Below are 57,671 nucleotides of genomic sequence, written 5' to 3'. Positions count from 1 at the left end.
CCGCGGCAGGTGCTGCGCGAACTCGAGAAGGCGATGCCCCCGCGCGTGATGGTGTCGACCGACATCGGCAACATCAACTCCGTCGCCCACAGCTACCTGCGGTTCGAGGAGCCGCGCAGCTTCCTCGCGCCGATGAGCTTCGGCAACTGCGGCTACGCGCTGCCGACGATCATCGGGGCCAAGGTCGCCGCCCCCGACCGGCCCGCGATCGCCTACGCCGGCGACGGGGCGTGGGGCATGAGCATGGGCGAGATCATGACGGCTGTCCGCCATGACATCCCGGTGACCGCCGTCGTGTTCCACAACCGTCAGTGGGGCGCCGAGAAGAAGAACCAGGTCGACTTCTACAACCGCCGGTTCGTGGCGGGTGAGCTGGAGAGCGAAAGCTTCGCGGGCATCGCGAAGGCGATGGGCGCCGACGGGATCGTCGTCGACTCCCTCGACGAGGTCGGGCCCGCGCTACGCCGCGCCGTCGACGCACAGATGAACGCGGGCCGCACCACCGTCGTCGAGATCATGTGCACCCGCGAACTCGGCGACCCGTTCCGCCGGGACGCCCTGCGCAAGCCGGTGCGGATGCTCGAAAAGTACCGCGACTACGTCTGATCGCCCACCGGCGGGGGCGGCCTCCTCGTGGCGCCGCCCCGCCGCCGATCCGCAGAAAGCGTGCTCTCCGTGTCGTCCTCCCCCGCAACGACCGACGAACTCCCCCTCCACGACCGCTGGCTCGGCGTGCTGTCCGGCACCCGGCCCACCGTCGCCCTGGCCGACGGCGACGACCCCCGCGCCGTGCGGGCCGCGGCCTTGCTGCACAACGAAAACGCGGTACGGCCCCGGCTGATCGGCCTACCGGACGCCATCCGCCGCACCTGCCACGAGGTCGGCGTGCAGCTACCCGATGACCTCATCGTCGACGTTCGTGACCTCGCCGGTGACCCCGCTGTCAACGAACACATCACGACCCGGCTCGCCGCCCACCCCGAGCGGATTTCGGACGCGCTGGCCGACCCCCTCGCGGCGGCCGTCGCCGGCGTGGCCACACACACCTTCGACGCCTGCGTGGCCGGCGCAAGCCGGTCAACGGCCGACGTCCTGCGGGCGTGCCTGCGCTACGCCGGGCTCGCCCCGGACGTCACGACGATGAGCAGCTGTTTCCTGCTCGTGCTGCAGGACGGCCGCTGCCTCACCTTCGCCGACTGCGCCGTGGTTCCCGATCCCTCCGCCGAGGAGCTGACCGACATCGCGATCGCCTCGGCCCGGACCCATCGCGCGTTGACCGGCGCGGAACCCGCCGTCGCGATGCTGTCCTTCTCCACCCTCGGCAGCGCCATGCACGAACGCGTCGAGCGTGTGCGCCGCGCCACCGCCCTGCTGCGGCGACGAGCGCCGGAGCTGCGAGTGGATGGCGAGCTCCAGTTCGATGCCGCGCTGGTGTCGGCCATCGGGCAGCGAAAGGCACCCGGGTCGGTGGTGGCCGGCAAGGCCAACGTCCTCGTCTTCCCCAACCTCGACGCCGGCAACATCGGGTACAAGATCGCTGAGCGGCTTGGCCGCGCGCTCGCGTTCGGCCCCATCCTCCAGGGCCTTGCCGCACCGGTGAACGACCTCTCCCGTGGCTGCAGCGCGGACGACATCTCCTCGACCGCGCTGCTCACCGCTGTTCAAGCGCAGCAAGCCCGGTCGGGGGCGCTCGCGGGTGGCGACGGCTGAGTGGACCTGCTCTTCGCCGCCGTCGCCATGACCGCCTCCGCGCTCGTCGGCGGCGCGACCGGGTTCGCCGCCTCACTTCTGTCGACGCCCGCGCTGCTGTTGCTCGGCTACGACGTACCAGTGGTGGTGACGGTGAATCTCGCCGCCACGCTGCTGTCCCGATGCGTTGTGGTGTGGCGGTCCTGGCGCGAGATCGAGCCGAAACGAGTCGGCCTGCTCGTGGTGGGCAGTGCACCCGGCGCTGTCCTGGGCGCGCTGACCGCCGGGGCGATCCCGGCGCACGTCCTGCGGGTGTCAGCCGGCGTGCTCGTGACGCTGCTCGGGTTGCTGTTGTTCCTGCCGGCCAAGAACGAGCGCACGGCGGGACCCGGGCGGCCGATGCACGTGTTCACCGGGCTGTTCAGCGGTTACCTGGCAACGTCGGTCTCCCTGAACGGGCCGCCGGTCGCGGCGCTGCTGGGCCGGGTGCACCTGCCCGTGCGCACGTTCATCGCCAATCTGGCGTGCTACTTCCTGACCACGAACTCGATCTCCCTGGTCACCCTGACGGTGACCGGTGCCATCCCAGGGCACGGGCTCCTGCCGGTGCTGCCGCTCCTCGTGGTGGCCGCGATCGTGGGCAACCAGCTCGGCACCATGGTGTCCTCGCTCATACCACGCAAGGCGTTCACCAGAGTCGTCGCGGCGCTGATCCTCATCTCCGGGTTGACGACCGCGCTGACCTAGCCACGCCGCCACCGAGCACGGTCCGGACCTCGCGCTAATCTGACCGGACCGGGACACCCGCGACGACAACGGAAGCCAGTGAACCACACACAGCCACCAGCTGGCACACAAGCCATCCGACGCGCGCTCTCAGTTCTGCGGCTGCTCAGAGACGAGGGCGGTGAACTCTCGCTGTCCGCCATCGCCCGGCGGCTCGGCCTCACACCAGGGACCACGCACCGCGTCGTGGGCGCGCTCAGCGTCGACGGATTCGTGACCCACAACCCGCACACGGATTGCTATCACCTTGGCGCCGGCGCGATCCTGCTCGGCCAGGCCGCGCAACGGGTCCACGGGCTCGAGCGAGCGCTGCCGATCATCGAAGGAGTCAAGGCGGAAACCGGCGAGTCGGTCAACATCACCATTCGCGACAACAGCGAGTCCGTGGTGCTGCTGCGCGCCCAGTCCACCCTGCCGCTGCGGTTTGAACAGCATCCCGGCGCCAGGTTCCCGCTGTACGCCACCGCCTCGGGTAAGGCGATCCTGGCCTACTCGCTCGATGTCGAGGCGTACCTGGCGAGCCTGCCCGAGCAGCTACCCCCGCTGACCACGAACACGCTCGCGACCCGGGACGACCTGGCGCTGGCGCTCACGGAGACCCGCGATCGCGGGTACAGCGTCGACGACGAGGAGAACGTCGCCGGAGTGCGGTGCGTGGGCGCGGGCGTGCTGGACGACCAAGGCCTTGCGCGAGCCGCGGTCGTGATCCAGGTGCCGACCGTCCGGCTGCCCGACGACCGCATCCCCGAACTGGGGGCGCGGGCCGTCGCGGCAGCTCGGGAGGTCGCGCAGTTCCTGCCGCCGGATCGGCTCACTCAGCGCTGAGGCCTAGCGCGTGTTTCAAAGGTGGGTGATCTGCTTGAGACGACCCGTCGCGCGCCCCGCCGGAGGCCTCGGATTTGCGATGGCAGGCCGCCGAAGGGCACACGTTGGAGACTCACGTCGGCCACGGCCTGGCAGCGCAAATACGATGGCGCGATTATGAAACACAGCCCAGAGCCCGCGCGGTGAGTGAAGCGAGATGCGCGGGCTCGTGCTCGGACAGCTGCCGGATCTGCGTGCGGCAGCTGAAGCCGTCGGCGTGGACCACGGTCCCGGGGCGGGCCGCACGCAGCGCCGGTAGCAACTGGTGCTCGGCGACCTCGACGGACACCTGGTAGTGCCCGCGCTCGAACCCGAAGTTCCCGGCCAAGCCGCAGCAGCCCTCACGCAGCACCTGCACCTCACCGGCCACGCTGTCGAGCAGCCGCGTGTCGGCGTCATAGCCGAGGTCCGCGTGCTGATGGCAGTGCACCTGTGTGATGACCCGATCCTCGGTCGACGAGACCTCCGGCAGCCCCGCCTCGCCGATCTGTTCGGCGAAGGTGCGGACGGACTCGCCGAGCATCCGCACCCGCGGATCGTCCGGAAGCACTTCGGCGCCGTCCTTACGCAGCAATGCCGTACAGCTCGGCTCGAGCCCGACCACCGGCACGCCACGCTCCAGCCACGGCTGCAGCACGTCCAGGCTCCGGCGCAGCACACGACGAGCCGCGCCGAGCTGTCCGGTGCTGTGCCAGGTCAGTCCACAACAGACGTTCCGGGCGGGGATGTGCACCTCGTAGCCGAGAGCCTCCAGCACGGCGACCGCGTCGCGGCCGACCTGAGGGTCGAGGTAGTTGGTGAACGTGTCCGGCCACAGCACGATCGGCGTCCGTCCCCCGCTCCCTTGTGGAGCTTCGCGTTTGGTGAACCACGAACGGAAGGTCGGTGACGCCAGGACCGGCAAGTCACGTTCGGCGGCGATACCGCCGAGCCGTTTGATGACGCGGCTCAGCGGGCTCGCTGCCACTGCGTTGAACGCCTTCGCCATGGGTGCCCCGAGACGGAGCCAGCGCGGAAGTGCACCCATCGTGTAGTGCGCCATGGGGCGGAGGCGGCGATCATAGTGCCGGCTGAGGAACTCCGTACGATACGAGGCCATGTCGACGCCCACCGGGCAGTCCGACTTGCAGGCCTTACAGCCCAGGCAAAGATCGAGGGCGTCGCGAACCTCGGTGGACCGCCAGCCGTCGGTGATCACATCGCCGGCCAGCATCTCGAACAACAGCCGCGCCCGGCCACGGGTGGAGTGCTCCTCCTTGCCGGTCGCGCGGTAGCTCGGACACATCATGCCACCCGAGACGGACACAGTGGACACACATTTGCCGACGCCCACGCAACGGCGTGACGCGGCCGCGAGATCTCCGCCGTCGGCGTGCAGCGCGAGGCGCGACCGCGTCGGCAGAACCGGCGGCGCGATGACGGTGCGCAGATCGGCGTCCAGCGGAGCGGGGTCGACGACCCGGCCGGGGTTCATCGCGTTGCCCGGGTCGAAGGCGGCCTTGAACTCCGCGAAGGCGGTCATCAGCCGGGGCGGGAACATCAGTGGCAACAGCTCCGCGCGAGCCTGACCATCGCCGTGCTCGCCGGACAGCGAGCCGCCGTGGGCGACGACCAGGTTCGCCGCGTCGGTGAGGAAAGCACGGTAGGCCTGCTTCGCATCCGGTGCGGCAAGCGGAAAGTCGATGCGCACGTGCAGGCAGCCGTCGCCGAAATGGCCATACACCACGCCCTTGCGGCCGTGTTTGTCCATCAGCAGGTCGAACGCGCGCAGATATTGCCCGAGACGCTCCGGTGGAACCGCCGCATCTTCCCAGCCGGACCAGGCCTCGGAACCGTCCGCGAGCCGGGTGGCCAACCCGGCGCCCTCCTCCCGGATCCGCCAGAGTTTCCGTTGCGCCACCGGGTCTTCCACCAGGAGCACGCTGGCGCCGACCTGATCCGCGCGCTCGGCCACCCGCCGGGCGTTCTCCACCGCCTCGGCCGCGGACTCACCGCCGGTTTCCAGGTAGAGCCAGGCGTTGCCCTCCGGAAGCTTGCTCTCCTCGCCGGGTTTCCGCGCGTCGAGCGCTTGGACGAGCCCCATCTCGATGCCTTCCATGGTCAGCACAGGCAAGTCGAGCAGCGCGGGTACCGCGTCGGCGGCGTCGATGCCACTACCGAAGCCCAGCACCACGAGGGCCCGCGATACGGGCGATGGCACCAGGTCCACCACCGCACTCAGAATCGTCACGCAGGTCCCCTCGGTGCCGACCAGCGCCTTGGCGACGTCGAAGCCGTTCTCCGGCAACAGATATTCGAGGTTGTACCCTGACACACGCCGCGGCAACTTCGGAAAACCGAGGCGGATATCGGACAAGTACTCGTCCCGCAGTGCGCGCAGCGACCGGTAGAGCCGCCCGACCGAATCCTCGCGGGCGCACAACGACTCCAGCTCATCCGGCGAGGTCGGCCCGACCTCGAGCCGGGTGCCGTCACGGAGCGCGATCTCCAATGCGCGCACGTTGTCGACGGTCTTTCCCCACGCCACCGAGTGGGAACCGCACGCATTGTTGCCTATCATGCCACCGATAGTGCATCGGCTGTGTGTGGAGGGATCCGGGCCGAAGGTCAAGCCGTACGCGGCGACCTGCTCACGCAGCCGGTCGAGTACGAGGCCCGGTTCGACGCGAGCGGTCCGCGCGTCGGTATCGATCTCCAGGACGCGGTTGAGATGACGGGTGAAATCCAGGATCACCGCTTCGTTGGTGGCCTGGCCGCCGATGCTTGTCGCGGCGCCACGGGGCAGGACTGGAGCGCCATGCTCGGCGCATACGCGCAATACGGCCGTCACGTCCTCCGCCGATTCCGGCCGCACCACCAGCAGCGGGACATGCCGGTAGTTGGACGCGTCAGTGGAATGCGTCGCGAGCGTCGTGGGGTCGCCTGCCACTTCACAGGAAACTGCGGCCCCGAGCGCCTCCTGCAGCGCGGATCGCGGACGAACGGATGACGGCATGGGCATCTCCAGTCAACTTCGGGGGTTCACAGCGACTGTATCCACAGCTAGGGTGTAGCGACCACATAGTGGATACAAGCTCCACATGTTGTCAATGTCGACGTTAGGAGTGGTCCCCCTGTCCGAGCTGCACCGCAACGAGAGTGTGTTCACCTGGGCCGCGCCGCCGTTGAAGTTCGGTATCGGCGCCCTCGACGAGGTCGGGGCCGAAGTCGCGGCCCGCCAGGCGAAGTCGTGCCTGATCCTCACCGACCCCGGCGTACGTCAGACCGGGATTCCCGATCGCGTGCTCGACTCGATCCGCGCCGCCGGTGTGAAAAGCGAAATCTTCGACGCGGTCGGAGTCGAGCCCACCGACGTAAGCATCAATGAGGCCGTCGCCTACGCGAGGCAACAGGAATGGGATTGCTTCGTGGCGATCGGTGGTGGCTCCGCGATGGACACCGCGAAAGCCGTCAACCTCCTCACCACCCACCCCGGCGAACTGCTGGACTTCGTGACGCCGCCGATCGGCGCGGGCAAGGCGCCGTGGTTGCCGCTGAAACCGCTGATCGCGGTGCCGACGACCGCCGGAACCGGTTCGGAGTCCACCACCATCTGCGTGGTCGACCTGCTCGACCTCCATCTCAAGGCCGGGGTGAGCCACCCTCGGCTACGGCCGTCGCTGGCCGTGGTCGACCCCAGGACCACTGTCACCCTTCCCCCGGCGGTGACCGCCGCCAGCGGCATGGACGTGCTCTCGCACGCCTTGGAGAGCTACACCTGTGTGGCCTTCGACGCGAAGCCGGCACCGGAAGACCCCATGCGACGGCCGGCATTCTGCGGCTCGAACCCGATCAGTGATGTGTGGTGCGAGATGGCGATGTCCCTGGTCGGAAAGCATCTGCGGGCCGCCGTCCTCAATGGACGCGACATGCAGGCGCGCACCCAGATGGCGCTGGCGTCCACCTACGCGGGCACCGGATTCGGCAACGCCGGCACCCACCTGCCCCACGCCAACGCCTACCCCATTGCCGGCGCCGTCAAGCAGTACCAGGCCGCTGATTACCCCGAGATGCCCATGGTGCCGCACGGCCAGGCGGTGTCCGCCACCGCCGCCGAGGTGTTCCGCTGGACCTACCCCGCCTCCCCCGAACGCCATCTGCGAGCCGCGACCCTGCTGTCCGGTGGACAGACCTTCACCGCGACCGACGGTGCCGATGCCCTGCCTGGCGTCCTCACCGAACTGATGGCCGACATTCAGATGCCGAGGGGACTGCACGCCTTCGGCTACGACGAGTCCGACATCGACACGCTCGTCGACGGCACCCTCAAACAGACCCGCCAGCTCTCCGTCGTGCCGCGCCCCGTCGATCGAACCGCTCTCGAAAACATCTTCCGCCGATCCCTCTGAAAGCAACGGAGCTTTCAATGAAGCCAACTCGCACGAAAACCGGCGGCGATTCCGCCGGAAGCAGCGACGTACGCCTCGTCGTGGCGTCGAGCGTCATCGGCACGACCGTGGAGTGGTACGACTTCTTCCTCTACGGCACGGCCGCGGGCATCGTGTTCAACAAGCTCTACTTTCCCGGTTCTGATCCGTTTGTCGGCACCCTTTTGTCATTCGCTACTTTCGCGCTGGGCTTCGTCGCCCGTCCGGTCGGCGGGCTCATCTTCGGCCACCTCGGCGACAAGTTCGGCCGTAAGAAGATCCTCGTGGCAACCATGCTCATCATGGGCGTCGCGACCTGCCTGATCGGGGTGCTGCCCAGCTACGGCACGATCGGCTCGGCCGCCCCGATCCTGCTGGTCCTGCTCAGGCTCGCCCAGGGCGTCGCGGTCGGTGGTGAATGGGGCGGGGCCGTGCTCATGGCGACCGAGTACGCGCCGCCTGGGAAACGAGGACTTTACGGGAGTTTCCCGCAGATCGGGCTCGCGATCGGGTTGATGCTCGGCACCGGGGTGCTGGCCGGACTCGACGCCATCACCAGCGAGGCGGCGTTCCTCGCGTGGGGCTGGCGGATCGCTTTCCTGCTCTCCGCGGTACTCGTGGTCGTGGGCCTCCTGGTGCGAGTCAAGATCATGGAAACTCCCGCCTTCCGGGCGATGGAACAGCAGGAGGGCGCCTCCACCGTACCGGCCCTCGAACTGGTCCGGGACCGGACTTCCCTGCGGCACGTCCTGCTCGGCATGGGCAGCAGGTTCACCGAAGGTGTGGCCTACAACACCTGGGCCGTTTTCGTGATCTCCTACGGAACCGGCACCGTGCATCTCGACAAACAGCCGCTGCTGGTGGCGGTGATGATCGCGGCGGCGGTCATGGTGTTCTTCATCCCGGTCTTCGGCCGGCTGTCCGATCGCGTCGGCCGCCGACGGATATTCGTCGTCGGCGCGCTGACGACGATGGTGCTCGCGATACCCACGCTGGCCGCGGTTTCCACGGGCAACACCGTCCTGATCACCCTTTCGCTCGTTGCCGTGCTGGGCATCAGCTACCCGGTGATGTACGGCCCCCAGGCGGCGTTCTACGCGGAACTGTTCCCGGTTTCCCGGCGCTGCACCGGAATCTCTGTCGTGTACCAGTTATCCGGCATCGTGGCATCGGGGCTCACCCCGCTGATCCTGGCCTTCCTGGCAGGCAAAGCCGGCACGACCGGCGTCGTGGCTTACCTCGCCATCACCGCAGTGATCAGCGCCGTGTGCGCGCTCGCGATCCGTCAGCGTGACATGTTCGACGACGACGTGCGCTCGCCCCATGCCACGGCCACCGTCAGCCCTGGTAATGCCTGATCGTTGAATCCGCGCAGCGGCGTCAACCCGGCTCTCCTGGCGCGCGGAGGGCAGCGCACGGGGTTCGATTCCCCGGATCACAAGGCAGCCCAGCACGGCGCACAGGTGACAGTGCACGCCGCACATCTCATCACCACGTGTTGGTCCCGGAGGACGAGGGCGGGTTTCGGGGCATCCTGCTGATGATTCCAGTGGGCGCGAGCGCTTCTGCGTTCGTGCCCACCAGAATCGGCTGCCCAGAAGGTTGGCAGCCGGGATCTACTCGACATCGTCCTTGTCGCGGCGTAGGTGGTCCTCGATCTCCTCGTGTGGTGGTTTGGGCCGGTCGTTCATCTCGTCCCAGCCGAACGGCGACCGAAAAGGACATTAACCGTGGTCTCCTGGTACAGGAGACGGCACATGGTCGTCTGCGTGCGCATGGTGCGGAATGGCCAGAACTCGGTGGTTCGATCCGCGCTCGTCGTGCAGAATGTCCCAATGATTGACGCGGTGTCGCCGGCTGCGCTGGCGTGGGCGGCTCGAGCGGTGGGCCCGCATGCCACAGTCGAGTTGGTGCGCCCCTTGGCCGGTGGCACTCATGCCAAGACCTACTTGCTGCTTACTGCGAGCCCGAGTTGTGACGCGGTGTTGCGGTGTTTCCCGGCCGGTGACACCGCCGCTGGCAACGAAGCCGCTGTCCTGACCACCCTGGACGGTCTCAGCGGCTGGGCACCACGCCTGATCGCCGTGGACCCATCCGGAGAGCACGCTGGTCATCCCGCCACACTCATCACTCGGATGCCTGGCCGCCCGGACATCACCCCGGCTGACCCGGGTCGCGGGGCAACCAAACTGGCCCAGACTCTGGCCCGGGTGCATGCGACGCCGCTGGACCGATTGGGCTCGTTCCGGGACGGCGTGCAGGCGGCGATCAAGGCGGCAACCCCCGCACGGTCGACCGCGCCGACCGCCCCGGCCTTGCTTCCCTACGAACATCGCCTCGCTCAGCAACCATCCGTGCTGACTCACTACGACTACTGGACGGGCAATGTCTTGTGGCAGGGCACGACCATCACCAGCGTGATCGACTGGGCGGGGGCGGCGCTCGCACCGCGTGGCTTCGACGTGAGTTGGTGCCGTTTGGACCTCGTGCTGCTGCACGACCACGATGCCGCCGGGACCTTCCTGTCCGCATACGAGCACGCGGCCGGGCAGCCGGTACCCGACGTCCATCTGTGGGATCTGTTCGCTCTTACCAACTCCCACCACGTGGTGGAAACCTGGCTGCCCAACTATCACCCCCTCGGCCGCACCGACCTGACCGCAACCGATCTGCGTGACCGTCATACCCGCTGGACGAAGCACTGCCTCGCCCAACTCGGGAACACCTGATACTTGCTGGCGTTCAAGTGAGCGAAGGCCTCGTCGCCGGTATTGGCACAGACGAGCTATCCGGAGAAAAATAGTCCTACGCGATACTCGGACCACGTGAAGGATCGTCCCATTTCCGGTCTACCAAGTTCTCGCGCGGCCTCGGGTGCGGGAGTGTGGATGAGCGTGGATGGCTTTTGTGGCCACTGCAGGTATTCGTACCCAGTCCGGTGAGGGTTTTCCGGTCATGTTCGATGGACCATCGACCGTCTGATCGATAAAATTGAGGTACTCCGCCGTCTTCGAGCGAAGGAAAATCTCGTGATGTACGACCTGTTTTCGCTGTGCGGTGACGACATCGCTCGCATGTCCGACCACGCCGCGGTCGAGACCATGACCGTGGCACGGGAAGCGATATGCCGGTCCCAAGCCATCCAGGTACACGCCATTGCTCGACTATGCAAGATCCGTGGCCATACGAGATGGGTGGCCGATGAAGTCTCCCTCGAACTGTCGGTCAGCCGACAGGCCGCCGCTGGTCTGGTCGACGTGGCAGAAACGTTGACCACCCGGCTTCCCCGTTTGCTGGCCGCCATGGAGGACGGCGAAGTCGACCTGCGCACCGCAGGCAAAATCTGCGACGTGACCGCCGCCCTGTCGGATGACCAGGCTCGTGAGGTGGACGAGAAAATCGCTGGACGCCTGGCGGGCAAGGACTCTGAGAGGGTGCGGAGGATCGCGCGCGATGCCGTTTGCGCGATTGATCCCGACGGCTATGCACAGCGGGCGAAGAAGCGTCGTAAGGATCGCCGGGTCGAGTTAATGAATGCCGAGGAGGGAATGGCTTCCCTCTGGGCCTACCTGCCCGCCGAGATCGCCAGCGCCATCTACGCGCGGGTGGATGCCATAGCCCGCAAGCTGAAGGCCAAGGACGAGGACCGCACACTCGATCAACTCCGCGCCGACGTGCTAGCCGACCTTGCGCTGGGTAAACACGAAGGACTGCCCGGTGTGCTCGCCCAAGTCTACGTTCACGTCCCGATCGACGCGGCGCTGGGCATCACCGACACCGGATGTGAACTCGCCGGTCACGGGCCCATTCCCGGTGAGATCGCCCGCCAGATCATGGCAGACGAAAACAGCGTGTGGCGCAAAGTCACCTGCGACCCCACCTCCGGCGCAGTCCTCGACGTCGGCCACACCCGCTACCGGCCACCCGCCGCCCTCGACGAACTCGTCCGCGTGCGGGATCGAGAATGTAGAGTGGCGGGTTGCCGACGACCCGCACAACGGTCGGATGTGGACCATCACCGGGACTACCGCCGCGGCAAGAACGGCCACACGTCCAAAGCGAATCTCACCTGTCTTTGCCGGAATCACCATCGCTTGAAGGACGTCTCCGGCTGGGGCTTCCGCCTCGACGAGGCAACGAGCGAATTGACGGTAACGACCCCGACCGGGCGCACCCACACCACCCGGCCGCAACCCATCTTCAAACCCACCGTCGGAAAAACCGACGGTTCCACAAAGGACGATCAGCAAGGCGGCGGCACCCCAGAACCGCCGTTCCGAGCCTGGCGATCGCCCGGTACCGGTTGCGGTGGTCGAATCCCAACTCGGCCTGGTTATGCCGCTTGTATCGGTCGGCTTCGAACGATGGGAGATCCCTCGCGTAACCGGTTGGCGACCTGGTCTCGACGCTCGTGGATCACTGCATCGGCCGTCAACGCGGCAAGCAAATCGCCAACAGCAAGCGCTGGACGCCTGGCATTCCCGGCAATCCGGCGGCAATTGACCCCGGAGCCCGGTCCACCGAGTGATGAATCGCGGGTATTATGTCCGAATGCGCACAGTGGAAGAATTCAGGCAGCGGTGGCTGAAAGAACTGCCAATGATGTTCACCCGTCCTGGGATGTGTGCACACGACGGTCGGGGAATGGAATTAATGGCGAGAGCCCGACTCTACGACCTGTGCTTCCTCGACGAAAGGGAGGACGACCTCGAACAGATTATGAGGACGGTGCGGCGCTTCGGTCAGTCCGGGGTGCAGGGGCCGTTTTCGGCGATCTTCGGGCGCGAGCGGCAGTGCAGAGAGGAGGTCGCCTCGGTGTTCGCCGAGCAGTTTCACCGGCTGGGCTACCTCACGGTGGACCGCGTGCTTGATTCAGCCGAATGGGCACCATTGACAAAGCTGCGTGACTGGGTGGCGGATCGCGACATCCACCGCAGCGAGGTCGAGACCGTCTTTGGCCCGCCGAGCCTGATCGTTGGTCAGCGAGTGTTGTGCTACGTCCCAGCTGACGCCACAGGCTGGGTGTTCGTCGACTGTTGGAACGAGGCCACGCAGCGGTACATGCCCGGAAAAGGCATGTTCGACAGCATGACCGAGGCTGACCCCTTGGTTCGCGATATCCGAGTTCCGGCGAAGGACTTCGAGGAGGGACTCATCCTGACCCTGTACGGCAGGGTGCTGCGCTGGGGCCCGGGCTGGTGGATTCACCATCCAGGCTACGAAACAACCGAGGAAATAGCGGCGATCGCTGCCCAGCTCAGGCAGATCGAGTCCAATGACCCATCACAGGGGCGTCGACGTTTGAAGGAATGAAGACCGGTACCCGGCGGGCGCCGAGGCGTGCTCGTTTTCCATCGGACCACTGAGTAGCGCGAAGAACTGTTCGGCGGTTCGATCGGCGTCGCCATCGCCGCACTCGTCCAGACGATTGCGGGCGACACGCTGGCCGGCTTCCACGGCGGGTACTGGTTCCTGACCGGCGCCTTGCTCGTCCAACTCGTCGCCCGCGGCCTCCTACCCGGAGGCCCATCATCGCCTCCCCCGCTGCCGAGATCCCCGCCGGTGCGGTACAAGGAGATCCACAGCGAAAATAGCTTGCTCGGGGGTGAGACGCTCTGTTCCGTGCTGACTGTGCGGATGAATGACGTCGCGGCCAGAGCGCTTGGGCCGAGCGTGGCAGGTGCCATGATTCCACCGGGCGAGCTTGCGCCGATGTTGCGTGAGATCCTTCGTGAGGGTGTCGTTCGGCGTGGCGATGTCCTGCTGTTCGCCGGATACTCAGGTTGGGCCGGTGAGCCACCGGGGAGATTTCCGGACCTAACCGGCTGGGAGTGCTTCGTCAGCAGTTTCCATCTTGAAGACGTGGTGCCGGTCGAGGTCGGATCAACGGCGGACGAAGAGCCAGTGATCTCCGAAGAAGACCAGGCGCTGTTGCTCCGGCACGGGCTGAGCTTCGGGCTGGAGGTGGTCCGGCTCGTGAACGAGCTGGACGAACCTGTGCCGGTGCGGTGCATCATCGGCACGAACACCACAAACGGGACGTTCAGATTCCATCGAGCGAGGCCGGGCGAGGCGTGGCATACCGCTGACCTGGATGCCTACTCTCACGGCTGGTCAGTCCAAAAGTTGATCGTGGTCGACAGTGGACCGGCCAGCCTGGGCGACACACCGTAGTGACAGCTGGGCTACCGATGGCAGCAGGATCTCCAGGCTGACCGACTGGCCGCCGAAGTACCAGCGAAAGTTCGGCACGTGCATCCCTGCTCACGCTCGGTCCGCCACCGTCGTCAGGTCGCGATGGTACGTCGCAGACATGAGACTCAGGCCGGTTCGGTCTGAGCCTCGTAGTCCTGGATCTCCTCGTGCAGGAACCCGCCCGACTGGTGCTGCCAGAGCTGGGCGTAGTTTCCTTGCCGGGCAAGCAGTTCCGCGTGGGTGCCCTGCTCGATGATCCGGCCGCGGTCGAGCACGACCAGCTGGTCCATTCTCGCCACCGTGCTCAGCCGGTGGGCCACCACCACGGCGGTTCGCCCCTCCATCAACCGCCACAGGGCTTCCTGCACCAAGGACTCGCTTTCCGAGTCCAGCGCGCTGGTCGCCTCGTCGAGAAGCAGGATGGGCGCGTCACGAAGGATGGCCCGGGCAAGTGCCACGCGCTGCCGCTGACCGCCGGAGAGCTTGACCCCGCGTTCCCCGACGAGGGTGTCGAACCCGTGGGGCAGCGCCTCGGCGAACTCGGTGACGTGCGCGGCCAGCGCGGCCTGCCGGATCTCCGCGTCACTGGCCTCGGGCCGGGCGAACGCGATGTTGTCGCGCAGGCTCCGGTGGAACATCGCCGGGTCCTGTGGCACGTAGGCCATCAGGCTGCGCAGATCCGCCTGACGGAGCCGGGAGATGTCCTGGCCGCCGACGAGAATGCGGCCCGCGTCGACGTCCATCAGCCGCAGCAGCAACCGGGTCAGCGTGGTCTTGCCACCGCCGGAGCGTCCCACCAGGCCGATCTTGGTTCCGCTGGGGATGCGCAGGTCCAGGTCCGTGAACAACTCGGAAGCCCCGGCATGCGCATAGCTCACCCGCTCGAAGCGGATCTCCGCGCCGGACGAGCGGAGCGCCTCGGGCGCGACCGGGTCGAGCACGGTCGGCGGAGTGAGCAGCAACTCGGTGAACTGGGCGGCCTCGGTCAGCGAACTCTCCATCCGGCGATAGATCTGGTTGAAATCGAACATCAGCCGCGTCGCGCTGGAGTAGTAGGTGAAGGCCACCACGATCGCCGAGACCCCCAGCCGTCCACCCGCGAGGCCGGCGGCGAGCAGCACGCCGAGCGCGTTGGTCAGCACCGACATCGGCGCGACCAGCGTGTCGATGCGCATGTTGGCGTAGTCCCAGGACAGGATGGAGAGCCTGCGCTGCTCGCCGACTCGTTTACGATGCTCGGCAGCTTCCCGCTTCTCCGCGGCGAACGCCTGCACCGCCTCCATGTTGGCCAGCGTGTCGGCGACGTGACCCGACACGCGGGCGATCGCGGCCTCACGTTGATCCACGAGTGCCTGCCGGCGCCGCACCAGCGGTGCGGTGGCCAGCCCCGTCACGAGAAGCAGCCCGACCAGCACGGCCACGAGCACCGGGTCGTAACGCCACAGCACCACCGATGCGAACGCGAGCGGCACGAGGTTGGCGATCACCGAGAACGCCAAGGTGTCGACGAACTCCTCGAAGCGCGAAGCGAAGCTGAGCACGCGCTTGGTCAGGGAGCCGGCGAAATTGTCATGGAAGAACGCCGCGTCCTTGGCCAGCAGTTCGTCCATTCCGATCACGTACAGGTCTTCGATCCCGAAGCCGTCCGTGCGGTTCAGGCAGTGGATACCGGCCCGCCACAACAGCTCGCCGAGGGCGAGCATGGCGGCGAACCCGAGCACGAGGGGCAGCAAGCTCGCCAGTCCCAGCCGCTCACCGGCACTGAGCCGCCCGGCGAGTGCCGCCACGAACAGTGGTGCGAGATAGGAGATGCAGATATTTCCCAAGGCGGGCAAAAACAATCCCGGCACCGCGACCCTCCGGCGCCGGGCCAGCACCCGCCCGTAGTGACGCAAGGCCAACAGGACCGCGGCCCTGCGCCGCGATGGTCTGAGGGATTCTTCCGCCGCGCCGCCGTCCTCCATCGGCCTCCCCTTCCGATAGCCCGTCCGTTCATGCTGCGGTAGCACGGCCCGATCTGGCCAACGATTTTTCCCATTCAGACCACCGACGGACCGTGAAGTCGATTTCGGCTCGTAGTCCGAGATCGGCAAGCCGCGGCACGCGGCCGACCACGTCAATCCTGCTTGATCGTCGGGGCCGAATTCGGGTGTTTCGTTGTGTTGACCCCGCCAGTCACGGGATGATGGGTCTCACCGAGTTTCATCAGGATTGGGAGGGCCTGGGCGTGCACTGGTGGCAGTTCGCGTTACTCGGTGCGGGAGGAGGGGCGCTGGTCGAGATCCTCGCGATCTTCAAATGGCTTGCCGTGTGGCAGTCCGCCCGGAGGACATCGACCGGAAAGGTGAAGGGGAGCCCGCCGAAATTGAGATCCTACCTCGACGTGCCGGTGCATGCCTGGATGGCGGTGTTCCGAACCGTTCTCGGCGCCGGATCCGCGGTCCTGTTCGGCGCCGGCGGAGGGATCAACGGGCCGTATGTGGCGGTGGCCCTTGGCTTCGCGGCTCCGTCCATGCTGGCGCAACTCGGAACCATTCCACAGGTCGCCGCCGCGATCCGGGGTGCTCCAGACGGGTCCGTGCAACGGCTGGCCCCGACCGGGCTGAGTGCGTCGGACCGGCTCGACGAGCGACGCTCGCCGAGGGCCGACACGGAGGTCTCCCATGAACGGTGACCCCACGTCCCGCCGTGTCCTCGAGAGCCTGTTCGGTATGGAATCCGGCCCCACGCTTCAGCCTCGGCCTCCGGTGACTCGCGGACATTCGGTGGCTCGCCGCGTGCTTGCCGGGCTGCTCGGGGTAACGCTTCCCGAGCGAGATCCGGTGCCCCCGGATGCCGGCCTTGAGCCGTCGCGTCATCACCATGCAACGCGCGTTGTCACGGAAAACGCTCGCGTGCCACGGCGGATCACCGTGCTCCTGCCCGTACTCGGCCTCACCCTGGTCGCGGTCTGCGGGCTGACCCTGCTTGCGCTGGCCGGCGTCCGCCTCGGGCTGCCGGCGGTCATGATCGGCGTGGCCGCCGCATTGGTGCCGGTCACGGTCGTCGTGGCGGTCTTTCTCTGGATCGACCGTTGGGAGCCCGAACCGGTAAAACTGTTGCTGCTCGCCTTCGCCTGGGGTGCCTGTATCGCGGCGATCACCGCCCTGCTCACCAGCAGCACCCCCGAGACCGTAGGTGGTCTCCTGCCGGGCGTCGGTGACGGCAGCAAGGTCAGCACACTCGTTACCGCCCCGGTCGTCCAGGAGTTGGCAAAAGCGGCATTCGTGCTCGCGGTGCTCCTGCTCCGGCGTGACGAGTTCAACGGGATCATCGACGGGATCGTCTACGCCGGGATCGCTGCGGCCGGGTTCGCCTTCGCCGAGAACATCTTCTACTTCGGCCGCGCCTTCGCCGAAAACGGCTTCGGCACCGGCACCAGCGGTGGCCTGATCACCGCATTCTTCCTGCGCGGGGCGCTGACACCGTTCATGCATCCGCTCTTCGCGGTGCTGACCGGCGGCGCGCTCGGCATCGCCGCGAAAACCGCCAGCCGCGCCACCCGGATTCTCGCTCCCCTCGGCGGTTACCTCATGGCCGTCCTGCTGCACGCGTTGTGGAACGCCGCGGCCACGCTCGGCGGCGCCAAGACGTTTCTCAACGTCTACTTTCTGATCATGGTCCCGATGTTCATCGCGGTGGCCATGCTCATCCTGCTGGAACGCCGGCGGGAGCAACGCATCCTCCAGGCCGCACTGCCGGAGATGATCGCAGAGCGGTGGATCGCGCATTCGGAAGCCCAACTGCTGTCCAGCCTGAGCGGACGCCGGGCATGGCGCCGCCGAGCCCGCCGGCAATCGGGTCGCCGCGCGGCCAAGGCGGTGGCCACCTATCAGGACAGCGTGATCGAACTGGCCTTTCTCAAACGCCGCGACGGCGACCCGGAACGGCAAAGCGAGGTTCTCGACATCCTCCGCACTTCCCGGGCCGAAGCGATCAGGCTCGCGGTCAACACCAACGTGTGACCTCGCCGAGTAGCGGCCGCAGGTGATTACGTCGTGCGGTCCACCAGGGCCAGCACGCGGCAGGGGCTTCCGGAGCCACTGACGATCGGCAGCGGGGCGGCGATGACGATCGCACCGGTAACGGGGAGCTTGTCCACATTGCTCAGTTGGGTGAGCCCGTATTTGTTGGCGCCCAGGAACATCGAATGGCACGGAAAGGGCGGATCGAATCCGGGCGCCTGGCCGGCGTCGGTCCCGACGGTCTCCACCCCGATCCCGAGGATCTCCGTGGCCGCCAGGTGACGAGCGGCGTCGGGGGTGAGACCCGGCGTGTGCGAGCCCTGGTCGTCCGCATTGGCGAACGCGGCCGGGTCACCGCCCCGGGCCGACCAGCCGGTGCGGTAGATCAGCCACGCTCCGCCCGGGAGCGGGCCGTGGCCGGCCTCCCACTTCTGGATGTCCGCCACACTCAGCAGGTAGTCGGGATTCTCCGCGACCTCGGCGGTCTTGTCGATGACGACCGCGGGCCCGACGAGCCGGCCGGGTGGCACCTGCGAGACGTCGTCGAGGTCCTTACCGGTGACCCAGTGATTCGGCGCGTCGAAGTGCGTGCCGGTGTGCTCGCCGGTGCGGAAGTTGTTCCAGTACCAGGCGGGACCGCGGTCGTCGTAGCGGCTGATCTCCTCCAGCTCGAACGTGGCGGTCTGCCCGAATTCCGGCGGGAGCGCGAGAATCGGTGTTCCCGGGTTCAGCGGCGCGGTGAGGTCGATGACCTCGACCGATCCGTCGAGCAGTTGGGTGGCGAGTGTGCTCAGGCCGGCCATGGCGCTCCTTTGTGTGGGGGTTTGCGGCGCGGTTCAGGCTGTTTTGGCAGATACCGCTGAGTCGAGTTCGGCAAGGGCGCGCTCCAGTGCGATGCCGTCCTCGTCGGCCAATGCCGCCGACCGCAACCGCGCCAGGGTCTGTGCCGCGTCCCCGCGTCCGGACAGTTTCTCCGTGGCGTCCAGCAACGCCGCGAAGCTCTGCTTGCCGTGGGCATGGGTCTGGCCGTATCCCTTCAGCACGGCCTGGCATTCGAGGATTTCGCACGCGAGCCGGTAATCGGCGCGCGCGGTTTCCACCGCGAGATCCAGCCAGGCGTCGATGGCCGCCTGCTCCCGGCCGAACCTCAGCGACCACGGTCGCAGCGGCCGAACGCGGGCCATGACCCACAACATGGTGAAGCCGATGATCGAGGTGGTATTGACGATCATGCCGTGGCGCGTGAGCCTTGCGATGATCCTGCCGAACAGCTTCGAGGCCGCCAACCGGCGGCCGACGCGGGTGGGCAGTGTGTCAGTGATCTCCTCCAGTTGGGGGTGCAAGTACTCGCGGACCTGGATGAGCTGATCCGGCTTCGCGTTCACCTCTTGGCGGATGCCGTCGAGCCGACGGCGCCGGATCTTCTGCAGCGCGACATGGATGGTGTCCTGATAACACATCCACAGCGCCACGTGCCGGGCAGCCAGCGTGGTCAGCTCGCCATTCTCCTGGTCCACGGCCGAGAGGCGCGCGACGCGGTCGAGATATCGGTCCGTGTAGGCGGGGTTCTGGTAGACGGCGGTGCGCACACAGCCGTGCAGCAGCATCGATCGCGCCTTCTCCGGGAACTCGGCGACGCGAGCGGCCTGCGGCTGCAGTCCTGGCCCGACGAGCTTTCCGGGATCGGTCGCGGCGACCTCACGCCGCCGCGCTTCCTCGGCGGCCTCCGCTTCCTCGGCCGGGTCCCGGGGCGGCCCCATGCCGATGGTCACCGGAACGGGCTCGCTCTTGGGCCGGGGCCGGGGTGCCGGCTGCTGGGCCGCGGCATAGCCGAGTGAGAAAGCCTCAAGTGATGATTCCACGCTCTTGCCGGACTCGCGCACGGCCGCCTCGAACTGAACACGGGTGAACGGCAAGCTGCCGGAGCCGGCCAATCCGCCGAACAGCGATGCGCTGATCACGCTGCCGGCCTGCTGGGCCAGTTTCCCGAAGTCGGCACCGACGAAGCGCTTCGAGCCCTTGTGCGCGGCCTCGAGAAGCAGGTCGTCGTCGACCCGCCCATCGCCGAGCGCGATCCGTTCGGTGATGGCGTACACGCGGTTGGTCGAGGAGATGAGTGTCGTGCGGTCGGGAGTGCAGAAGCCGCGTTCGATCGCACGCCCCGCTTCCATCAACTCGGAAGCGATGACGATGTCCACCTCCCCCGGGGTCGGAAAGACGCTGAGCACGGGCTTGCCGCGGCCACCTTGCGGAATCTCACCGTCCAGCGGCGGGAACAGTTCGACGTAGTAGACCGTCGCTCCGGTGCGTTGGGCGACACCGGCCACGGAGGTGTTCTGCGCGGTGTAGCCCGCGGCCTCGCCCATGGCGACGATCCAGTCGGCGAGCACACCACCGCCCTCCCCGCCCATGGCGAGGACCGCGATCGTGATGGGACGCTGCCCGGAAAGCCAACTGGACATCAGGCGGCCTCGAACTTCGCCGCACGACGCTCGACCGGCCTCGACAGCAGGGAGATCCACCAGGAACGGAACTTCGCCAGCGTGCGATCCCACCAGGTCTCGTTGTAGACGACATCGGTGCGGTAGAACGAGGGGCACAACGACGCCGCATGGGCGTTCTCGCCGCAGACACCACAGCCGACACAGCTATCGAGCACGGTGGCGACCGGATGGGTCCGCATCGGGTCCGGATTGGACTTGATGGTCAGCGACGGGCAGCCGGACACCCGGATACAGGCGTGATCGCCGGTGCAGGTTTCGGCGTCGACACCAAACCGTTGGCGGACAACGCGTTTCCCGTCCTTGATGGCCTGGTTCGTCTGCGGCCGGACCCGGCGCTGCCGGTTGAGCTGGCATTCGCTCTGCGCGACCACGACTTTCGGTCCCGGCTCCGTACTGGTCAGCGCGTCGATGAACAGGTCGCGCAGCTCGCCCACCTGGTAGGTGTTGGTGACCGTCTTGGTCCACTTGACGCCGACGCCGCGGGCAGCCTGCTCGATCGGATGCTTGGTCGAGCGGTGGGGATTGTCGGCCTGGGAGGAGAGCACATCCTGCCCACCGGTGGCCGCGCTGTAGGCATTGTCCACGACGACGAGCAGCTGATCGTTCTTGTTGAAGACCGCGTTGCCGACGCCGCTGGTCAAACCATTGTGCCAGAAGCCACCGTCACCCATGATCGCGATCGGCCGGCGGCCCGCGTTCGTCGAGTTCAGCGCGGACGCGCCGGCGGAGCCGAGCCCATAGCCCATGGTGGTGGCACCAAGGTTGAACGGCTCGTTGATCGAGAACAGGTGGCATCCGATGTCCGCGCTGACGTGGTGTTCGCCGGTCTCCCGCTCGGCGAGCTTCAAGGCACTGAAGATCGGGCGTTCCGGGCAGCCGGTGCACAGCCCCGGCGGACGGGCATGCACGGTGTTGGGTTCAACCCGCTTCGCGAACGGGCTTCGCGGGTCCTCCGCGGGCAGCAGCAGTGTGGGCTCACCGTCGATCGCGTCGGGCAGGTATTTGTCCAGGAACGTCCTCAGACCGCGCGTCACCGCGGCCGCGGTGTACTCCCCCGCGACCGGCAGCAAGTCCTTGCCGTGCAACGCCGCGCTCGCGCCGGCACGCCGCAGGATCGCGTTCAGGTTCTGCTCGAGGTAGTCCGGCTGGCCTTCCTCGACCATCAGCACCGCACGCTTGTCCGCGCAGAACTCGAGAATCTCGGCGTCCACCACGGGATAGGTCACGTTCATGACGTAGAGCGGGATTCGCGTACGGCCGAAAGCGTCGGAGCAACCGAGCAACTCCAGCGCCCGGTTGAGGGTGTTGTAGAGGCCACCTTGGACGATGATGCCGACGTCCGCGGCGCCCGCGCCGAAGACCTCGTTGAGGCGGCGCTCCCGGATGAACCGCACGGCGGCCGGCCACCGCTCGGTGACCTTTTCCCGCTCGTGCAGGAAACTCGCCGGTGGCAGCACGATCCGGCTCAGGTCGCGCCGGGGATTCTCGACCGCGTCCCCGACCGTCATGGGTGGCCGCACGTTGTCCTTGGCGGTGAAGCTGCCGTGCAGGTGACAGGACCGCAACCGCAACTCCAGCAGCACCGGCGTGTTGCTGGCCTCGGACAGCTCGAATCCGGCCTCCACCGCGTCGACGATCGCGGCGACGTCCGGCCTGGGATCCAGCAGCCACATCTGCGACTTCATCGCGAAGGCATGCGAACGTTCCTGCATGATGCTGGAACCTTCGCCGTAGTCCTCCCCGAGGATCACCAGCGCACCGCCGGTGACACCGCCGCTGGCCAGGTTCGCGAGTGCGTCCGAGGCGACGTTCAGGCCGACCGTGGACTTGAAGGTGACCGCGCCGCGAAGCGGGTAATGCACCGACGCGGCGAGCATCGCCGCCGCGGTGGCCTCGGACGCACTGGCCTCGAAGTAGATGCCTAGTTCGTCGAGGACTTCACGGGCGTCGGAGAGCACATCCACCAGGTGTGAGATCGGGGCTCCCTGGTAACCGCCGACATAGGCCACGCCGGACTGCAGCAAAGCCTTCGTGACGGCGAGAATGCCCTCGCCCGTGAAGGTCGTCCCGGCACCGTGCCGAAGCTTGAGGACCTCGGTGGCAAAGGACCGCTCGGCCATGCCTGCTCCTCTTCGTCGAAGTCGGCAACCTGGGGACGGCACCAAGACCACCCAGGGCCCGGAAAGGCGCCAGTCGCCGGCTCGCCGTTCCGTGTGGGTGCGTTCCGTCACACTAACTCCCATGGCGTTGGCGTGTCGACCGTTAAGGAGGCACCTTATGCGCTGAACCACCCTTCTGGCGAATACTTGACGATCGCCGACAAAACAACATACCTTGGGCGTGCCACCGGGCCGGTTGGAGGAACAATGACGGCGTTCGCCCTGACCGAGGGCCAGCAGCAGTTCGTCGCCCACGTCCGCGCTGTCGCCGTCGACGAACTGCGTCCCGTGGTCGACGCCGGCGAAGAAGGACATGTCAATCGCGAACTGCTCAAGGCGATGGGAACGCACGGCCTGCTCGCCCGGCTCTTCCCCGGCGCGAGCACCGGACGGCCGGCGGCGGCGATGGACCTCTGCCTGATGCGTGAGGCTCTCGCAACGGTGAGCACGGAGGCCGAGACCGCCCTGGCCCTGCAGGGCCTTGGCAGCTACCCGTTCCTGCTCTCGGGCAACGACGCGGTCATCGGCACCTGGCGCCCGGCCGTGGTGTCCGGGGACGCGGTCGCCGCCTTCGCACTGTCCGAACCGGACGCCGGCTCCGATGCGGCCGCGCTGCAGTTGGAAGCCCGGCCAGATGGCGACGGCTGGCTGTTGCACGGCGAGAAGATGTGGATCTCCAACGCCCCCGAGGCCGATATCTACGTCGTGTTCGCCCGCACGACGCCGGACGCACGCGCCCGTGGGGTCACTGCCTTCGCGGTCGCCGGCGATGCCGCCGGGCTCGGCGGTGAGCACCTCGACCTGATCTCGCCGCATCCGATCGGCCGGCTGACCTTCGAGGGCGTGCGCGTCGGCCCGGCCGACGTACTCGGCGAGGTGGATCGAGGCTTCACGATCGCCATGCGGACACTGGATCTGTTCCGGCCCTCGGTCGGTGCGTTCGCGATCGGCATGGCCCAGGCGGCGCTGGACACCGCGATCGCGTACACGAAACAGCGGAAAGCGTTCGGCGGCGTGCTCAGCGACCAGCAGGCGGTCTCCCACAAGCTCGCCGACATGGCCACCCGGATCGAGGCGAGCCGGCTGCTCGTCTATTCCGCCGCCGGCGCCTACGACGCCGGCGCAGACCCGGCGGAGATCACCCGGCGCTCCGCGATGGCCAAGCTCGACGCGACCGAAACCGCGCAATTCGTCGTGGACGCGGCCGTGCAACTGGTCGGCGCCCGGGCACTGCAACGGGGCCATCCCCTCGAACACCTCTATCGCGAGGTGCGAGCCCCGCGCATCTACGAAGGTGCTTCGGAGATTCAGCGCACCATCATCGGCCGATCCCTGACCCGCTGACCGCCGCACGACAGCGCACGATAAGGAGCAGCCATGCCTGCCGGCCCGTTCCGCGGCTCCGCCGCGATCACACACGACTGGAAGCACTTCGACTTCACGGTCGCCGACGGTGTCGCCACCGTGACGTTCAACCGGCCGGACAAGCTCAACCCGCTGACCTTCGAAAGCTACGCCGACCTTCGGGACCTGCTGTACGAACTGCCCCAGCGCGGCGACACGCGCGTGCTGGTGATCCGGGGAAAGGGCACCGCGTTCTGCGCCGGCGGGGACGTCAACGAGATCATCGGCGAGCTCATCATGATGAAGGCCCGCGATCTCATGGCGTTCACCAAGATGACCGGCGACGTCATCAGGGCAATGCGGGAATGCCCGATCCCGATCATCTCCGGAATCCAGGGCATCGCGGCCGGCGCCGGCGCGGTCATCGCACTGGCTTCCGACTTCCGGGTCGTCACCGAATCGGGCCGGTTCGCATTCCTGTTCACCAAGGTCGGCCTTTCCGGCGGTGACATGGGTGCGGCCTACCTGCTGCCGCGGGCCGTCGGCGCGGCCAGGGCCACCGAACTGTTGATGCTCGGCGACACCATCGACGCCCCGACCGCCGAGAAGTACGGGCTGGTGTCCCGGCTTGTGCCCGACGATGGGCTCGACGAAGGTGTCGCGGCGCTCGCCCGGCGGCTGGCCGACGGGCCGACCCTGGCCTACGCCCAGACCAAGGCGCTGATCACCCGTGAGCTCGACATGCCGCTCGGCGCCTCGATGGAGCTGGACGCGATGACGCAGGCCCTGCTGATGACCACCGAGGACCACGCCGAGTTCCACGCCTCCTTCAACGACAAGCGCAAGCCACGCTGGACCGGCCGGTAAGGGCCACAATGGACTCTCCCATGACACCACGAGTTTGCCTGGTGACAGGAGCGAGCCGCGGCATCGGCAGGGCGGTGGCCGACCGGCTCGCCGCCGTGGGACATCACGTCGCCCTCGTGGCTCGGTCATGCAGTGCCATCGAGGAGGCGGCCGCCGACATCAGGGCTCGACAGGCCGGTCCTACGGTGCTCGGCGTCGCCGCGGATCTGACCGTCCCCGAGGACGTCGAGCGGATGTTCGCTGAAGTCGAGCGTGCGCTGGGTCCGGTGGAAGTACTGGTGGCGAACGCGGGCGCCGGCAGCGCCGCATCGCTGGTGGAGACCACGGACGAGCAGTGGCAACACATGATCGAACTGAACCTGACCACGCCGTTCCGATGTGTGCGGCGGGCACTGCCCGCCATGCTGGAGGCCGGCTGGGGACGGATCGTCGTCGTCGCCTCGGTCGTCGCCAAGCGCGGGGAATCGCAAGTCAGCGCCTACACGGCGAGCAAGCACGGGGTGCTCGGCCTCGTGCGGGCCGCCGCGGCCGAGTACGCGAGGTCGGGCGTGACGGTCAACGCGGTGTGTCCGGGCTACGTGGACACACCGATGACGGCGGAGACCATCAACGCGATCAGCGAGCGTAGGGGTATCGAGTTGGCCGAAGCGCGCCGTGCACTCGCCCGCCGCCAGCCGATCGGCCGGCTGGTCGATCCCGGGGAGGTGGCCGAGGCGGTGCACTTCTGCGTCGTCAACGGCGCGGTCAACGGACAAGGCATCAACGTCGACGGAGGAGCGGTCCAGTCGTGAGTTCCGGTATCGAGCGCATCAACCCCCCAGAACTCGGTGACCCGTCCGGGTTTTCCCACGCGGTCCGCGCCGGAAGCGCGCTGTACCTCGCCGGGCAGACCGCGCTCGACGAGAAGGGCACTATCGTCGGCGGCACCGTCGTCGAGCAGTTCGAGCGAGCGCTCGGCAACCTGCTCACGGCGCTGCGCGCGGCAGGCGGTGAGCCTGGGCAACTCGTCAGCCTGACACTGTACATTGTGGACATCGAGGACTATCGGGCACAGGCGCGCGAGATCGGCCGGGTCTGGAAGCGGCTGGCCGGCCGGCACTACCCGGCGATGGCGGCGGTCGGCGTCGCTCGCCTGTGGGATGCCGAGGCACTCATCGAGGTGCAGGGCATCGCGCATCTCGGCTGAGTGATCAAGAAGAACGCGAGCGACGCACCGAGCCCCTGACGCCCCTGCCCTCGTCAGACCGCCACCGCGATCGCCCAGGCGACATAGCCGATGTTGACCACCAGCCGTACCACCACACCGACCAGTCGATTCGCGCGGCATGGTTGGTCGCTGCGTGCATGGCGCAGAGCCTCGATCCAGACGGTCAGGAAAGCGGTGATCAACGCGGCGCCGAGCCACCCGCCCAGTGCCCTGGTCGCCGGGACGGCGACCAGCCCGGCCACCACGATCTCCGCAACGCCACTGAGCACCACCAGCACCCGGGCACCGGGCAGCCACACCGGGACCAACGCGCGGTAGTAGCCGGGGAACAGGAAGTGGGTCACACCGGTGACCAGAAAGAAGATCGCCAGCGCGATCGAGGCGATAGTGTGCATGGCGCGATGCTCTTCCCCACCAGCGCATGGGCGCTTGAACAAAACGATCGGCGGATCGCGTTCGCCTCCACCCCGGATACGGCGATGTTCCGCCAGACAGGCGCATTCACCGTCACCCGCCACCGCCACCCGGCCTGGAAGGTCGTCCTGCCCCTCGACGGTCAGGTCGTGGTCGCATCGGACCGGGGCCGCCCCACGGTCACCGCGGCCGGCATGATCGTGCCACCGCAACTCACCCACACCTGCGCGGCCACGTCCGATTTCGTTGCGCTGTTCGTCGACCCCTGGCTGCTGCGCCAGCACACCGGCCTCACGCCGTTGACTGCCGCCCAGGTCCGACGGATGCTGGCCGCGCTGGATCCCGATGACGTCCACGGCCCAAACCTCTCCGCCGCTCACGCCGCGCTCATCACACTGGTCGGTGCCGGCTCCACGCTGGACTCGAGGGTGACCTATGCCGTGCAGGCCGCGACGACGGGCGCCCAGGCCATCGGCTCGATCGCGACCGAGGTCGGTCTCTCCTCGCCACGCCTGCGGGCTTTGGTGCACACGTCGGTCGGTATCCCGCTGGCGCGGCTTCGGCTGTGGGCGCGGCTGGGTGCCGCGCTGGCCGCCCTGCCCGGCCAGTCCACGGCCGAGGCCGCGGCCACGGCCGGCTTCGCCGACCAACCCCATCTCGCCCGGACCGCCCGCAGCCTGGTCGGACGCACGATCAACTCGCTGCGCCAAGCCAACTGACAAGCTGAGTCGCCGCGGTGGCCGGCCCCTCAGCCGTGCATGACTTCCGTCGCGTGCTCCCGCGCGGGCCCGCTGAGCGCCCGGTTCAGCTTGTCGAACAGCTCCCCCGCGGTTTCGCCCTTCCAGCCGGGTGGAAGCAAGGACAGCGGCAGGCCGGGGTCGCGGTAGGGCAGACGTCGCCACTCCGTGAGCAGCGGCACGTACTTCGTGAACGCCTGGCACGGCGTCAGCTTCCCCGCCGTCACGCGGTGGAGAGCCGGCCGGTACCGGACCAGGAAGTCGGCGTAGAGGGTGTTGAGTTCCTCGAAGTTCCACCAGGTGCGAACCTTTGCCCGTAGGTCACCGAAAGCGAGATGGTCACCCCTGAACACGTCCACATAGGACACCAGGTCGCGGCGTTCGAGAGTGTGCCGAACCTCGCGCATGAGGTTACCCGGGGCGATCCAGACGCCGGGCGAGACGGTGCCGAACCCCAGCCGGGTCAGCGTGGTGCGCAGCGCATGCCGCTTGTCGCGCTCGACCTCGGGAATGGAGAACACGACCAGGATCCACCCATCCCCCACCTCCGACCTGCTGCGCTCGAAGATCCGGATGTCGCCCTCGGCGAGCAGGTCCAGCGTCGACTCCGAAAGCGAATAGCCCGCGGCGCCCGCATGCCGCTCGCTGTGCAGCAACCCACGGCGCTTGAGCCGGGAGATCGACGAGCGCACCGCCGGGCCGTCCACCCCGAGATCGGCCATCAACTTGACCACGGAGGCCACGGACAGCCAGTTCCGTTCCGCACGCGCGTACAGGCCGAAGATCGTGACGATCAACTGCCGCGGCTGCGTCTCCCGGCTGCCCAGCATTTCCCCAGCGTATGTCTCCGTCGCCATGCGCACACGATACGGCCGCCGGTGCCGCGACGTACTGACCGGACTCCGGCGCGGCACGCCTGCTGTCGCGCGAAGGCGTGGATGGTGGCTGCCGGTGTACCCGGGTAAAAACGATGGTCCACCTTGGAGTCGCAGGGTAGGTTGTCCGCGCACTGTTCGCGCCTCCCTCCTGATCGGAGGGGAACTGGGGGTTTCGGATGAACGAGAGCACCACGGTCCCGGTCGACCCGTCCAATATCGACCAGCTCCGCGCGTGGGACGGTGATCAGGGCGCGTATTGGGTAGCCCGTGCCGAGCGCTTCAACGAAGGCGTCGCCGGCTACCATGATCAACTCCTGGACGCGGCGGAGATCGACCCGACCGCCAATGTTCTGGACATCGGGTGCGGCAGCGGGCAGACCACCCGCGACGCCGCGCGGCGCGCGAGCGCTGGATCGGTTCTCGGCGTGGACCTGTCCGCTCGCATGATCGAGCTCGCGCGCCGGTTGGCGGAGCAGGAACGGGTGGGCAACGTGCGATTCCTGCGGGCCGACGCCCAGGTCCATCCGTTCCCGGATCAGCACTTCGACCTCACTATCAGCCGGCACGGCGTGATGTTCTTCGGCGATCCCTTCGCGGCCTTCGCCAACATCGCGCGGGCGATGCGACCCAATGGACGGCTCGCGCTGCTGTCGTGGCGGTCACTGGAGCACAACGAATGGCTCACCGCCTTCCGGATCGCCCTGGCCGCCGGTCGTGAGCTGCCCACCCCGCCGCCGGCGAAGCCCGGGTCCTTGACCGACCCCGACCAGGTGCGGCAGTTGCTGGCCTCGGCCGGGTTCACCGACGTGCGGCTGCACGGACTCACCGAGCCGATGTACTTCGGCCGCGACGCCGATGACGCTTGCCAGTTCATCGCCGGTCAGTTCGCTTGGATGATCGCCGATCTCGACGCCGCCGACCGGGCGCGCGCTCTGGCTGACCTGCGGGCCAGCATGGTCGAGCACCAGACCGAGCGAGGCGTGCTTTACGACTCAGCGGCCTGGCTCATCGAAGCAAAGCGCCGCTGACCTGGCCGGCTGATTCCGCCCGACGATCGGGTTGCCGCTTCTACGAGTGTGGCGGCATGAGCGTGGGCGCCTACTTGTCGTGCTGTCGGCGCACCATCTCGTTGATCCAGGTGGGTGCGAATGGAGACGTGCAGTTGGGCGGAGTCGGGTAGTCCTTGAGTACCTCAAGGCGCTCACCGATGTCGATTGCACGGGCGCGGTGCTCGGCGTGCTCGATCCCGATCTGCGCCAGGCAGTGGTTCATCGCCCACTGCAGGCGATCCGGGGCATCCTTCATCTCCGCCTCGATGACGTCGAGCAGCCCCGCGAGGTCGAGACCCTCGGGCTTCTTGGCCACGCGTTCGATGGTCAGCGCCCAGCCCGCACTCGCGACCACCGGGTCCGGATCGGCGGACCAGACCAGGCGCAGCTCTTCGGCGTGCGGGTTCTTCTTCACCACGTAGTTCACGAGCCAGTCGTGCACCTTGGGGGTGCGCGCCTCGCGCAACATGACGTCCAACTCGTCACGCTCGAACGCCTTCGGGCGGCAGATCAGGGTCGCCAGCAGTCTCGCCGCGGTATCGGCCGTCCCCCAGAGCCGGCGCGCGAGTTCCTGCTGCGTTTTCAGCCGCTTCGCGAGCGCGCGCAGCTTGCTGAGGTTCACGCCGTGATCGTCACCGTGTTTCTCGTTCACCGCACGCGCCTTCGGGTCCTCGAGCGCGGCCAGCTCGGCCATCACCTCGGCCACCGTCGTCTCGGCCACCTCAGCCTCCCTGTCCAACAGTGAGATTCAGCCTACGAGTGCCTGTCGAACTTACCGGTCGGAGCGGATCCCGGATTCACCATCCGCCCGTATCACCAGTTCTTGACGCGCGTCATCAAGAGAACATATCTTGGTCGCGGGAATCCGCCTGGGAGGTCCGCAATGAAGCCGGCATCCGAACTGTCCCCCTCCGCCCACGTCGACACGTTCTGCCGGGACCACCTGCCGCCCCGCGAGCAGTGGCCGGAGTTCGAGTTCGTGTCACCCGAGTTGCGCTACCCGGAACGGCTCAACTGCGCGACCGCCCTGCTCGAAGACACGAGCCGGCGGTACGGGGCCGATCGGACGTGCCTGATCTCCCCCACCGAACGCTGGACCTACGGGGAATTGGTGCGACGGTCGAACCAGATCGCACAGGTGCTCACCGAGGACCTCGGGCTGGTCCCGGGGCAGCGGGTGCTGCTGCGCGGACCGAACACCCCTTGGCTCGTCGCGTGCTGGTTCGCCGTGGTCAAGGCGGGTGCGGTGGTGGTCACGACGATGCCGATGCTCCGGCGTACGGAACTCCACAAACTCCTCGACCTGACCGCGACGACGATCGTGTTGTGCGACCATCGGTTCGCGGAAGAACTGCTCGATTCCGCGGTTCCCGGAGTCACCACGGTCTGCTACGGCGACGCGGGTCCCGACGACCTGCTCGCGCGCGCCGCCACGAAGTCCGGCGAGTTCACCGCGGTCGATACCGCAGCCGATGACGTGGTCATGCTCGCCCCCACGTCGGGCACCACCGGGACGCCCAAGGCGACGATGCACTTCCATCGCGACGTGCTGGCGGCGGCCGACACCTTCTCCGCACATATCGTGCAACCGCGGCCGGATGATGTGTTCACGGGGACACCGCCGCTGGGATTCACGTTCGGCCTCGGTGGCCTGATGGTGTTCCCGTTGCGTGCCGGTGCCGCCACCCTGCTGCTGGAAAGGCCGGGCACCGACGTGATCGAAGCCGCGGTGCGCGAACACGGGGCGACCGTGTTGTTCACCGCACCCACCGCATACCGGGCACTGTTGCGCGAGGGAAAGACGGATGTACTCGCCAAACTGCGCCGGTGTGTGTCGGCCGGCGAGCACTTGCCTGAGTCGGTGTGGCGCGAGGTTCACACGCGAACGGGGATCCGCATCATCGACGGCATCGGAGCCACCGAAATGATGCACGTGTTCATTTCGTCCGCCGACGACGACATCCTCCCCGGGGCCACCGGGCGCGCCGTGCCGGGCTACCGCGCGGCGGTGCTGGACGACGCCGGGCAGCCGGTACCGGACGGCACCGCGGGCAGGCTCGCGGTGATCGGGCCGACCGGGTGCCGCTACCTCGCCGACGAACGCCAGACCCAGTACGTCCGGCACGGCTGGAACCTCACCGGCGACATCTACGTCCGGGACGCGGACGGGTACTTCTGGTACCAGGGCCGCGCCGACGACATGATCGTCTCGTCGGGCTACAACATCGCCGGCCCGGAAGTGGAACAGGCACTCGAACAGCATTCCGACGTCGCCGAGTGCGCGGTGATCGGCCTGCCCGACGTCGAGCGCGGCATGATCGTGCACGCCGCCGTTGTGCTGCGTCCGGACGTCACGGGCAACGAGGAAAAGAAGCGCGAACTGGCCGACCACGTCAAGCAGATCCTCGCGCCGTACAAGCATCCGCGCAGCATCGAATTCCGCGATGCGTTGCCGCGCACGGCCACCGGCAAGCTCCAGCGGCACAAGCTGCGCGAAGAACGGGCGAGCACGCCATGACCACAATGGACCGAACCCAGGGCCGATCAGGAGAAGGCATGCGCATCGCCGTCGTCGGCGGAGGCCCCGGCGGGCTGTATTTCTCCGCGCTGATGAAACAACTCGATCCTCATCACGAGATTACGGTCTGGGAACGCAACGCGCCCGACGACACCTTCGGTTTCGGCGTCGTGTTCAGCGACGAGACGCTCGGCGGCATCGAGCACGCGGACCCCGAGATCTACCGCCGCATGGCGGAATGCTTCGCACAGTGGGATGACATCGACATCCACTTCCGCGACACCGTGCACACCTCGGGCGGGCATTCCTTCGCCGCGATGAGCCGGAAGAAGCTGCTGCTGATCCTGCAGGACCGCTGCCGGGCGCTCGGCGTGCGCATGCATTTCCGGACACTCGCGCCCGACATCGAGCACCTGAGCGCCAACCATGACCTGGTGCTCGTCTCCGACGGCGCGAACTCTGAGGTACGTGCCCGGTATGCGGAGGATTTCGGCACCGGCATCGAACGCCGGCACAGCAAGTACATGTGGCTTGGCACCGACCTCGTGTTCGATGCCTTCAAGTTCTACATCTGCGAAACCCCATACGGCGTGATGCAGGTGCACGGCTACCCCTACAGCGCGGACGCGAGCACCTTCATCGTCGAGATGCATGACGACGTGTGGCGCCGCGCGGGCTTCGGCAAGTTCGCCAACCGCCCATTCGCCCCCGGGGAGAGCGACGAACGGTCGATCGCGCACGTGATGGATCTTCTCGGTCACGTGCTCGACGGTCACCAGGTGCTGACGAACAACTCGAAGTGGGCCAACTTCGCCACGGTCCGGAACGAGACGTGGTGCCGCGGCAACATCGTATTGCTCGGCGACGCGGCGCACACCGCGCACTTCTCCATCGGGTCCGGCACCAAACTCGCGATGGAGGATGCGCTGGCCCTGGCAGCGTGCCTGCACGAGCAGGATTCACCAGGTCAAGCGTTGCGCGCCTATGAGGCCGAGCGACGGCCGGTGGTGCTGTCGACCCAGCGTGCCGCCCAGGCGAGCCTCGAGTGGTTCGAGAACATCGGCCACTACGTCCACCAGGATCCCAGCCAGTTCGCGTTCAACATCCTCACCCGCAGCCGCCGCATCACCCATGACAACCTGCAGCTGCGGGACCCGGAATTCGTGGCAAGACTGAACTCGTGGTACGCCGATCAGCAGGTCAGCGGCGGCCACACCGTCAATCCGGTCGCCGCGCCGGCGATGTTCCAGCCGTACCGGATCGGGAACCTGGCACTGAAGAACCGCGTTTCGGTGTCGTCCATGGACATGTACTCGGCGACCGACGGGATTCCCGGCGACTTCCACCTCGTTCACCTGGGCAGCAAGGCCTTGGGCGGCGCGGGGCTGGTGATGTCGGAAATGGTGTGCGTTTCCGAGGCCGGGCGCATCACGCCTGGCTGCACCGGCCTTTACACGGCGGAACAGGAAGCGTCCTGGAAGCGGATCGTGGACTTCGTGCACGAGCGCAGCACCGCCAAGATCGGAGTCCAGTTAGGACATTCCGGCCGCAAGGGCTCGACCAGGCTGATGTGGGAAGGGATGGACCAGCCGCTCGAGGACGGGAACTGGGACGTTCTCGGGCCCTCACCGCTGGCTTACTCGGACCTCAACCAGATCCCCCGGAGCGCGACCGAAGCCGACCTCGACCGCATCACCGACGAGTTCGTCCTGGCCGCCAAGGCCGCCGGCCGGGCCGGGTTCGACCTGCTCGAACTGCACTGTGCCCACGGCTACCTGCTGTCTTCGTTCCTGTCCCCGCTGGCGAACCAACGGACCGATGACTACGGCGGGTCGCTGGAGAACCGGCTCCGGTTCCCGCTGTGGGTGTTCGACGCGGTCCGGGAGGCGTGGCCTGCCGATCGTCCGCTCGCCGTGCGGATTTCCGCCACGGACTGGGCCGACGGCGGCAACGAGATCGACGATGCCGTCGAGATCTCCCGCGCCTTCGCCGAACACGGGGTGGACGCCATCAACGTGTCGACCGGGCAGGTGGTCAAGTCGGAGAAGCCGGCGTTCGGCCGCTCCTACCAGACGCCGTTCGCCGACCGGATTCGCAACGAGATCGGCGAGAAATACGGCGTCACGGTGATCGCCGTGGGCGCGATCTCCTCCTACGATGACGCCAACTCGATCCTGCTCGCCGGGCGGGCCGACGTGATCGCCGTCGGCCGGCCGCATCTTTACGATCCACATTGGACGCTTCATGCGGCCGCGGACCAGGAATACCAGGGCCCGGGCGCGGACTGGCCGGCCCCGTTCCGGGCGGGGAACCGGAAGCCGCCCACCGGGCGGACCGACGGACCCCGTCCCCGGCTGGAGTTGGTCCGCGAAGGCACGCAAGCCACCCGGCACCGCCGCTGGCGTGGGTGAGGTGTTTCGGCCGATCCAGTTTCGAGTACACCCGACCGCTGATCATCAGTTGGTGCCGTGGAACAGGTTCGGACCGTGGCGTTCGTCGTCCAGGACGAAGCCAGCGCCCCGGTATCGTCCTAACGTGACGTGACTGACGGAAACTCACGAAGACGTGAGGGGTAGTTATGGCGAAACTGGATGAGATCGCTGCGTGGCTGCAAAAACACCTGCCGGCTCTGATCAAGGAACACCAGGTCCCGGGCGCCGCGATCGCCGTGTCCGTCGGCGACGAGGTGATCGACTACGCCGCCGGCGTGCTCAACACCGCCACCGGAGTCGAAGCGACGCCCGACTCGCTGTTCCAGATCGGTTCCATCACCAAGGTCTGGACCGCGACCCTCATCATGCAACTGGTCGACGAGGGCGCCGTTGACCTGGACGCCCCGGTCCGCACCTACGTGCCCGAGTTCCGCGTCGCCGACGCCGACGCCACCGAGGCGATCACCGTCCGCCAGTTGCTGTGCCACACCAGTGGTTTCGAGGGTGACATCTTCACCGACACCGGCGTCGGCGACGATTGCATCGAGAAGTACGTACCCACCCTCGCCGCCGTGCCCCAGCTGTTCACGCCCGGCACGATGTTCTCCTACAACAACGCCGGCTACAGCGTCCTCGGCCGCGTCATCGAAGTCTTGCGTGGCAAGCCCTATGACCAGTGCCTGCGCGACCACCTCTTCACTCCCCTGGGGCTCACGCACGCCGCGGCCAACCCGTACGACGCCATCCGCTACCGCGCGGCTCTCGGTCACCTCCAAACCAAGCCGGACAGCGCCCCCGAGCCCGCGCCGGTGTGGAGCCTGGCCCGGTCGAACGCGGCTGCCGGGTCCATGCTCGCCATGCGCCCCCGAGACCTGCTCACTTTCGCCCGCATGCACCTCCGCAACGGCATCGGACCGGACGGATCTCCCGTGCTGTCCCCCGCGAGTATCGCCGCGATGCGCGAACGGCAGGTCGACCTGCCCTACCTGGGCACGATGGGCGATTCCTGGGGCCTCGGCTGGGAAATCTTCGATTTCCCGGAAACCACCGTCATCGGGCACGACGGCGGCACCATCGGCCAGTCCTCGTTCTTCCGCGCGGTACCAGAACACGACGTCGCGGTCGCCCTGTTCACCAACGGCGGTGACGTGATGCAGCTATACCTCGCGATCGTCGGCAAGGTACTCGCCGAGGTCGCGAACGTGACCCTGCCACCGTTGCCCACCCCCGGCGCGGCCACCCCGGCCGACGTCTCGCGCTATCTCGGCACCTACAGCTCCGATGTCGCCGACGTCGAAATCAGCCAGGACGACGAAGGCCGGGTGTGGATGCACAGGCGGATGAAGGGCATACACGCCGAACTCGGACACGTCGACGAGAAGATCGAACTCACCAGCCTCCAGGGCGACACGCTCATCACCAAAACCCCGATACACGGCATTCACATGCCACACGCGTTCGTCGGCGACGACGGCCAGGGACACGCTCTGTTCCTGCACAGCGGCCGCGCCGACAAACGAGTCGGCGCGTGACCGGGGACAACACCTCGGTGACGCCGTGCACGGTCGGCCCTCGTCCGGGCCGGGCTCACGTCGTTCTGTCCTGTTAGGACACGCATGGCCCGGCCGGATCCGACCCAGTAGCGGGTGGTCGGATCCGACAAATTCCGCCGCGGTGGCTCGTTCGCACGCACGAACACTGCGCGTGGCGGATCCTGCACCCTTTTCTCCAAGCACCGCATGACCACCAGCACGATCGGAGCGTCTGATGGCCAGCTCGATGATCAACCGCAGCAGGAGCATCACCGCAATGGCCGGCCTCGCGGTCAGCGTGGTAACGGCGGGGGCCGCGCTGGCCGGCTGCGGCAGCGGTGGTAGTTCGGCAGGGGGCACCGTCGTCAACGGCGGCACCTTTACCTATGCGCTGAGCTCGGATCCAGGCAATCTGGACCCGCAATCATCGGTGTCGTCCAACGCCTACTCGATGAGCGTACTCGCCTATGACCCGCTGCTCAGCATCGACGACTCCGGGGCCATCGGCTCCCAGCTCGCGGCGTCCTGGCACGTCAACGACAAGACCGTGACGCTCACGATGCGCCCGGGCATCACCTGTTCCGACGGGTCCGCGTTCACTGCCCAGACGGCGGCGGACAACCTCAACTACGTCGGGAACCCCAAGAACAGCAGCCCGTTCGCGGGCGTCATGCTCCCGGTCAACACCACGGCGACCGCGGACGCGGCCACCGACACGGTCACGATCAACCTGCCCGGCCCCGCGCCGTTCATCCTCAATGGACTCGCGGGCATCCCGATGGTCTGCGCGAACGGCATGGCCGACCGCAAACTCCTGGCCGGCTCCACCAACGGCACCGGCGCGTACCAGCTGACCCAAGCGCAGCCGGGCAACCAGTACACGCTGACCAAGCGCGCCGACTACACCTGGGGGCCGAACGGCGCGACCACGGCGCAACCGGGCCAGCCGGACAAGATCGTGGTCAAGATCATCGCGAACGAGACCACGGCGGCGAACCTGCTGCTGTCCGGCCAGATCAACGCGGCGACCATCCTCGGCCAGGACGCGAAGCGGCTGGAGAGCTCCCGGGTCGATTCCGTAAACACGTCCATCCTGGCCGGCGAGTTGTGGTTCAACCATGCCCCGGGCCGGGCAGGCGCCGACCAGAAGGTACGGCTCGCGCTCACCCAGGCGGTCGACCTCGGTCAGCTGCAGAAAGTGCTGACCTCGGGCGAGGGCGAGCCCGCCACCGCGCTCGCCGTCGTACCGCCGGCCGCCTGCAAAGGCAACTCGGTCGCCGAGGCGCTGCCCGAGCACAACCTCGACCAGGCCAAGGCGCTGCTCGATTCGGCCGGCTGGACAATGGGCCAGGACGGGGTCCGGACCAAGGACGGCCAGCAGCTCGCGCTGACCTTCGTGTACGCCTCTCGTGCCGGCGCGGCCGCCTCGGCGGCCGCGGACCTCGCCGCTGGGCAGTGGCAGCAACTCGGCGTCAAGGTCACCCCGTCCGGTCAGGACAACACCACGCAGACCAACACCCTGTTCTCCACGGGCAACTGGGACATCGCCCTGGGGCCGGTGAACGTGCCCTCGCCCGACCAGCTCGTCGGATTCCTCTCCGGCCCGGTGCCGCCCAACGGCGACAACTTCGCGCACATCGACAACGCCGCCTACACCAGCCTCGTGGACCAGGCCCAGCGGCTCGAGGGCTCCGCCGGGTGCCCGCAGTGGCTGGCGGCCGAGTCGAGTCTGATCAAGAACGCCGACGTCATCCCCTTCGCCAACCAGCTGAACAAGGTCTTCGCCTCGGGCGCGCGGTTCTCGGCCGTCGGCCAGCTGGTGCCCACGAGCATCCGGATGACCAGCAACTAAAGCCACGGAAGGTGACCGTGACCAGTCCGACCACCACCGGTCCGGCGACAAGCGTCCTGGACAGCCCGGCGCTGCGGTTCGCCGTGCGCCGTCTGATCCGGTTCATCGTGTCGCTGTGGGTGCTGGTGACCGCCGCGTTCGGGATGATCCACCTGATCCCCGGTGATCCGGTACGGGCCGCGCTGGGCATCACCGCGTCCCAGGCGCTCGTCGACCAGCGCAGGCACGCCCTGGGTCTCGACCAGCCGCTGATCGTGCAGTACTGGCACTTCCTGACCGGCGTCCTCACCGGGGACCTCGACGTCTCGCTGACCTCGCAGCTGCCGGTCACGACGATCATCGGCGAAGGCATGCCCGCCACGCTGGAACTCGCGGTGGCCGCGTTCGGACTCGCCATCGTGATCGCGATCCCGGTCGGCACGCTCATGGCCGTGCTGACCCGGGGCGGGCGGGCCCGCCGGACCGAACTTGCCTTCACCACGACGAGCGTCGTCCTCGGCTCCATCCCGAACTTCGTCGTCGGCGTCGTGCTCGTCTGGCTCGTCGGCGTGAACCTGCACTGGCTGCCGGTCGCGGGCAAGTCCGGGGCGGCGTCGTTCGTGCTGCCGGTGGTGGCCCTGGCCATCGGGCCGGCCGCCATCCTCTCCCGCATCCTGCGGGTGGAACTGCTCGCGGTGCTGCAGGCGGATTTCGTGCGCACCGCGCGGGCGAAACGACTGCCGGCCGCGGCGGTGTACGTCAAGCATGCTCTGCCCAACGCACTGACTTCGACCATCACGCTGGGCGGGTTGCTGCTCAGCGGCATGGTCGCGGGCACCGTGCTGGTGGAGAACGTGTTCGCCTGGCCAGGTCTGGGCAGCACGATCGTCTCGTCCATTCTCGGCAAGGACTACCCGGTGGTGCAGAGCATCGTGCTCGTCTACGGCATCGGGGTGCTCGCCGTGAACCTCATCGTCGACGTGGCGCTCTCGCTGCTCGACCCGCGCTCGACGATCCGGGAGACCTGACATGGCCGCATCGCCGGCACCGGCCCGCCCCGCGCGCTGGTCCACCCCCGGCAGGCGCTGGTTCGCGGTGCTGCGCACACCGGTCGGCGCCTGCGCCTGCGTCGCCCTGCTCGCATTGCTCGTACTCGCGGTCATCGCGCCGCTGTTGTGGTCGGCGAAGGCGAACCAGACGGACATCGCCGCGATGTTGCAAGGACCGTCCGCGCAGCACTGGGCGGGCACGGACAACCTGGGCCGGGACATCTTCACCAGGGTGCTCGTCGCGACCCGGCTCTCGGTCGAGCTCGCGTTGCTGGCCACGGTCATCACCGTCGTGACCGGACTGCTGCTCGGAACGGCCGGGGTGATCGCCGGGCGCCGCGTCGCACGGATCGCGACGGCCGTGGTCAACATCGCCGTCGCGTTCCCCGCGCTCCTGCTCGCGCTGTTCTTCGCGGTGATCTTCGGAGTCGGCGCGCAGGGTGCGGTGCTCGCGATCGGGTTCGCGGGCGCACCCGAGTTCGCGCGACTCGCGCAGACCCTGGTCGCCGGGGTCGAGCAGCGCGACTACGTCGCCGCCGCACGCATCGCGGGCGTCGGGCGGGTGCAGATCCTGGTGCGACACGTGCTGCCGAACATCGGTGAGGCACTGATCGTCAACGCGGCGATCGGCGCGGGTAGCGCGCTGCTCGCCTTCGCCGGCCTGTCCTTCCTCGGCCTCGGCGTGCAGGCCCCGGCCTACGACTGGGGGAAGTTGCTCGGCGACGGGCTGGCCGGCATCTACGGCCAGCCGATCGCTGCCCTGGTGCCCGGGGTCGCGGTCATCCTCGCCGGGCTGGCGTTCAACCTGTTCGGCGAGGCACTGGCCAAGGGCATCGGTCTGACCACGACATTGGGCCGCGTCCCACTCGGCCGCATCCGGCAGCGTCCCGCACCGGCCGGGACAGCCGAACCCGCGCCGGGCGAAGCGGTGTTGGACGTGGCCGACCTGATTGTCACCGTGCCCGCGCAGGACGCGCCGATCCGGCCGGTGCGCGGCGTCAGCTTCCGGATCGGCCGGGCCGAGGCCGTCGGTGTGGTCGGCGAATCCGGGGCGGGCAAGTCGCTGACCGCGCTCGCGGCGGCCCGGCTGGTCGAGAAACCGGCCAGGGTCGAGGCGGCCAGGCTGCGCTTCCTCGGCACCGACCTGCTCAGCGGTAGCCCCCGCGCTCATCGGCGGCTGCTCGGCACGAACCTGGCCGTGGTGTTCCAGGACCCGATGACCTCGTTCAACCCCACCCGCCGGGTCGGGCGCCAGCTGGCCGAGGTCGCCCGCAGGCACGGCGGCCTGTCCCGGAGCGCGGCACTGGCACGGGCGGTCGACCGGCTGCGCGCGGTGCGGGTGCCCGCGGCGCAGCGGCGCGCCAACCAGTACCCGCACGAGTTCTCCGGTGGCATGCGGCAGCGCGCCATGATCGGCATGGGCCTGATGGGCAAACCCGCGCTGATCATCGCGGACGAGCCGACGACCGCGCTCGACGTGACCGTGCAACGGCAGGTGCTCGACCTGCTGCAGTCCATCCGCCGCGACGACGCGGTCGCGCTGCTGCTGATCAGCCACGACGTAGCCGTGATCAGGCAGGTATGCGATCGGGTACTGGTCATGTACGCCGGCCGGATCGTCGAGGACCTGCCCGCCGCGGACCTCGTCACCGGCGCCCGGCACCCCTACACCCGGGCGCTCGTCGCCGCCGTTCCGGACATGCACACCGACCTCGACCGACCGCTCGCCGCGATCCCCGGCCACGCCCCGGACCCGGCGCGGTTCCCGGACGGGTGCGCGTTCGCACCCCGGTGCCCGCTGGCGACCGACCTCTGCCGGACGGAGGAACCACCCTTGGACACCGACGAGCGCGGCAGGCGCGTTGCGTGCTGGCACGCGGATGCGGCAGGCCTGGCAGCCCCGGAGGTCATGACGATGGGCGGGCACGGCCATGAGTGAGCTGCGGTTCGAGGACGTCTCCGTCCACTACGGCTCACGGCGGCACGGGCTCACCGCCGTGCAGAATGCGAACCTCACCGTGCCGGACGGACAGATCGTCGGTCTGGTCGGTGAATCCGGCTCCGGCAAGTCGACGCTCGCGCGCGCCGCCGTGGGGCTCGCTTCTGTCACCACCGGCCGGATCCTGCTCGATGGAGCGCCGGTGCCGCTGCGCGGGCCGCGCCGTCCGGTGCAGCTGGTCTTCCAGGACCCCTACTCCTCGCTGGACCCGCGCATGACCGTCGGCGCGAGCATCGGCGAGGCCATCCCGCGCCGCGCCCCGGTCACCGGTGCGGTGCTGGACCGGCGGGCCGAGGTGGCCCGGCTGCTCGGACTCGTCGAGCTCGATCCGGACCTGGCGCGCGCGTTCCCGGGCCGGCTCTCCGGCGGACAGCGGCAGCGGGTCGCGCTCGCCCGCGCGCTGGCCGCCCGGCCCGAGGTGGTGATCGCCGACGAGATCACCTCGGCGCTGGACGTGTCGATCCAGGGCACGGTGCTCAACCTGCTGCACAAGCTGCTGCGCGAGCTGGGCATCTCGATGCTGTTCATTTCCCACAACCTCGCCGTGGTCCGCTACGTCGCCACCAGCATCGCGGTGATGTACCTCGGCCAGATCGTGGAGAACGGGCCCGCCGACGACGTGCTCGGCGACCCGCAGCACCCCTACACCCGCGACCTGCTCGCCGCTGTCCCCGACCCCGGCCACCCGCCCGACCGGCCGGACGATCCCGCGGTGCGCGCCGTCGCCGACGCCGAACCGGCCGACCCGCACCGCCCACCCACCGGCTGCCGCTACCACACACGCTGCCCGATCGGGCCGCTCGTCCGGCCGGACCGGGCGCGTTGCCGCACCGAGGTGCCCACCACCGACCACCGGCACCACGCCGCCTGCCACTACGCATCCAGCGCCGAGCCGGCGCTGTTGACCGGTGACCCGACCACACAAAGGAGCACGTCGTGACCCGACGCCTGCGAATCAGCGACCTGACCGACATCGCCACCCCGGAGCAGGCGGTCCTCTCGCCGGACGGCAGCCAGATCGTCTACGTGCTCCGTACCCAGGACACCAGGAAGGACCGGGCGGTCACCGCGCTCTGGCGGGTCAGCACGTCGGGTGGCGACCCGGCCCAGCTCACCAGGGGCGCCGGTGACACCGCGCCAGCCTGGTCCCCCGACGGAACCAGGCTGGCGTTCCTGCGCGCCACCGATGGGCCCGCGCAGCTGTGGTTGTTGCCCGCCGACGGCGGCGAACCCGAGCAGGTGAGCCGCCTTCCGCTCGGCGCCGGCCGTCCAATGTGGAGCCCGGACGGCGGCCGGATCGCCTTCACCGCACCGGTCGACACCGCGGCCGACGCCGACGAGGACGACGCCGCGCGCGCCAAGCGGACCGGCGCGCCGATCGTGGCCGACCGGCTCGACTTTCAGGCCGACGGCAGCGGCTTCCTCCGCACCATCCGCACCCACCTGCACGTACTCGACGTCGCCTCGCGCGAGGTGCGGCAGGTGACCGAAGGCGACTGGCACGCGAGCGAGCCCGCGTGGTCACCCGACGGCACCCGGCTCGCGTTCGCCGCCGCGATGGGGCAGGACGCCGATCTGGACTTCCGGTGCGGCGCCTACGTCATCGACGCCGACGACCGGCACGCCCGGCCCGAACTTGCCGGGTTCGGCACGGGCGTGGCGAGCACCGTCGACTGGACCGCCGACGGGACGGCACTGCTCGTCGTCGGCAGCGCGACCGGGCCGACCGCGCCGGCCGGACTGTTCCGGCTCCCGGTGACCGGCGCGGCCGAGACGCCGGCGGTGGAGGCCACCGACCTGGCCGGGCCGCTGGACCGCAACGTCATGCCAGGCGCGCCCGCCTACCCGGGCGCGGTGCCGCAACTAGTCGACGACGGCGCGGCCGTGCTGTTCTGCGTCCGTGACCGCGGCTGCAGTCACCTCTACCGGGTCGGCGTCGACGGGGGCGCGCCCACGCCCGTGCTGACCGGCGCGGACCGGGTGGTGTCGGGCCTGTCCGTGGCGGGCTCGCGAGCCGCGGTCGTGCTGGCCACCGCGACCTCCTTCGGCGAGGTCGTCACCATCGACCTCGCCACGGGTGCGGAGACCGTGCACACCTCGCACGGCGCGAACCTCGCCGACGTGGCCTGGTTCCCGCGCGAATCCCGCGAGTTCACCATTTCCGACGGGACCGTGGTGCAGTCCTGGCTGATCCGGGACCCGGCGCGGACCGGGCCGCTGCCGCTCTTGCTGGACGTGCACGGCGGCCCGCACAACGCCTGGAACGGCGCGGCGGACAATGTTCACCTCTATCACCAGGAACTCGCCGCGCGTGGCTGGGCCGTGCTGCTGGTGAACCCCCGCGCCAGCGACGGCTACGGCGCCGCGTTCTTCACCGCGGCCATCGGCGCCTGGGGCGAGGCCGACGCCAAGGACTTCCTCGAACCGCTGGACGCTCTCGTCGCCGACGGCACCGCCGACCCGAACCGGCTCGCGGTCTCCGGTTACAGCTACGGCGGATTCATGACCTGCTACCTGACCAGCCGCGACACCCGGTTCGCCGCGGCCGTCACCGGCGGGGTCGTGGCCGACCTGACCAGCTTCGCCGGCACCTCCGACGCCGGGCATGTGCTGGCCGCCTACGAGGTTCAGGCCCTGCCCTGGCGCGACTCGGCGCGGGTCGCGGCGCAGTCGCCGATCACCAAGGTCGCCGACGTTCGCACGCCCACCCTGGTCCTCCAGGGCACCGACGACGTCCGCTGCCCGATCGGCCAGGCCGAGCAGTGGCATGCCGCGCTGCGCGAGCGCGGGATCCCCACCCAACTCGTGCTCTACCCCGGCGGATCGCACCTGATGATCGTCAGCGGGCCGCTGTCGCACCGGCTCGACTACAACCAGCGCATCGTCGACTGGGTCGAGCGCTACGCCGGTGACGCGGCCGGGCCCCGGCCGGCCCGGCTGGACGCGGGCCACTGGCAGCGGCGGCTGCGCGCCCTCGCCGAACGGCACCAGGTGCCCGGCGCGCAGCTGGGCATCCTGCGGCTCGGCCAACCCGAGGACGAACTTGTCGAGGCCGCATATGGCGTACTCAACGTGGACACGGCCGTCGCCGCCACCACCGACGCGGTGTTCCAGATCGGGTCGATCAGCAAGGTGTGGACCGCCACGGCGGTCATGCGGCTGGTCGACGAGGGCAAGCTCGACCTGGACGCCCCGGTCGTCGACGTGCTGACCGAACTGAAGCTCGCCGACCCGGAGGTCACCAAGAAGGTCACCCTGCGGCACCTGCTCACCCACACCAGCGGCATCGACGGCGACATCTTCACCGATACCGGCCGCGGCGACGACTGCGTCGAGAAGTACGTGGACCTGCTTGCCGACGCCGCGCAGAACCACCCGCTCGGCGCCACCTGGTCCTACTGCAACTCGGGATTCGTGCTGGCCGGCCGGATGATCGAGAAGGTCACCGGCAAGACCTGGGACGCGGCCATGCGCGACCTGCTGTTCACCCCGCTCGACCTCGAGCACACCGTGACCCTGCCCGAAGAGGCACTGCTGCACCGGGCCGCCGTCGGCCACATCGGTGACGGCGACGCGGAGCCGACCCGCGCCAAGTCGTGGATGCTGCCGCGCGCGGTCGGCCCGGCCGGCATAATCACCTCCACCGTTGGCGACATACTCGCCTTCGCCCGGATGCACCTGACCGGCGGCCTGGCCGCGGACGGCACCAGGCTGCTGAGCGCCGAGTCCGCCGCCGCGATGGCCGACAAGCACGCCGACCTCCCCGACAAGCACAGTCTCGGCGACTCCTGGGGGCTCGGCTGGATCCGCTTCGACTGGTCCGGACACGACCTCATCGGCCACGACGGCAACACGATCGGCCAGTCCGCGTTCCTGCGCGTCCTGCCCGAGCAGGGCCTTGCGGTCGCCCTGCTCACCAACGGTGGCCACGTCCGTGACCTCTATCACGACCTGTACGGGGAGATCTTCGCCGAGGTCGCCGGGGTGGAGATGCCGAAGCCGCTCACGCCGCCCGCCGAAGGAGTCGACGTCGACATCACGCCCTGGCTGGGCACTTACGAGCGCGCTTCCGCGCGCATCGAGGTGATCGCCGGCGACGACGGACCGGTGCTGCGGAACACGGCCACCGGTCCGATCGCGGAGTTCACCGAGCGCGCCACCGAGGAGTACCCCCTGATCCCGGTCACGCCGCAGGTGTTCGTGGTGCGTGAGCCCGGGACGCTGACCTGGCTCCCGGTCACCTTCTACCAGCTGCCGAACGGCACGCGGTACGTCCACCACCATCTCCGTGCCACGCCGAAGGTCAGCTGAGGTGACCCACCCGGCGCCCCTGCCGAGTCTATTGTGGACAAAAGACATCGGCGCAGGTCAGTCGCGCCGGGAAAGAACGCGACGGCGGGCGGTCAGCGCGGTGGCGACCAGATGACCTGATCCTCCGCCGAGCCCCGGCCCAGGGTGGGTGGACGCGCCGATATGCCACAACCCGCGAACGGGGGTGGCATGTCGGCCGGAGCCGGGCAGGGGTCGCCACAGGTAGCTCTGATCCAGCTCGGCCGAACCTCCATACGGATCGCCGTGCACGGCGTTCGGGTTGTACGTCGCAAGATCCCGCGGCGTCACGACGTCGACCGCGCGGGTCTTCGGATGCAGGTCCGGAGCGTGCCGGGCGATCCGGTCGAGGACCCGGCGCGCGAAAGCCTCTGCCAGCTCAGGCGTCCAACCCTCGCCGGTATCCAGCTCACCGGCGGCGTCTCCGGCCGGCTCGAAGGGCACTTCCTGCAACTGCAGCCAGAGCGCGGCCGCACCGTCGGGCACCCGGCTCGGGTCGAGCACGTGCTGCTGGCCGACCACCACCGTGGGGCGGCGCGGGAGCAGGCCCGCCTCGGCCTCCGCACAGGCGATGCCGGTACTTGCCGACCCGTCGGAGACGTGCACGAGCGGGATAGCGCTCAGCTGCGGATCGTGCCAATCCAGCGGTTGGGAAAGGGCGACATGGATCTGCATCTCACCGCGGCCGTAGCGGAACCTGGCCGCCTGTTCCCGGACCGCGGCGGGCACCGCCTCGGGCGGAAGCAGCCGCCCGTAAAGGGCGCCCGGCGTGACGGAAGCCAGCACCGCACGCCGGGCGCGAAAGGTCTGTTTCCCAACCACCACACCGGTGGCACGGCCTTGTTCGACAAGTATCCGTTCCGCTTCGGCGCCGGTTTCGATGTGCACGCCGAGCGAGTCCAGCAACCCGCGAAACGCCAGGACGAACTGGCCCGCGCCACCCGCGACCACGGGCAGCCCCGCAGCGTGCAGGGTGCCGGCGAGCAGCGGCACCATCAGACCGCCGGAGGCGTGGTCCGGAGACAGCCCGGCATGTAGCAGCCACGGCACCCACAGGTGGTCCACCTCCGGACCGCGGAACTCGGTGCGGCAGAACGCACGCCCGCTCGTCAGCGCCGCACGCAGCCAGCGCTCCGCGCCCACCCGTCCGGCGGCGCGCCACAAGTTCGCCGCCTGCCGCGCCAAAGCCGGTGAACGCAGTTCGCTGCCCATCAGGCCGCCGATCGAGGGCAGCGCTTTACCCAGCCGGTCGAGCATCGCCAGGTAGGCGGCCGCGTCCTCGTCGTCAGCGAACCTGGCAGCGGTCTTCTCCGGGTCGCGGTGTGCGAGCGTGACACGCCCGTCGTCGGCAACGCTCCCGGTGACCCAGTTGTCGGTATTGCGGTACTCGAGTCCGTGCTCGTGCAAGGCGGCGCCGAGGCTGCCGTACGCCGCGCCGGTAACGAACAACGGGTGCCACGACGAGTAAGTATCGTGCCGGTAGCCGGGCAGGGTACGTTCCTCTGTGGCGATGAACCCGCCGACCTCCGCATTGCGCTCGATCAGCACCACGGACCAGCCGGCCCGCGCGAGTTCCGCCGAGGCCACCAGCCCGTTGATGCCGGATCCGACCACGACCGCGTCGGCTTCTGCCGTCATGACCGGTAACTTTACCGCTCGCGCCGGAGAAATCGCCGCCATGGCGCTGCTGCCACGACCAGGCCGATCAGCGCGGTCGCGACCCCGGCGACCAGCCAACTCGGCGAACCGCCGGTGACGGGCTCACAGTCCGCGACGCAAAGGATCGGCTCGATCCGCACCAGGTCTGCACCCTGGAGTATCCACAGTAGACCTAAGAGAGTCAGGGCAACTCCCGCGATCGCCCGCTCACCACCGGCCTCACCAAAATCATCAACGCGGATTCGACCCCGTCGACCTCGACAGCGTGAGCCCGGACCGCACCCATCATTTCGATGCGGCCGGAGTTCGGCGAGGGAATCATGCTGGCGAATGACATCGCCGTCGCCGTGATCTTCGCGTTGATATTCTCCCTGCGAAGGAATTCCCGCAACAGAACCGGGATCGCGCCGGTCGCCTACCCGCTCCCGTCGACAGCGGGCCAGGACGGGTCGTTCGACGCACGGATGGCCAGTTCCCCGGAACTCTTGATCTGTCCTGGCACCGGGCCACAACGTCGCTGGATGGCAGACTCGCCGCGTGTGGACGGAAACCTTCCTGACGACATGCGTCGATCCGCAGGTAAGCCTGTTCGTCGCACAGACCGCTGGTGGTGCGGACAACGCTGTCCTGGTTATCCACGGCGGTCCCGACTGGGACCACAGTTACCTGCGGGAACCGCTGGGAGAGCTTGCCGGGCGACACTTCTGCTGCTGCACGGCCGGCAGGACATGACCTTCCCGGTCGCGCTGGTCGAACAGACCACCACCCTGATCCCCGCTGCGCACGCTGTCATCCTCGACGGCGCTGGGCACATGGCCCACATCGACCAACCCGCGCGGTGGATCACGGCAGTCGCCGAATTCCTGGATAACTGACCACGCCACCGCCCGAGCACGTGACGCTGGTCAGGGCCGGAGCCAGCGATCGAACCAGGTGCGGGTGCGGCGCATGACGTCGAGTTGGTGGTTGCGTTCTCGGATCGAGTGGCCCTCTCTCGGATAGATCACGAACTCGTGCTCGACGCCGAAATGGCGCAGGGCCCGGTGGAAGTACACGGCCTGCCCGAGGGGGACGTTGGTGTCCTCGGCACCGTGCAGGATGAGCACCGGGGTGTGGATGTGGCTGGCGAAGGAGATCGGGCTGACCGCGTCATGCGGGTGCGGGCCCATGCCGGACCAGCCGGTGCTGCCGCCGAGCGCGGCCTCGAACTGGCCGTTCTCCCCGGTCGCGGCGAGCATGCCCCAGTCGATGACACCGGCATTCACCAGGGCTGCGCGGAACCGGTCGGTCTGGCCGACCGCCCAGGCTGCCATGAATCCACCGTGGCTCGAGCCGGCAATGCCCAGCCGATCGGAGTCGGCAACGCCCTCGGCGATGAGCAGGTCGATGCCGCTCAGGATATCGGTCCACTCCTCCCGGCCGACCCTGCCGGCGACGCTGGTGGCGAACTGGTGGCCGTGGCCCTGACCGCCACGCGGGTTAGGCAGGAAAACGGCGTAGCCAGCGGCGGCCAGCCACTGTGCGCTGGGGAACCAAAACAGCTGGCAACGATCGGCGTATCGATCGTACGGACCTCCGTGCACGATGGTGACCATTGGGAACGGGCCTTCCGATGCGGTTTTTCCGACCGGTAGCACGAGCAAGCCGTCCAAGGCGACGCCGTCGGCGGCCCGGTAGGCCAGCGGTTGCTGAGTGCCAAGAGTGATGCCATCCAGTTCCGGGCGGGTGTCGGTGAGCTTCCGCAGCGGCCCGGTTGGTGGTCCGATGTGGACGTTCGCGGGCTGGTAGCGGGTGCCGGTGAGTACCGCGATCTTCTCGCCGGTAGGTGTGGTGCTGAGGTCGTCGAGGCGTCCGGGATGACGCGACAGGATCGTTGGTCCGGTGGGGTCGAGTTGCGCAAGGGCCGTGTTCAGGCCGTCGGCGAACAGAACCAGTGGTGCTGCGTTGGTCTGGCGTAGTTCGGTGGGGCACATCGAGAGTCCAGTGGTGCGGTTGCGCAGGACGCCGCTGCCTATGGCCAGGTCGAACACGGCGGTGCCGGCCTGCAGAAGCGGTGGGGTGAGTGCGAGGTAACCGAGGTGCCAACCATCCTCACCCGCCCACCAGATCAGAGATCGTGCTTCGGCATCGACCGTTCCGAGGTCCTCCGCGGTGCCGGTCATGGGGTCGAACAGGTGCAGCTGGCCGGTGCGCGGGCCGTAGTCCTTATCGGCGCTGGCCTGGGTGAGCACGGCGAGCGGGCCGCCGTCGGGACGTTGCCGCAGTTCCACGACGTGCCGACCGCCGAGCACATCCGGGGTGGAGACCCGGCCGGTACGCAGGTCGAGCATGCGCAACCGGGCACGCGGTTCGCCCTCGCCGACGACAATGGCGTCGTCACGGTCCCGTGCGCGGCGCGCGTCCTGCTCGGTGGGTTCGTCCTCGGCGAGCAGAGCGACCAGGTTGGCGTCGGCGAGCGGCAGGTGGTCGACGATGCCGGCGCACCAGTTGGTCAACGCGGTCACGGTGCCGTCGGCGAGAGTGAGCCGGTGCACCTGCGGGATACCGCGGTCGGCGCGGTCGGAGAGAAAGAACAGCGCGTCCGAGTCCAAGGACCAGCGTGGCCGAGACTCCGTTGCGATGTCAGTGCTCGCCCGGCGCAACGCGGTGACGCCATTGGTGTCGGCGAGCCACAGTTCGGTGTCGAGATGGTCACCAATCCGGCTGGTGGGGGCAAGAACGTAGCAGACCAGACGCCCGTTCGGGGCGAGCACCGGAGTCTGCGGGATACGACCATCAACCACGAGTTCGGCGGTCAGACCTGTCATGCGATCAGTCTGCCAAACATCAACAGCGCAACGAAACCATGGCTGCAGCCATGAAATCCGTTTCCTCTCGGGATCTCTCACCGTCATAAGCCGAGACCTCACAGCCACCTGGACTGAAGCCGACTGTCCCGGCAAGGCAGGCTCCGCCTCTCGGTGCTGAAGCGACCTCGTGGCTGCCTGACGTCGGCGTATACGTGAATGTGCCCAGTCACGGCAACTGAATATGTCGGTCGGATATGGCAGGGTAGGCCCATGACGACCCTCGCCCAGTTGCGCAAGGCTGCCCTTTCCTATCCCGAGACCGTCGAGCACGCCGACGACTCGGGAATCGTCGCATTCACGGTGCGCGATAAGCGCTTCGCCTCGATGAGCAAGGACAGCCTGGTGGAGCTCCGGCTCCCCGCACCGGATGCGAACGAGGTTCTTGCCACGCATCCAAGCGCACAGCCGCTGGCCCGCGGTGCGACGCCGATCGGTGTGCGTGTCCCGATCAGGGACATCAACGGTCAGCAGCTCAACCACTGGGTCCGTCGCGCTTGGCTGTCGCAGGCACCGAAGCCACTGGCGGCACAGGTGGCCGCTGGGAATTCCGCGACGCCCGGCGAGGTCGGCGACCTGCCCAAGGCCATCGGAGCACCCGCCACCCGAGCCCTAACCAGCGCCGGCATCACCACGCTCGCCCAGGTCGCCGCCCTGGCCGACACCGAGTTGTTGGCTATGCACGGCGTCGGCCCCCGAGCTGTTCGCATTCTCCGCGAGGCGCTCGCCTGAACCAGGGTGCCACTGTTGGCCACCGGTTTTCCAGACGCCCCAGTGGCCGATTTTCACATCGTGTTCGATGGAATGCCGCTCGTTTGATCGATATGATAGGGCTATTCCGTCTACGAGCACAAAGGAGCCCCTATGTGTCACCTGTTTTCGCTGTGCGACGACGATATCGCCCGCATGTCCGACCAGGCCGCGATAGAGGCCATGACCGCGGCGCGGGAAGTTGTGTGCCGGGCCCAAGCCATCCAGGTACGTGCGATCGCCCGATTATGCACGATTCGAGGACATACCCGGTGGGTTACCGACGAAGTCGCGCTCGAACTGTCCGTCAGCAGGCAGACCGCCGCCGGTCTGATCGATGCGGCAGAGGTGTTGACCACTCGTCTGCCTCGGTTGCTGGTCGCCATGGAAGGTGGTGAGGTCGACTTGCGTACGGCGGTCAAGGTGTGCGATGTGACCGCAACGTTGTCGGACGAGCAGGCCCGGCAGGTGGACGAGAGAATCGCTGGACGTTTGGCGGGCAAGGATTCCGAAAAGGTACGACGGATCGCTCGGGATGCCGTGTGCGCCATCGATCCCGACGGCTACGCGGAGCGGGCGAAGAAGCGTCGGAAGGATCGCCGGGTGGAGCTGATCCATGCCGAGGAGGGAATGTCTTCACTCTTTGCGTATCTTCCCGCCGAGATCGCCAGTGCGATCTATGCGAAGGTCGACGGCATCGCCCGCAAACTGAAGACCAAAGACGAGGAGCGCACACTCGACGAGCTGCGGGCCGACGTCCTGGCGGATCTGGCGCTGGGTAAGCACGAGGGCCTACCCGGCGTGCTCGCACAGGTGTATGTCCACGTGCCGATCGACGCGGCACTGGGCATCACCAACACCGGCTGCGAACTTGTTGGACACGGCCCGATACCGGGCGAGATCGCCCGCCAGATCATGGCCGATCCCCGCAGCGTGTGGCGCAAAGTCACCTGCGACCCCACCTCCGGCGCAGTCCTCGACGTCGGCCGCACCCGCTACCGGCCACCCGCCGCCCTGGACGAATTCGTCCGCGTCCGGGACCACACCTGCCGCATGCCGGGCTGCCGCCGACCCGCCCAACGGTGCGACGTCGACCACCACCGCGACTTCCGGCGTGGCAAGAACGGCCTTACCTCCCAAGGAAATCTCACCAGCCTGTGCAGGAATCACCATCGCCTGAAGGATGTTCAAGGGTGGGGTTTCAATTTGGACAGCGCGACGGGCGAGCTGACCGTCACGACCCCGACCGGACGCCGGCACACCACCCTGCCGGAGACCACCCTCAAGCCGACCGTCGGAAAATCCGACGAGTCCACAAGGGACAACCACCACGACGACGACACTCAGGAGCCGCCATTCTAGGTCGTGTTTCGAAGCCGTGGCCAGGCAGGGATGCTTCCGCCCGTGTATGGGTCGTGGCAAGCGATCTATGGATTGTTTCGACGCTGGCAGCGTGCCGGGGTCCGAGCAGCGATCGTGGCGGCGTTGCAGGTTCGGGCTGGTGCCGCCGGGTTGATCACCTGGGATGTCGGCGTCGGCTCAACCGTCGCCCGCGCGCACCAGCATGCCGCTGGAGCGCGTAAAAAGGGGATGTTCAGACCGAACCACCCGGTGGGGTGGGCAACCCGGAACCGGACGATCACCGTTACCTGCGATGGCGCAACGCCAACGCCCGCCACCCGGATGTTCTGGCCGCGCAACGCCGCGAACGCGCCCGGATCCGCGGCCAGAAAGGCATCCGCTGGGGAGGACGGACCCTGGCAACAGCGGCCTGATCATCACGGTTGCGCGGTCATAGCGGCAGAAGCCGAGCCGCCTGTCACCTGACATGTGCGGCGATGGCCCGTGCGCACTCCATCGACTCGGTATGCGTGGTGTCCACCTCCAAGTCATAGACCACGCCCCGGTGGACCACATCCGCCTGGGACGCGGCCATCCCGGTGACCCGATCGCCTCGTGCGACCTCACGGCCTGCGGCCACCGCACCGTCACACCGGACGCCGACCCACAGCACCCGCAGGTCGCGCAAAGCCTTCTGCCATCGCTGCTGCGACTCCGCTCCGCCGAGGAAGACCTCATCGACAATGACCCGGGCGCCCGCACGGGCCATCGCGGTGATCCCCTCGATCCATGCCGCTTCCAGCGTCCGGAACTCCGGGCCGACGATCACCTCTCCGTCCGGAGCGAACTCGATCCCGGCATCCGACGCCCGCATGGACGCGGGCATCGCGCCAACCAGCGTGTCGGTCCCGAGAGCCAGCCACGGATCCGGCAGGACCGCCTGCAGACATCGGGCGATGCCGGACTTCCCCGAGCTGGAACCACCGTTTAGAACGATCACCTCAGCCATCACCGCGCCACAGTAGAGGCACCGCAGCGACTCTCGAAACGGTTTCCGCGAATGCTGCCCGCCTCCTACAACCCGGTGAACCTTCCCGGTCAGAGCGCTACAGAGCAGGCTCAAAAGTCCCTCTCGTTGGTCGTCACTGCGGGGCAGCGCGGCGACTCGCCGCAGTTTCAGGTGGTGCTGGGCCGTAAGGCCGACCAAGATCCGCCACCGTAAGCGCACTCCCCAGGTGCGAGGGCCACCATGCTGATCGGAGCATCCACCGTTCGGTGGATGGGCGGATCCACCGCGTTCGGCTGAAGCAGTGGCCGCGCAGCCGATTCGATGCACCCCTGACGAACGGCATGGTTCTCGTATGGCAATCATCGAGGTAGACAGCCTCGTCAAGCGCTACGGCGACTACACCGCGGTGAACGGGGTCAGCTTCACCGTCGAGCAGGGCGAGATCTTCGGCATCCTGGGCCCCAACGGGGCCGGCAAGACCACGACGGTCGAGTGCGTGGAGGGGTTGCGCACTCCGGACGGCGGCGCCATCCGCGTCGATGGCATCGACCCGCAACGCGACACCGGTGAGCTACGGCACCTGCTCGGCGCACAACTGCAGGAGACGGAACTGCCCGAGAAGCTCAAGGTCGGCGAAGCGATGGAACTGTACAGCTCGTTCTACCGTGCGCCGGCCGACTGGCGGGAGCTGATCGAGACCCTGAACCTCACCGACAAGCTCGGCACCCAGTTCCGACGGCTGTCCGGCGGGCAGAAGCAGCGGCTGTCGATCGCGCTCGCGCTGGTCGGCAATCCGAGGATAGCCGTGCTCGACGAGCTCACCACCGGACTCGACCCGCAGGCACGACGGGACACGTGGGACCTCATCGAGCGCATCCGCGACCGCGGCGTGACGATCCTGCTTGTCACGCACTTCATGGAGGAGGCGGAACGGCTCTGCGACCGGCTGGCGGTCGTCGACCGCGGCAAGATCGTCGCGGTCGACACTCCGGCCGGGCTGGTCGCCAAGGTCGACGGCCACCAGCGGATCCGGTTCCGGCCGTCCGCGCCCATCGACCACGCCCTGCTGACCAGCCTGCCCGAGGTCACCGGCGTCGAGCGCGCCGGCAGCCAGCTCGTCGTCACCGGCACCGGCAATTTGCTGCTCGCCGTCACCACCGTGCTCGCCCGCAACCAGGTCGTCGCCGGCGACCTGCGCGTCGAGCAGACCTCTCTCGACGACGCCTTCGTCGCCCTGACCGGCCGCTCGATCCACAACTGAGGAGCTACCCGACATGTCCGCCCTGGCCCGACTCACCAAAACCGAGACCAAGCTGTTCTTCCGGGAACCGAGTGCGGTGTTCTTCGCGCTCGCGTTCCAGCCGATCCTGCTGATCATCCTCGGCTCGATCCCCGCGATGCGCGAGCCCGACAACGCGCTCGGCGGCCTGCGGTCGATCGATCTGTACGTGCCGATCATCATCGCGATGGCCATCGCCATGTTCTCGACGTCCATGCTGCCCCAGCAGTTCGCCTCCTACCGGGAAAAGGGCGTGCTGCGCAGGATGCGGACCACCCCGGTCAAGCCGTCCGTGATGCTCAGCGCGCAACTTCTGATGTGCACCTCCATGTCCGTCGGTGTGATGATCGTCGTGCTGGCCATCGGCCGGTTGGCGTTCAAGGTGAACCTGCCGGCCCAGCCACTCGCCTACGTGCTGGGCTACGTGCTGTGCACACTGGCGATGTTCTCGATCGGTCTGCTCGTCGCCTCGCTCGCGCCGAGCGGCAAGGGTGCGGGTGCGATCGGAACGCTGCTGTTCTTCCCGGTCATGTTCTTCGGCGGCCTGTGGGCGCCGAGGGCCACCATGAACGATCTCCTGCGGCACATCAGCGACTTCACGCCGTTGGGTGCCGGCGTGCAATCATTGCAGGACGCCACCGCCGGTCATTGGCCACAGTTGCTCCACATCGGCGTCATGGTGGGATGGACGATCGTCGCGGGTGGGCTGGCTGCCCGGTACTTCCGCTGGGAGTAAACCTTGAGCATCGAGGCCGAGTTGCGTGCGGAGAACGCCCGGTGGGAGCGCCGGGAGACCGTGGTGGGCAAGGTCCTCCCCTACCCGCTTCTGGGCGCCGGCACCCTCTTCACGCTGCTGCAGGCGCTGTGGGGCGAGCCGGTGCCCTACTGGCCCGTGTTGGGCCTCGCGGTCACGGCCATGATCTGGCTGCTGTGGTTCCACACCCTGCACCCGGAATGGCACGACAATGTCCCGCTGATGGGCCTGTACTACGCGGGTCTGCTGGTGCTGGCCTTCGGACTGGTGGCGCTCTCACCCTGGTACGGCTTCTTCACCTTTGTCGGCTACGTCCAGGCGTTTCAGTACCTGAAGGGTCGCTGGCGGTACGTCGGCGTCGCCGCTACGGCGACGGTCGCGTCGGTGTCATACCTTGGCGGGCTATCCAGCATCAAGGCCTCGAACCTGTGGTGGGGTTGGGTAATCCTCGCCGTGATCGTCACGCTGCTGGCCTCGTCGTTCACCTACTTCGGCGAGATGGCCGAGCGGCGCAACGAGAAGCAGAAGAAGGCGCTCGCCGAGTTGCACGAGGCCAACGTCAAGCTCGAGGCGGCGCTGGAGGAGAACGCCGGCCTGCACTCCCAGTTGCTGGTCCAGGCCCGCGAGGCCGGGGTGCTGGACGAGCGGCAGCGGATGGCGCGGGAGATCCACGACACGCTCGCCCAGGGGCTGGCCGGCATCCTCACCCAGCTGCAGGCCGCCGAGCAGACCCTGGATGAGCCGTCGACGTTGCGCCGGCACCTGACGAACGCGACGGATCTGGCCCGCGAGAGCCTCACCGAGGCCCGGCGTACGGTCCACGCGGTCGAGCCGGTGGTGCTCGCTCAGGCCCGGCTCCCGGACGCGATCAACGACGTGGCCAAGCGCTGGTCCGAGGTGAACCACATCGACGCGGTGCTGACCACCACCGGCGACGCCCGGCCGATGCACGCCGACATCGAGGTGGCGCTGCTGCGAACCGCTCAGGAGGCACTCACCAACGTGGCCAAGCACGCGAACGCCAGCCGGGTCGGTCTGACCCTGTCGTACATGGGGGACATCGTGAGCCTCGACGTACGGGACGATGGCGTCGGCTTCGAGCCCAATGTCAAGCGCACCAACGGTTCCACGAACGGCGGGTTCGGGCTCGCCGGCATGCGGCAGCGGGTGCAGCGCCTGGCGGGACGGCTCGACATCGAGTCCGAGCCGGGCGGCGGCACGGCCGTTTCGGCGAGCGTGCCCGCGATCCCGGCCGGAGGTGGGGAATGATCAGGCTCTTGATCGTCGACGATCACCCGGTGGTGCGTGACGGGTTACGGGGCATGTTCAGCGCGGACCCGCGTTTCGAGGTGCTCGGCGAGGCCGGCGACGGAGCGGAGGCCATCGCGGCCGGGGAGAAGCTGCAACCCGACGTGATCCTCATGGACCTGCGGATGCCACGGACCGACGGCGTCACGGCCATCAAGGAACTGGCGAAACGCGGTGTGCCGGCACGCGTTCTGGTGCTCACCACCTACGACACCGACAGTGACGTCCTGCCCGCCATCCAGGCCGGCGCCACCGGCTACCTGCTGAAAGACGCACCAAGGGACGAACTGTTCCGCGCAGTGGAGGCGGCCGCGCAGGGACAGGCCGTGCTCTCCCCCGCCGTCGCGACCCGGCTCATGGGGCAAATGCGCCAGCCCGCGTCTGAACCGCTGTCGCAGCGTGAGCTGGAGGTCCTGGAGCTGATCGCCAAGGGCTCGACGAACCGTGAGGCGGCGAAACAACTGTTCATCTCCGAAGCGACGGTCAAGACGCACCTGCTGCACGTGTACGCGAAGCTGGGTGTCAAAGACCGAGCGGCCGCCGTGGCCACCGCGTTCTCCCGCGGCTACCTGACACCACCCGGCTGATCGGATCTTGCCTACAGAGCTGCACTGGACCGCCAGGCATCGGACACAGCCTGGCGGTCCAAGTTCGGGATGAGGACGACTCCGGTGGCCTGGCTCAGCGGTCTCCGCCGTGGTCGTCTCCGACGTCATGCCCGGGGCCGTCGTGTCCGCCGTGGTCGTCACCGACGTCATGGCCCGGGCCGTCGTCGTGACCACCGTGCCGGCTGGTGCTCGGGTAGTAAGGTACCGAGACCGTGGGATGAGGCTGCGGGACACTGGTAGCGGACCGGTCGTCGCCGAGGTCGTGGTTAGGGCCATCGTCAGAACCATTGCGCCCATCGATGACCGAGCCCGGATTGCGGTCTCCGCCGTGGTCGTCGCCGAGGTCGTGATTCGGGCCATCGTCCAAACCACCGTGCCGAAGCGTGGTCGTACCGGTTCCGAGCTGCTGCGGGACCGCGGTGCTGATCCGCGGGGTGTCGTCCGTACCGGTGTGCGACGCCGACGCCAGCGCGGTAGCTCCGCCTGCGGTAACGGCCACGGCGGCTGCGGCAATCACGAGTGCCTTGCGCATGTCTGCTCCTTTTCCTTGTCGGGCAACGAAAACGAGCATGCCGGAGCCGAGGATATCGGCGCACTGCGGCGAGTTTAACGAGAGCTTAATACTGCAACGGCACTTGCTTGGTCTGTAGTGGATCATGGTGTGCGTGGTGTTGGATCTTGTCGTGGGTCAGTTGGATGGGTTGTGCGAGCGGATCGCGGGCCGGTTCACGCGGTCGGAGCCGCGGGCTCGGGTGCGGGAGTATGTGTCGGGGCTGGTCGCGGGCCTGGAGCGGAAGAACGGGTGGACGCTGGCGGAGCGGGCGGGCGAGGTCAGCCCGGATGGGATGCAGCGGTTACTGCGCCGCGCGGACTGGGATGTTGACGGGGTTCGCGACGATGTGCGGGATTACGTGATCGAGCACCTGGGTGATGCGCAGGGGGTGCTGATCGGAGACGAGACCGGTTTTCTGAAAAAGGGTGTCCGCTCCGCTGGGGTGCAGCGGCAGTATTCCGGGACTGCGGGGCGGATCGAGAACTGCCAGATCGGGACGTTTCTGGCGTATTCCTCGGTGCATGGGCACGCGTTGATCGATCGGGAGTTGTACCTGCCGGAGTCCTGGACGTCGGATCGCCAGCGGTGCCGGGCTGCGGGTATCCCTGACGAGGTGGAGTTTGCGGCCAAGCCNCNNCAGTTGATGGCCATGCTGGCGCGGGCGATGGAGGCGGGGGTGCCCTTCGCGTGGGTCACCGCGGACGAGGCCTACGGGCAAGCACCCTATCTGCGCGCCTGGCTGGAGGATCAGGACGCCTGGCATGTGCTGGC

At 68.1% G+C, this 57,671-nt stretch carries 48 protein-coding genes (1 of these 48 running past the window's edge); 35 read left to right on the top strand and 13 right to left on the bottom strand.

Features of this window, described 5'->3' with window-relative positions; all coding sequences use genetic code 11:
- The 4 genes from xsc to A3CU_RS0124695 all read left to right on the top strand — a co-directional run.
- Nucleotides 1–606: the final stretch of a sulfoacetaldehyde acetyltransferase gene (gene xsc, locus A3CU_RS0124710; protein ID WP_052372129.1), read on the top strand. The gene continues 1,149 nt to the left of window position 1, outside the view; the window shows 606 of its 1,755 coding nt (coding positions 1,150–1,755); its start codon lies beyond the left edge, outside the window; the stop codon is at nucleotides 604–606.
- A gap of 69 nt (nucleotides 607–675) precedes the next feature.
- On the top strand, nucleotides 676–1,710 hold the full coding sequence (locus tag A3CU_RS46450; RefSeq protein ID WP_052372127.1) for a phosphotransacetylase: 1,035 nt from the start codon (nucleotides 676–678) through the stop codon (nucleotides 1,708–1,710).
- A complete protein-coding gene (locus tag A3CU_RS0124700) occupies nucleotides 1,711–2,436 on the top strand; it encodes a sulfite exporter TauE/SafE family protein (RefSeq protein WP_027944569.1) in 726 nt (241 codons plus the stop codon). It abuts the gene before it with no gap.
- A gap of 78 nt (nucleotides 2,437–2,514) precedes the next feature.
- Complete coding sequence (locus A3CU_RS0124695; protein ID WP_027944568.1) at nucleotides 2,515–3,300, top strand: IclR family transcriptional regulator; 786 nt, start codon at nucleotides 2,515–2,517, stop codon at nucleotides 3,298–3,300.
- Nucleotides 3,301–3,454: 154 nt separating this feature from the next.
- Here A3CU_RS0124695 and A3CU_RS0124690 read toward each other — a convergent pair whose 3' ends face one another.
- Nucleotides 3,455–6,334, bottom strand: coding sequence for an FAD-binding and (Fe-S)-binding domain-containing protein (locus A3CU_RS0124690; protein ID WP_027944567.1), 2,880 nt, complete (start codon nucleotides 6,332–6,334; stop codon nucleotides 3,455–3,457).
- A 94-nt stretch (nucleotides 6,335–6,428) separates the two neighbouring features.
- Here A3CU_RS0124690 and A3CU_RS0124685 point away from each other — a divergent pair, with 94 nt between their 5' ends.
- The 6 genes from A3CU_RS0124685 (at nucleotide 6,429) to A3CU_RS0124660 (ending at nucleotide 13,919) form a co-directional block, all read left to right on the top strand.
- On the top strand, nucleotides 6,429–7,727 hold the full coding sequence (locus tag A3CU_RS0124685) for a hydroxyacid-oxoacid transhydrogenase (RefSeq protein WP_043842410.1): 1,299 nt from the start codon (nucleotides 6,429–6,431) through the stop codon (nucleotides 7,725–7,727).
- Between the two features lie 17 nt (nucleotides 7,728–7,744).
- Entirely contained in the window at nucleotides 7,745–9,103 is a 1,359-nt protein-coding gene (locus tag A3CU_RS0124680) for an MFS transporter (protein WP_027944565.1), read from the top strand.
- Nucleotides 9,104–9,580: 477 nt separating this feature from the next.
- The gene (locus A3CU_RS0124675) at nucleotides 9,581–10,474 is read left to right on the top strand and encodes a phosphotransferase family protein (RefSeq protein WP_043842435.1); all 894 of its coding nucleotides are present in this window, start codon (nucleotides 9,581–9,583) and stop codon (nucleotides 10,472–10,474) included.
- 303 nt (nucleotides 10,475–10,777) lie between these two features.
- Nucleotides 10,778–12,616 carry an HNH endonuclease signature motif containing protein gene (locus A3CU_RS51370; protein ID WP_245617315.1) on the top strand — a complete coding sequence of 613 codons (1,839 nt, stop codon included), beginning with the start codon at nucleotides 10,778–10,780 and terminating at the stop codon, nucleotides 12,614–12,616.
- Nucleotides 12,561–13,058 (top strand): hypothetical protein, encoded by a 498-nt coding sequence (locus A3CU_RS0124665; RefSeq protein ID WP_084143688.1) that lies wholly within the window; start codon nucleotides 12,561–12,563, stop codon nucleotides 13,056–13,058. The genes A3CU_RS51370 and A3CU_RS0124665 overlap by 56 nt, the downstream gene beginning before the upstream one ends.
- Nucleotides 13,059–13,367: 309 nt before the next feature.
- On the top strand, nucleotides 13,368–13,919 hold the full coding sequence (locus A3CU_RS0124660) for a hypothetical protein (RefSeq protein WP_245617311.1): 552 nt from the start codon (nucleotides 13,368–13,370) through the stop codon (nucleotides 13,917–13,919).
- A gap of 146 nt (nucleotides 13,920–14,065) precedes the next feature.
- Here the strand turns inward: A3CU_RS0124660 and A3CU_RS46445 are convergent, their stop codons facing one another.
- Nucleotides 14,066–15,904 carry an ABC transporter ATP-binding protein gene (locus A3CU_RS46445; RefSeq protein ID WP_052372096.1) on the bottom strand — a complete coding sequence of 613 codons (1,839 nt, stop codon included), beginning with the start codon at nucleotides 15,902–15,904 and terminating at the stop codon, nucleotides 14,066–14,068.
- A 218-nt stretch (nucleotides 15,905–16,122) separates the two neighbouring features.
- Between A3CU_RS46445 and A3CU_RS0124650 the strand changes: the two genes are divergently transcribed.
- Together A3CU_RS0124650 and A3CU_RS0124645 are read left to right on the top strand one after the other, a co-directional pair.
- The gene (locus A3CU_RS0124650) at nucleotides 16,123–16,614 is read left to right on the top strand and encodes a hypothetical protein (RefSeq protein WP_027944560.1); all 492 of its coding nucleotides are present in this window, start codon (nucleotides 16,123–16,125) and stop codon (nucleotides 16,612–16,614) included.
- 238 nt (nucleotides 16,615–16,852) lie between these two features.
- Nucleotides 16,853–17,944, top strand: coding sequence for a PrsW family intramembrane metalloprotease (locus A3CU_RS0124645; RefSeq protein WP_027944559.1), 1,092 nt, complete (start codon nucleotides 16,853–16,855; stop codon nucleotides 17,942–17,944).
- Between the two features lie 26 nt (nucleotides 17,945–17,970).
- Here the strand turns inward: A3CU_RS0124645 and A3CU_RS0124640 are convergent, their stop codons facing one another.
- Genes A3CU_RS0124640 through A3CU_RS0124630 form a run of 3 tightly spaced genes read right to left on the bottom strand, consistent with a single transcriptional unit; the run spans nucleotide 17,971 to nucleotide 22,568 of the window.
- Nucleotides 17,971–18,747, bottom strand: a complete 777-nt coding sequence (locus A3CU_RS0124640; protein ID WP_027944558.1) for a cyclase family protein — start codon at nucleotides 18,745–18,747, stop codon at nucleotides 17,971–17,973.
- Nucleotides 18,748–18,780: 33 nt separating this feature from the next.
- Entirely contained in the window at nucleotides 18,781–20,406 is a 1,626-nt protein-coding gene (locus tag A3CU_RS0124635; RefSeq protein WP_043842406.1) for an indolepyruvate oxidoreductase subunit beta family protein, read from the bottom strand.
- The gene (locus A3CU_RS0124630) at nucleotides 20,406–22,568 is read right to left on the bottom strand and encodes a thiamine pyrophosphate-dependent enzyme (RefSeq protein WP_027944556.1); all 2,163 of its coding nucleotides are present in this window, start codon (nucleotides 22,566–22,568) and stop codon (nucleotides 20,406–20,408) included. Before A3CU_RS0124630 ends, A3CU_RS0124635 begins: the two co-directional genes overlap by 1 nt.
- A gap of 246 nt (nucleotides 22,569–22,814) precedes the next feature.
- Between A3CU_RS0124630 and A3CU_RS0124625 the strand changes: the two genes are divergently transcribed.
- The 4 genes from A3CU_RS0124625 to A3CU_RS0124610 are packed head-to-tail and all read left to right on the top strand — an operon-like array spanning nucleotide 22,815 to nucleotide 26,004.
- Nucleotides 22,815–23,951, top strand: coding sequence for an acyl-CoA dehydrogenase family protein (locus A3CU_RS0124625; RefSeq protein WP_027944555.1), 1,137 nt, complete (start codon nucleotides 22,815–22,817; stop codon nucleotides 23,949–23,951).
- 33 nt (nucleotides 23,952–23,984) lie between these two features.
- Nucleotides 23,985–24,818: an enoyl-CoA hydratase family protein gene (locus A3CU_RS0124620; protein ID WP_027944554.1), complete on the top strand. Its 834-nt coding sequence runs from the start codon at nucleotides 23,985–23,987 to the stop codon at nucleotides 24,816–24,818.
- A 20-nt stretch (nucleotides 24,819–24,838) separates the two neighbouring features.
- Nucleotides 24,839–25,609: an SDR family NAD(P)-dependent oxidoreductase gene (locus A3CU_RS0124615; RefSeq protein WP_027944553.1), complete on the top strand. Its 771-nt coding sequence runs from the start codon at nucleotides 24,839–24,841 to the stop codon at nucleotides 25,607–25,609.
- Between the two features lie 8 nt (nucleotides 25,610–25,617).
- Nucleotides 25,618–26,004, top strand: a complete 387-nt coding sequence (locus A3CU_RS0124610) for a RidA family protein (protein WP_027944552.1) — start codon at nucleotides 25,618–25,620, stop codon at nucleotides 26,002–26,004.
- 53 nt (nucleotides 26,005–26,057) lie between these two features.
- Here the strand turns inward: A3CU_RS0124610 and A3CU_RS50005 are convergent, their stop codons facing one another.
- Entirely contained in the window at nucleotides 26,058–26,420 is a 363-nt protein-coding gene (locus A3CU_RS50005) for a DoxX family protein (RefSeq protein ID WP_052372095.1), read from the bottom strand.
- A gap of 84 nt (nucleotides 26,421–26,504) precedes the next feature.
- Here A3CU_RS50005 and A3CU_RS54035 point away from each other — a divergent pair, with 84 nt between their 5' ends.
- A complete protein-coding gene (locus A3CU_RS54035; protein WP_211246503.1) occupies nucleotides 26,505–27,158 on the top strand; it encodes a helix-turn-helix domain-containing protein in 654 nt (217 codons plus the stop codon).
- 29 nt (nucleotides 27,159–27,187) lie between these two features.
- Here the strand turns inward: A3CU_RS54035 and A3CU_RS0124595 are convergent, their stop codons facing one another.
- Entirely contained in the window at nucleotides 27,188–28,033 is an 846-nt protein-coding gene (locus A3CU_RS0124595; protein WP_027944550.1) for a PaaX family transcriptional regulator, read from the bottom strand.
- Between the two features lie 197 nt (nucleotides 28,034–28,230).
- On the opposite strand from A3CU_RS0124595, the gene A3CU_RS0124590 reads away from it, so the two are divergent.
- Nucleotides 28,231–29,082, top strand: coding sequence for a class I SAM-dependent methyltransferase (locus A3CU_RS0124590; RefSeq protein WP_027944549.1), 852 nt, complete (start codon nucleotides 28,231–28,233; stop codon nucleotides 29,080–29,082).
- 70 nt (nucleotides 29,083–29,152) lie between these two features.
- Here A3CU_RS0124590 and A3CU_RS0124585 read toward each other — a convergent pair whose 3' ends face one another.
- On the bottom strand, nucleotides 29,153–29,824 hold the full coding sequence (locus tag A3CU_RS0124585; RefSeq protein ID WP_027944548.1) for a DNA alkylation repair protein: 672 nt from the start codon (nucleotides 29,822–29,824) through the stop codon (nucleotides 29,153–29,155).
- Nucleotides 29,825–29,986: 162 nt separating this feature from the next.
- Between A3CU_RS0124585 and A3CU_RS0124580 the strand changes: the two genes are divergently transcribed.
- The 8 genes from A3CU_RS0124580 (at nucleotide 29,987) to A3CU_RS0124545 (ending at nucleotide 44,775) form a co-directional block, all read left to right on the top strand.
- Nucleotides 29,987–31,621: an AMP-binding protein gene (locus tag A3CU_RS0124580; RefSeq protein WP_027944547.1), complete on the top strand. Its 1,635-nt coding sequence runs from the start codon at nucleotides 29,987–29,989 to the stop codon at nucleotides 31,619–31,621.
- Between the two features lie 38 nt (nucleotides 31,622–31,659).
- Nucleotides 31,660–34,032 (top strand): bifunctional salicylyl-CoA 5-hydroxylase/oxidoreductase, encoded by a 2,373-nt coding sequence (locus A3CU_RS0124575; RefSeq protein WP_027944546.1) that lies wholly within the window; start codon nucleotides 31,660–31,662, stop codon nucleotides 34,030–34,032.
- Nucleotides 34,033–34,199: 167 nt separating this feature from the next.
- Nucleotides 34,200–35,585, top strand: coding sequence for a serine hydrolase domain-containing protein (locus A3CU_RS0124570; protein ID WP_027944545.1), 1,386 nt, complete (start codon nucleotides 34,200–34,202; stop codon nucleotides 35,583–35,585).
- 235 nt (nucleotides 35,586–35,820) lie between these two features.
- Nucleotides 35,821–37,437, top strand: a complete 1,617-nt coding sequence (locus tag A3CU_RS0124565; protein ID WP_052372094.1) for an ABC transporter substrate-binding protein — start codon at nucleotides 35,821–35,823, stop codon at nucleotides 37,435–37,437.
- A 17-nt stretch (nucleotides 37,438–37,454) separates the two neighbouring features.
- Entirely contained in the window at nucleotides 37,455–38,444 is a 990-nt protein-coding gene (locus A3CU_RS0124560; RefSeq protein ID WP_052372124.1) for an ABC transporter permease, read from the top strand.
- A gap of 1 nt (nucleotide 38,445) precedes the next feature.
- Nucleotides 38,446–40,404: a dipeptide/oligopeptide/nickel ABC transporter permease/ATP-binding protein gene (locus A3CU_RS0124555; protein ID WP_052372092.1), complete on the top strand. Its 1,959-nt coding sequence runs from the start codon at nucleotides 38,446–38,448 to the stop codon at nucleotides 40,402–40,404.
- Complete coding sequence (locus tag A3CU_RS0124550) at nucleotides 40,397–41,404, top strand: ABC transporter ATP-binding protein (RefSeq protein ID WP_027944541.1); 1,008 nt, start codon at nucleotides 40,397–40,399, stop codon at nucleotides 41,402–41,404. Before A3CU_RS0124555 ends, A3CU_RS0124550 begins: the two co-directional genes overlap by 8 nt.
- On the top strand, nucleotides 41,401–44,775 hold the full coding sequence (locus A3CU_RS0124545; RefSeq protein ID WP_027944540.1) for a serine hydrolase: 3,375 nt from the start codon (nucleotides 41,401–41,403) through the stop codon (nucleotides 44,773–44,775). Before A3CU_RS0124550 ends, A3CU_RS0124545 begins: the two co-directional genes overlap by 4 nt.
- Nucleotides 44,776–44,832: 57 nt before the next feature.
- Here A3CU_RS0124545 and A3CU_RS0124540 read toward each other — a convergent pair whose 3' ends face one another.
- A complete protein-coding gene (locus A3CU_RS0124540) occupies nucleotides 44,833–46,431 on the bottom strand; it encodes a phytoene desaturase family protein (protein WP_027944539.1) in 1,599 nt (532 codons plus the stop codon).
- A gap of 11 nt (nucleotides 46,432–46,442) precedes the next feature.
- Complete coding sequence (locus tag A3CU_RS0124535) at nucleotides 46,443–46,592, bottom strand: hypothetical protein (protein WP_211246502.1); 150 nt, start codon at nucleotides 46,590–46,592, stop codon at nucleotides 46,443–46,445.
- A gap of 397 nt (nucleotides 46,593–46,989) precedes the next feature.
- On the opposite strand from A3CU_RS0124535, the gene A3CU_RS54655 reads away from it, so the two are divergent.
- Nucleotides 46,990–47,184, top strand: a complete 195-nt coding sequence (locus A3CU_RS54655) for a hypothetical protein (RefSeq protein WP_156960528.1) — start codon at nucleotides 46,990–46,992, stop codon at nucleotides 47,182–47,184.
- A complete protein-coding gene (locus tag A3CU_RS54650; RefSeq protein ID WP_156960527.1) occupies nucleotides 47,181–47,327 on the top strand; it encodes an alpha/beta fold hydrolase in 147 nt (48 codons plus the stop codon). The genes A3CU_RS54655 and A3CU_RS54650 overlap by 4 nt, the downstream gene beginning before the upstream one ends.
- Before the next feature lie 30 nt (nucleotides 47,328–47,357).
- On the opposite strand, the gene A3CU_RS0124525 is transcribed toward A3CU_RS54650, so the two are convergent.
- Nucleotides 47,358–49,259 (bottom strand): S9 family peptidase, encoded by a 1,902-nt coding sequence (locus A3CU_RS0124525; RefSeq protein ID WP_027944537.1) that lies wholly within the window; start codon nucleotides 49,257–49,259, stop codon nucleotides 47,358–47,360.
- A 252-nt stretch (nucleotides 49,260–49,511) separates the two neighbouring features.
- Between A3CU_RS0124525 and A3CU_RS0124520 the strand changes: the two genes are divergently transcribed.
- Together A3CU_RS0124520 and A3CU_RS50615 are read left to right on the top strand one after the other, a co-directional pair.
- Nucleotides 49,512–50,030 carry a helix-hairpin-helix domain-containing protein gene (locus A3CU_RS0124520; RefSeq protein ID WP_027944536.1) on the top strand — a complete coding sequence of 173 codons (519 nt, stop codon included), beginning with the start codon at nucleotides 49,512–49,514 and terminating at the stop codon, nucleotides 50,028–50,030.
- 132 nt (nucleotides 50,031–50,162) lie between these two features.
- Nucleotides 50,163–51,410 carry an HNH endonuclease signature motif containing protein gene (locus A3CU_RS50615; protein WP_063628884.1) on the top strand — a complete coding sequence of 416 codons (1,248 nt, stop codon included), beginning with the start codon at nucleotides 50,163–50,165 and terminating at the stop codon, nucleotides 51,408–51,410.
- A gap of 457 nt (nucleotides 51,411–51,867) precedes the next feature.
- On the opposite strand, the gene cpt is transcribed toward A3CU_RS50615, so the two are convergent.
- Nucleotides 51,868–52,398 (bottom strand): chloramphenicol phosphotransferase CPT, encoded by a 531-nt coding sequence (gene cpt, locus A3CU_RS0124510; RefSeq protein WP_043842402.1) that lies wholly within the window; start codon nucleotides 52,396–52,398, stop codon nucleotides 51,868–51,870.
- Between the two features lie 352 nt (nucleotides 52,399–52,750).
- On the opposite strand from cpt, the gene A3CU_RS0124505 reads away from it, so the two are divergent.
- Genes A3CU_RS0124505 through A3CU_RS0124490 form a run of 4 tightly spaced genes read left to right on the top strand, consistent with a single transcriptional unit; the run spans nucleotide 52,751 to nucleotide 56,326 of the window.
- Nucleotides 52,751–53,659: an ABC transporter ATP-binding protein gene (locus tag A3CU_RS0124505; RefSeq protein ID WP_027944534.1), complete on the top strand. Its 909-nt coding sequence runs from the start codon at nucleotides 52,751–52,753 to the stop codon at nucleotides 53,657–53,659.
- Nucleotides 53,660–53,672: 13 nt separating this feature from the next.
- The gene (locus A3CU_RS0124500) at nucleotides 53,673–54,413 is read left to right on the top strand and encodes an ABC transporter permease (RefSeq protein ID WP_027944533.1); all 741 of its coding nucleotides are present in this window, start codon (nucleotides 53,673–53,675) and stop codon (nucleotides 54,411–54,413) included.
- Between the two features lie 3 nt (nucleotides 54,414–54,416).
- Nucleotides 54,417–55,700 (top strand): sensor histidine kinase, encoded by a 1,284-nt coding sequence (locus tag A3CU_RS0124495; protein WP_027944532.1) that lies wholly within the window; start codon nucleotides 54,417–54,419, stop codon nucleotides 55,698–55,700.
- Complete coding sequence (locus A3CU_RS0124490; protein ID WP_027944531.1) at nucleotides 55,697–56,326, top strand: response regulator; 630 nt, start codon at nucleotides 55,697–55,699, stop codon at nucleotides 56,324–56,326. Before A3CU_RS0124495 ends, A3CU_RS0124490 begins: the two co-directional genes overlap by 4 nt.
- 94 nt (nucleotides 56,327–56,420) lie before the next feature.
- Here A3CU_RS0124490 and A3CU_RS0124485 read toward each other — a convergent pair whose 3' ends face one another.
- Nucleotides 56,421–56,879, bottom strand: a complete 459-nt coding sequence (locus A3CU_RS0124485; protein ID WP_027944530.1) for a hypothetical protein — start codon at nucleotides 56,877–56,879, stop codon at nucleotides 56,421–56,423.
- Nucleotides 56,880–57,012: 133 nt separating this feature from the next.
- Here A3CU_RS0124485 and A3CU_RS0124480 point away from each other — a divergent pair.
- The coding region (locus A3CU_RS0124480; protein WP_027944529.1) for an IS701 family transposase at nucleotides 57,013–57,671 on the top strand (659 nt) is incomplete at its 3' end.

The sequence above is a fragment of the Amycolatopsis taiwanensis DSM 45107 genome, assembly GCF_000519205.1.
In the GTDB taxonomy this organism is placed as follows: domain Bacteria; phylum Actinomycetota; class Actinomycetes; order Mycobacteriales; family Pseudonocardiaceae; genus Amycolatopsis_E; species Amycolatopsis_E taiwanensis.
This window is presented reverse-complemented; position numbering and strand designations above follow the sequence as displayed.

Bases quoted from the DNA above. Each gene is read 5' to 3' on its own strand.
- A3CU_RS0124550 (WP_027944541.1), top strand. From the start codon at position 40,397: ATGAGTGAGCTGCGGTTCGAGGACGTCTCCGTCCACTACGGCTCACGG.
- A3CU_RS50005 (WP_052372095.1), bottom strand. From the start codon at position 26,420: ATGCACACTATCGCCTCGATCGCGCTGGCGATCTTCTTTCTGGTCACC.
- A3CU_RS0124485 (WP_027944530.1), bottom strand. From the start codon at position 56,879: ATGCGCAAGGCACTCGTGATTGCCGCAGCCGCCGTGGCCGTTACCGCA.
- A3CU_RS0124675 (WP_043842435.1), top strand. From the start codon at position 9,581: ATGATTGACGCGGTGTCGCCGGCTGCGCTGGCGTGGGCGGCTCGAGCG.
- A3CU_RS0124590 (WP_027944549.1), top strand. From the start codon at position 28,231: ATGAACGAGAGCACCACGGTCCCGGTCGACCCGTCCAATATCGACCAG.
- A3CU_RS0124570 (WP_027944545.1), top strand. From the start codon at position 34,200: ATGGCGAAACTGGATGAGATCGCTGCGTGGCTGCAAAAACACCTGCCG.
- A3CU_RS0124500 (WP_027944533.1), top strand. From the start codon at position 53,673: ATGTCCGCCCTGGCCCGACTCACCAAAACCGAGACCAAGCTGTTCTTC.
- A3CU_RS0124490 (WP_027944531.1), top strand. From the start codon at position 55,697: ATGATCAGGCTCTTGATCGTCGACGATCACCCGGTGGTGCGTGACGGG.
- A3CU_RS0124690 (WP_027944567.1), bottom strand. From the start codon at position 6,334: ATGCCGTCATCCGTTCGTCCGCGATCCGCGCTGCAGGAGGCGCTCGGG.
- A3CU_RS0124625 (WP_027944555.1), top strand. From the start codon at position 22,815: ATGACGGCGTTCGCCCTGACCGAGGGCCAGCAGCAGTTCGTCGCCCAC.
- A3CU_RS0124595 (WP_027944550.1), bottom strand. From the start codon at position 28,033: ATGGCGACGGAGACATACGCTGGGGAAATGCTGGGCAGCCGGGAGACG.
- A3CU_RS0124620 (WP_027944554.1), top strand. From the start codon at position 23,985: ATGCCTGCCGGCCCGTTCCGCGGCTCCGCCGCGATCACACACGACTGG.
- A3CU_RS54035 (WP_211246503.1), top strand. From the start codon at position 26,505: ATGTTCCGCCAGACAGGCGCATTCACCGTCACCCGCCACCGCCACCCG.
- A3CU_RS0124650 (WP_027944560.1), top strand. From the start codon at position 16,123: ATGATGGGTCTCACCGAGTTTCATCAGGATTGGGAGGGCCTGGGCGTG.
- A3CU_RS46445 (WP_052372096.1), bottom strand. From the start codon at position 15,904: ATGGAGGACGGCGGCGCGGCGGAAGAATCCCTCAGACCATCGCGGCGC.
- A3CU_RS0124630 (WP_027944556.1), bottom strand. From the start codon at position 22,568: ATGGCCGAGCGGTCCTTTGCCACCGAGGTCCTCAAGCTTCGGCACGGT.
- A3CU_RS0124685 (WP_043842410.1), top strand. From the start codon at position 6,429: ATGTCGACGTTAGGAGTGGTCCCCCTGTCCGAGCTGCACCGCAACGAG.
- A3CU_RS0124520 (WP_027944536.1), top strand. From the start codon at position 49,512: ATGACGACCCTCGCCCAGTTGCGCAAGGCTGCCCTTTCCTATCCCGAG.
- cpt (WP_043842402.1), bottom strand. From the start codon at position 52,398: ATGGCTGAGGTGATCGTTCTAAACGGTGGTTCCAGCTCGGGGAAGTCC.
- A3CU_RS0124635 (WP_043842406.1), bottom strand. From the start codon at position 20,406: ATGTCCAGTTGGCTTTCCGGGCAGCGTCCCATCACGATCGCGGTCCTC.
- A3CU_RS0124575 (WP_027944546.1), top strand. From the start codon at position 31,660: ATGCGCATCGCCGTCGTCGGCGGAGGCCCCGGCGGGCTGTATTTCTCC.
- A3CU_RS0124640 (WP_027944558.1), bottom strand. From the start codon at position 18,747: ATGGCCGGCCTGAGCACACTCGCCACCCAACTGCTCGACGGATCGGTC.
- A3CU_RS0124505 (WP_027944534.1), top strand. From the start codon at position 52,751: ATGGCAATCATCGAGGTAGACAGCCTCGTCAAGCGCTACGGCGACTAC.
- A3CU_RS0124540 (WP_027944539.1), bottom strand. From the start codon at position 46,431: ATGACGGCAGAAGCCGACGCGGTCGTGGTCGGATCCGGCATCAACGGG.
- A3CU_RS0124525 (WP_027944537.1), bottom strand. From the start codon at position 49,259: ATGACAGGTCTGACCGCCGAACTCGTGGTTGATGGTCGTATCCCGCAG.
- A3CU_RS0124615 (WP_027944553.1), top strand. From the start codon at position 24,839: ATGACACCACGAGTTTGCCTGGTGACAGGAGCGAGCCGCGGCATCGGC.
- A3CU_RS0124565 (WP_052372094.1), top strand. From the start codon at position 35,821: ATGGCCAGCTCGATGATCAACCGCAGCAGGAGCATCACCGCAATGGCC.
- A3CU_RS51370 (WP_245617315.1), top strand. From the start codon at position 10,778: ATGTACGACCTGTTTTCGCTGTGCGGTGACGACATCGCTCGCATGTCC.
- A3CU_RS54650 (WP_156960527.1), top strand. From the start codon at position 47,181: ATGACCTTCCCGGTCGCGCTGGTCGAACAGACCACCACCCTGATCCCC.
- A3CU_RS50615 (WP_063628884.1), top strand. From the start codon at position 50,163: ATGTGTCACCTGTTTTCGCTGTGCGACGACGATATCGCCCGCATGTCC.
- A3CU_RS0124555 (WP_052372092.1), top strand. From the start codon at position 38,446: ATGGCCGCATCGCCGGCACCGGCCCGCCCCGCGCGCTGGTCCACCCCC.
- A3CU_RS0124680 (WP_027944565.1), top strand. From the start codon at position 7,745: ATGAAGCCAACTCGCACGAAAACCGGCGGCGATTCCGCCGGAAGCAGC.
- A3CU_RS0124580 (WP_027944547.1), top strand. From the start codon at position 29,987: ATGAAGCCGGCATCCGAACTGTCCCCCTCCGCCCACGTCGACACGTTC.